This window comes from Saccharicrinis sp. GN24d3, assembly GCF_052400645.1.
In the GTDB taxonomy this organism is placed as follows: Bacteria; Bacteroidota; Bacteroidia; order Bacteroidales; family Marinilabiliaceae; genus Saccharicrinis.
This window is the reverse complement of the sequence record NZ_JBQTGI010000001.1, coordinates 585410-643080: the sequence shown is the minus strand read 5'-3', so window position 1 is coordinate 643080 and position 57671 is coordinate 585410. Positions and strand designations below refer to the sequence as shown.

Here is a 57671-nt window from a genome sequence, read left to right as displayed (position 1 = left end):
ATCGTGTCAATTGGAGGTTCAGATGAATCAGCTCTACTGCCTCAATATTTCGGTCAGCGATTCCGGGATTGGTATTGAACAGGATCAAATTGAAAACATTTTCGATGATTTCAAACAAAGAGAAGATCAGGACAACAGGATGTTTGAAGGTACGGGCCTGGGACTTTCCATCAGCAAAAGACTGGTTAATTTGATGAATGGCAATATCAAGGTAAAAAGCAAGAAAAACCACGGCAGTACCTTTTCCATTGAAATACCCAACCTGGCTGCAGTTAATAACCACACCGGTTTACCGCAATTAAAATTTAATCCTAACCGAATCGAGTTTCTTCCTTCCAAGATTCTCTTAGTAGACGACCGGAAAATAGACAGGGAAGTTATCAAAGGTTTATTAACAAGTTATGAGTTAGAAATATATGAGGCCGAAAATGGTAAGCACGCGATTGAAATGATCCCCGAAATAGTACCCGACCTGGTGCTAATGGATATTCGAATGCCTTTAATGGGTGGTTTTGAGGCGATTAAAATACTCAAGTCTAACCATGGCGTCAAACACATTCCGGTAGTGGCGTTAACTGCCTCTTGCGACACTGACAAACTGATTACGGGCCCAAACAGCTTTAGTTATTATATCCCAAAACCCATACATATCGATGAGCTGATCATTGTATTATCTTGGTACCTTAAACATAACAAAAAGAAAGTAACGAAAGAAATTCAGTCTAACAAATCGTTCCCTTTACCCAAAAAAGAGGATATGGAAACCGTTTACAACAAACTAAATCAATCGATATTGCCGTTAATAAATGAAATTAAAGAATTGCATTCCTCGGCAAAAATAAAACTTCTCATACAGAATTTGGATCTGTTATCTCAACAGGTCAGTTTTGAATACCTTGCCTCCATAGCTAACGAAATATCCCTAAATTCCGCTAATTTTGATTTTGAGGGTATCGACAGAAATATGGAAACGCTAACAGAATATCACAAAATAATAGAGCGCACTTTTTCAGAAACAGGACAGATAATTAGCTAAAAACAGAGAATGTTGCATTAAAACGTTAAAGGGGGTTACACGCGATTCCGCGCAGGCTGAATAGGTCTTTGGTGCATTATTACCCTATTTTATGAAGAATGCAATCCAGGCCTTAAATTTCATCCAGCGCACATGGGATTTGTTTAAACCATTATCACCGCAACTTATCTAAACACATATCTATTTCGTATTTATTAAGCATAAAAAAGGCTTAACACAGTTTTTTTTATACTTTTACGCCACATTTATTTAAGCCATGAGTGAATATTTGATTAAACTGCTAATTCCATTTGCAGGACTGCTATCTTTTTTGTTGGTATTTCTGTCTATTCCAACCATATTGCGCGTAGCTGAATCTAAAAACCTATATGACGAACCCAACAAAAGAACAGTTCATAAAATAAAAATCCCTACCCTGGGTGGTTTAGCCATTTTTTTAAGCTTTTTATTCACGTATTCCCTATTCTCTGATTGGTTCAGTTTCACCCAGATACCTTTTTTGATTCCGGCACTTTTAATCATCTTTTCCATTGGAATTAAAGATGACATCATGATTACCGCACCTATGGTGAAGCTTTTCGGACAAATACTGGCCGCATTTATAATCATAGGCTGGGGTGATCTCAGAATAACTTCTTTTCACGGTTTATTGGGGCTTGAACCAAACTACTTGGCAAGTTTTACCATAACACTTCTTTTATTTGTTTTTATTTTAAACGGCTTTAATCTCATTGATGGCGTAGACGGATTGGCATCTATAACCGGTATAATATCCATGTCTGCTTTCTCAATTTGGTTTTACATTAACGGTAATTATCATATTCCCGTATTCTCTGCGGCCTTGATAGGTGCATTGTTGGCCTTCTCCTACTATAACGTTTTCTCTAAACAACAAAAGATTTTTATGGGCGATACCGGATCGTTGCTGTTAGGCTTCTTGTTGGCGGTGGTGGCTATTAAGTTTGCCGAATTTAATGTTCCATCCAATGCCGGAAACTTAAAATATTCCATGGATTCGGCTCCTGCCGTGGTTTTGGGAATATTGATAGTTCCGGTTATTGATACTTTGCGTGTATTTATTTTTAGAATCTCAAAAGGAAATTCTCCTTTTGCCGCCGATAAAAACCACATCCATCACAGAATGTTGACCCTTGGATTTACGCATTTACAAACCTCATTAATCATTGGTTTGGTAAATATCGGTTTCGTGCTTCTGGCTTTTACCTTGCGTAACTTTGGCACCATTAAACTGAGTATGCTTCTTTTAGCATTGGGTATGACGTGTGCATATCTACCTGCACTTTTCATTCAAAGAAAAAAGAAAAAAATTCTGAAATCAAGGTATAAAAAACCTTTATAGATGGGTAATATACTCGGAGAGCTTGTATCATTAGCGACAGCCATATGCTGGACCATAACCTCGTTGGCGTTTGAATCTGCCGGAAAAAAAGTTGGATCCTTACCGGTCAATCTTATTCGCCTGGTTATTGCCTTTTTTTTAATTGGAATTTTTTCCTTTGTGCGGTCTGGGCTTTTTGTTGCCTCGGATGCCTCGCTTAATGCATGGGGATGGCTTGCAATCAGTGGAATTATAGGTTTCGTCATTGGCGACTTGCTGCTTTTTCAGGCTTTTGTTGTTGTTGGCGCACGGGTTTCCATGCTTATAATGGCGCTTACCCCTCCCATCGCCGCATTTTTCGGCTGGATAATCCTCAATGAGCAGATGTCTGTTTCAGGATTAATTGGGATGACGGTAACCATTATTGGAATTGCCTTGGTTATAATGGCAAAGGAAACAAACTCAAGAGCTGTAAAAATCCGATACCCTGTCAAAGGTATATTACTGGCTTTTGGCGGCGCAGTTGGTCAGGGACTGGGCTTGGTTTTCTCCAAACTGGGCATGAAAGATTATGATCCCTTCCTATCTACCCAAATAAGAATTTTAGCCGGAATTATAGGGTTTGCTATTTTGTTTTTTGCGCTGGGAAAATGGAAAAGCGTATTTTCTGCTGTTACTAACAAAAGAGCCATGGCAAGTATATCAATTGGTGCTGTATTCGGTCCTTTTTTGGGTGTCTCCTTGTCCTTATTGGCCATTCAACACACCACAACAGGCATAGCTTCAACCATTATGGCTATAGTTCCCGTATTAATTATTGCTCCCGCTGTAATTGTATTTAAGGAGAAAATTACACCCAAGGAAATTGCTGGTGCCGTGGTCGCTTTTGCAGGTGTGGTTATGTTTTTTATATTCTAACTACTTAAAAGTATATTTTGCTGTTATTCCAGTCATATAACTTCCAGCAACTGGCGACCAGGAAAAACTACTTTCTTTTTTACGTTTATGAAAATGAGGCACTAAAATACCAACAGCTGCCCCTATTGCAGTACCCACAATAATATCCGTAGGAAAATGTTTCATCGCCTTAATTCTATAATATCCAACCAGTGTGGGAGGTACCATCGCCGCACCGTACAGCCAATATTTCTTGTTACCCAACTCAGGATGGTAATCGCTATACACCTTGGCAGCAAAAAATGCGGATGCTGCTGCGGTGGACGCATGTCCGCTGAAAAAAGAGTTTTCTGTTTCCGGTGCCGTGCGCTCGTCCATGGGCACTAAATCACTATAAATAAAAGGTCTTTTTCTATTAAAAGTGGAAGCCCCGGCCACATAAAATGCGTTATTAACGCCATGCATCTCAGTGTACATGACCAATATATCAAACCAATCCTTTCTGATTTCTTTATCCAGACCTAAAATAATGGGTAAAGCTAAAGAACTGTTTAGGAACACATCTGAAGAATTATGAAAATCGTTACGTTGTGAGGCATCCTGCTCGGCCGCCCACCTATCGAACCTCCAAATATCCTTTGTATCCAATGCTTCTACCTCCGCTTGAGAAAGCCCACCTTTATCAGATAAATGCCTAAACCCAAAATAACTCCCAACAAATAAGCCAACAGTTACCGGTATTTCAATGGTCTTATTTATTTTATATATCGATGTTGAATCTCTTTCTGTTTTTTGAGAATTTATATTTTGGATGAGTACGCAAATCAATACAACTATAATACAACTATTCTTCATCTGTTTAAAATTAGAAAAGAAACGGAGAGAAAATAGATAAGAGACGAATTCCTCCTAGCTTATCTCCATCATTCCCTTGTGTTTTTATTTCCCAACAACCTTGGGTGCTTCTTTTATGTTCAAGTCTGCAAAATTGCTTCTTTTCCATTAATATAACAATAAAGTTTCGACATTTAAGTAAAGGATTACCAATTCGGCGGGTATATTTTTCACCCTTACACTTTACCAATTGAATACATAATCATTTATCCCCCTTTATTCTTCATTTTATTCATCCTATTAAAAAGTATAATTTCCTACTTTGGCCATTCAAAACAAATCAAAATTTAATATCAATGAATATCTCTAAACTCCTGCTATTATTAGCAATAACAACCACATTCATCGCTTGCGAAAAACCAAAGCCCAAGCTTGAACAACCTAACATTGTATGGATCACATCCGAAGATAATTCAAAACACTATATGGATATTTTCGATGAACACGGAGCTCCTACTCCAAACATTGAATCATTGGCTGATAACGGCATTATTTTTACCAACGCGTTTTCTAATGCCGCTGTGTGCAGTGCCGCCCGATCAACGTTAATATCGGGTTGTTACGGACCAAGAATCGCATCGCACTACCACCGCAAAATTGAAATGGTTCCCATGCCGTCAGGTATTGAAATGTACCCGGCCTACCTGAAAGCTGCAGGTTATTATACGGGTAACAATAACAAAGAAGATTACAACATTTTTAAATCGGACACGGTTTGGGATGACTCCAGCAGAAAGGCACACTGGCGCAACAGAAGACCCGGACAACCGTTTTTCTATATCCAGAATATTGTCACCACTCATGAAAGCAGGGTACATTTTTCGGAGGAGGATTTTAATACAAAGTCCACCCTGACCGACCCGGACCAGTGTTTTGTGCAACCCAATCATCCGGACACTAAACTGATGAAATATACCAATGCCTGGTATCGCGATAAAATAATGCAGATGGACAAGGAAGTGGGAGATATACTTGATGAGTTAAAAAAAGATAGTTTGCTGGAAAACACTTTTATATTTTATTATGGCGACCACGGTGGTGTTTTACCGGGTAGCAAGGGTTATATTTTTGAGACGGGACTGCATGTTCCATTAGTTGTTCACATTCCAAAAAAATACGAGCATCTGGTAAACATAAAGCCGGGAACCAAAAACAATGGTTTTGTCAGCTTTATTGATTTTGGAGCTACGATACTTAATTTGGCCGGTATTGAAATACCTAAGGGAATTGATGGCAAACCCTTCCTGGGAAAAAACATTACCGCTGAAGAGGTAAGTCAACGTGACGAGACTTTTAGTTATGCGGATAGATTCGACGAAAAATATGATATGGTGAGGGCCATCAGAAAAGGGAAATATAAATATATCCGTCATTTCCAGCCTTTTAATTTTGATGGTTTGATGAACAACTATCGTTATAAACAATTGGCTTACAAAGAATGGGCGCAGATGCACGAAGACGAAAAACTGAACCAGATACAAGACCAGTTCTTTAACACAAAACAAGCCGAAGCACTATACAACATAGAGGCAGACCCATTTGAGACCGTCAATCTAATAAACGACGAAACGCATAAAAACAAACTTCAGGAAATGCGGGCATTGCTTACAAACAAACTAAAAAGTATGCCCGATCTATCTTTTTATCCTGAATTTTACCTGATTAAAAACGCATTTGAAAACCCGGTTGCTTTTGGTAAAAAGAATAAAGAGCAGATTCAGAAATATATCGATATCGCCAATCTGGAGCTAGTTAGTTTTAATGATGCGAAGGAGAAATTAGCGAAATTGCTAAAATCGGAAGACTGGTTAAGCAGGTATTGGGCATTGATTGTTTCAACAAAGTTTGAAAAAGAAGCGCAGGAGTTTACGAACATCATCCAAAACATAGCACAATACGATGAGCAGTTGATGAACCGGGTGAGGGCTGCCGAATTTATGGGTATGACGGGTTATGGAAATCCGGTTGAGGTAATGACCCATGCACTCTATACTTCGGCTGATCCAAACGAAGCATTGCTCATATTAAACTCCATTGTATTGATGAAAGATTGTGTTCACAAGTATAAATTCAATTTAAGACTAGATAAAATCCCTGTGGCTACGCAGCAAGATAAGCTGGTTCAACAACGTTTAATGTATCTTGAAATACTTTCTTGATCAACAAAAAGCCCGGAGCAATGCTCCGGGCTTTTTGTTGGTAAAGAGATTTTTTTTGTTCTTTAGAACGAATAAGTTAATCCTGCTCCAAATAGTTGTTTAACTTGTATTTTCGGACCTTCACTTTCCCCGTCGTTATTTACATAGCTTACGTCATCGTCGTACAGGATATTGGTTTTAAATACCGCACTCAAATATTTATTTACTTTCATATCTAGACCCAATTCCCAATCCACATCAATATTTTGAGCCCTCTCATAATTTGAAAAAAGGTCTAAACGGGTATATCCGTTCACGTTTTTAATCAGTTCTTTCTTTTGGGCCAACAGTTTGATGGAGGCACCATATTCACTCCTGGTCTTATCTCCTTCTTCTACGCCAAAAGCGCCAATATTCGATAAGGAATCACTTAATACAAAGGTCATCTTTGATGCTATAGGCGAAATAAACAATGAAAAATTATCGGAAGGTTTATAATCCATACCCAGGGAAAACTGCAAATAACCCGGCGCCATAAATTCGGATATTTTAGTTGCCTGAACCAAAGGATCTTTATACCCATCTGCAAACTGAGTTTTAAAATCAGCCATGCCCGAATAAAACCAGTGATTACCGTTTTCATAACCCAGCTTTGTCGTAAACTGAAGCCTATCTTCCGATTTGGCCATTTTATAATCTCCCGTTTTGGTAAGCCCATAACCCACATCCAAGGTATTATCCCAGGCTAACTTACCTTTTTTATGGTTTAAATGTCCTTTAAACAGCAATGTTGCTGCAATGGAGTTGTTTCCACCCCCCGCCCAGTTAGTTAACGAAACCTGCGAAAAATTCAAGGAAGTAGTAGCCCCTGCCTTCCAGTTTTTAACCGAATCGTTCTTCGCTTTCTGAGCCCAGGAAGCCCACGTTAGAAAGCATAAAAATGCTGTTAGTGTATACTTTGTCATTTGATAGTTTAGTTTTAATTTGTAAATGTTTGACTAAAACGCCCAATATCCCGCAATTTGCATTAGAAATCCTAATACGCGATTCAACGACTTCAAAACAAAGCGTTTCACCAACCTGGTTCAACTCACCACATCGGTGCCATTTTTTCAGCAACGCCTTGTTTTACGGTATTTTAAATATGCATTACGTACCTCTATTGCATAATCCGGGTTTATTCATTGCCTCAATACAAAAAAATGAGCTTTAACTACCTAACCTGAACAAGCCAAAAACTTCCTTGGTTTTGGCTGGTCCAGGTTATTCGGCAAAACTTATGAATATTTATTTTGAACTTAATTATCAAGTATTTCACCCTTGATTGTCAAATAACAATGCATTATAAATTTTGCTCACGTACCTAAAGCCTGCAAAACCATAGAATAAAATTTGTTTATTCCTTCAATAAATGCACATCCGTTTGTGGGAAAGGAATGGAAATACCCTGTTTGTCGAATTCCTTTTTAATATTTTCGTTCATATAGAAAAAGAATCCCCAGTAATCAGGCGCATTAACCCAAACCCTAGTGGTAATGTTTACTGAACTATCTGCTAATTCACCAACCGCAATAAATGGTGCAGGATCACTTAGTGCTTTACCACTGGCATCAATTACCGCTGCAATTACTTTTTTGGCTTTGGCGATATCATCCGAATAGCCAATGCCAAATGAAAAATCAACCCTGCGTGTGCTTTCCTGCGAGAAATTAACTAAACTAGCCGTTGAAAGGCCTCCATTGGGAATATAAATGTTTCTGTTGTCCCCAGTCTTAAGTCTCGTAACAAAAATCTGAATCTCGTCCACAACACCGGCATAACCCTGAGCCTCAATAAAATCACCTTTTTTAAAGGGTTTTAAAATTAGTAACATCACCCCTCCTGCAAAATTCTGTAGCGTACCCGACAAAGCCATGCCCACTGCCAGACCTGCGGCACCGAGAACGGCAATAAAGGCGGTCATCTGAATCCCGATCATGGTCATCACACTGATCACCAACATTATTTTTAACAAAGCGTTGAACACCCCTATTAAAAAAGGTTGCAGCGTTTCATCATAACCTCTTTTAGCAAAACCTTTCTTCATGGCCTTGGTAATCTTCCCGATTATCCAAAAACCAATTATCAGCGTTAATATGGCCAGCACCAACTGTCCGGCATAACCAAGAATCACATCTTGTGAATTCCTAAAAAAATCCATAACTTCTTCCATCTTTTAATTTTATTTAGGTTAAACATGAATTGGATTAAAAGTATAACTTATAAACCATACAATAATTTATTTAAATATTCGAATCTTGTAATTCCGTTATTTACAACTCACAAATGCCACATTTGTTTATTACAAAGCCCAATTACAAACAAAAATCTTATAAAGTCAATAGGAATTTTCCTGAAAAGTAGTTCTGCCGTATAATTTACAAAGAATTTCGGATAATCATCTTAGTTGGGATAAATTCTCTGATTTTTTGTCCGCTTAAGATAAAGTCAGCCATTTTAGTCCCGATCTTATCAAAATCGGTAGATATAACCGTAATGCCGTCTTTGATATATTTTTTGGTGGGTGTTTCATTATAGGAAATAATTCCAATATCACTTCCGGTGGAGTAATTCAGTTCGTGCGCAAAATCCAATATTTTTGCCATCACCCTATCGCTCACTGTAAAATACAGTTCGCCTTTTATCACTTCAATATCCTTAACATGATATATTATTTTATAATCGAAACCATGATCCGCACAAAATTTTTCAAAAGCGGTGATGGTTTGGGTTGGATGATTGGTAAACTCCGGATAAATAAAAACCAGCTTCTTATATTTTTTTAGCTTGTCTTTTATTAAAACCAAATTTTCAAATACCGGATCACCAAAATCCTGTCCGAGATAAGAACATTTGTCAGGTACATTGATAATCCAGTCGATACATAACAATTTAGAAGGATCAATTTTTGACACCGTTTCCTTTACTTTCTTATCATCGTAATTCATGATAATGTAATGGCTATACTTACCAATGGCATTTAACACGATATCCTCAAAAACCCTGGTGTTATAGTGGTGAAAATGAACATCCACATTGTAACTGTTTGGTAAGGCACTCCTGAATGCTCCGTACAACACCTCCTTGTAGGCTTTAAAAGTATCCAGAAACAAAAACACGTTTTGCGTGGTACTGGCCACATAATAGCCCTTATTGGGCACCGACTCAATCAATTTACGGTTTTTAAGCTCGGTATAGGCTTTAAATACGGTATCTCTCGACAGGTCGCATTCTTTGCACAGTTCGTTAACGGATGGCAAAAGCTCGCCAACATTCAGCAACTTGCTTTTAACCGCATCCTCAAACGAGCGTACCAATTGCAAAAACTTAGGCACACTTGAATTATTGTCTACTTTAGGAATAAAGTTACTCATGGTCGTTTTATTTATGATGGCCTCACCATCTCACATACAACCGATGCCCCCACATCGGATTAAAGTTGTTTTTTACCCCTTGAGTTATTCCTTTGTTTTTTTACGCGCTTCCGATACCGATATACGTTTACCATCCTCGAAAGCAATAACAAAACAATCTTTAATTTTTTTCTTTACGACAAGATTTTCCTGGCTGATTTCATCAAAACTATTTGATTTTCCGATGGCATACTTATACATATTACCATCCTGATACTCAAATACATCATCGAATTTCCTATAAATGGAACTGCCAGGTTTTATTTTCTTTTTACTGGATGCCACTTGAATCCGGTAAATAATTTCAGGAGTTTCTTCTTTTACCACATTCATTTGGGTTGGAACACCCAGGTTGTTCTTGGCATCAAACTGTTTCTTGTAATCTCTGAACGCTCTAAATATCCCCGATGCCAATAGGGCTTGTCCTTCATTGGACGACAAGTACCTTTCTTCGTTCGAGTTGCTTAAAAAACCTAATTCAACCAGTATTCCAGGCATGGCAATTTCCCTAAGCACCAAAAAACCGGCCTGCTTAACTCCCCGGTTTCTGCGTCCCACTCTTTTACCGAATTGTTCCTGCACCAATCTCGCCATCTCCAAACTCTGGTCGAGATATATGTTCTGGTACAACTCAAATATTATGTAGGACTCCGCCAGATTGGGATCAAAATCTTCATAGGTAATGCTATAATCATCCTCCAGTGTAATTACCGAGTTTTCTTTCTTTGCAACTTCCAGGTTATCATCTGTTCTGTGAAGACCTAGCGCAAAAGTTTCGGTACCAATAATTCTGGGGTTACTGATATAATTGGCATGTATGGAAATAAACAAATTAGCATCCGACTTATTTGCAATGGCAGCCCTTTCGTTCAACGGTATAAACACATCTTTCTTTCGCGTATACACCACTTCAACTTCAGGTAAATATTTCTCAATATAATTACCCAATTTTAGGGCTACAGCCAGTACAACATCTTTTTCCTTTGAAAACTTACCATGTGCGCCAGGATCTTTTCCTCCATGGCCCGCGTCTATTACAACTTTCTTGAGTTTTCCTGTCGATTGCGCCTCAATTCCCATTGCACACAACCAAAATAATATCGTAAATATGCTAATATTTAATAATCTCATTTCAACTCCTAATTTTATGGCCAACGTTGGTTTATCATTTAACCTGGCTCAAAAATAGTTTAATTAATATATTATCCTTTTAGGCTCATCAATAAAATTAGCAATTAGATAAACTAATATTTACCTCTAAACTTAAATATAACCGTAAAAATAGATATTCCTTCCGATATCTACATAATAATTCTTTATGGATCTAGATATGATACGGTTAATACTATTTCTGATTTTATGCCAACAATTGTATTTTCCCTACACTATCCATGGTTTTATGGTATCATTTTTGTTTTCGGTCAAACTGTTTAACGAAAGCCACAGAATACAATGTATGGGTGTCCGGTTTATTTTATTAAATAAACCAATAGTGTCATCAATTTTTATTTATTTTTGTGCCAATTTGAATCACATAATCGCTAATTCATTGATTGTTTCTAAACACAAATTATACCAAGGTTTAAGGCCTTGCCTGCGGACTTTGACTACCCTGGTGGTATTCTGTTCTTTATTTCGATTATCATTTGGCCAAAATATTGGAGAACCTGCACTGGCGGCACGGGACAGCATAAATCCGGCAATAGGCGATCTGCGGCCTATTCTCCGGGCGGATAGTATAGTGGCTCCATCTGACACAACAATGTCCGGTAAGCGTCCTGGAGGACTCGGCATTGATGCAGAAGTTACCTATACCGCTAAAGACTCCATTATATTAACTAACGGAAATATTGAAAAGGGAGAATCGAGAAAGGTTTATTTATATGGTGATGCCGAAGTAAAATACCTGGACATTACCTTAACAGCGGCCTGTATTGAACTCGACCTGGATAGTAGCCTTACCTATGCCTACGGTTTGGAGGACACAACCGGCGTTGTTACCGGTTTGCCTGTTTTTACCGATAAACAGGGTTCGTACGAAATGAAAACCATTAAGTACAACTTTAAGAGCGAGAAAGCCTTGATTGAACATGTAGTTACCGAACAAGGTGAGGGATATGTTGTAAGTAGCCTGGCAAAAAAGTCACCCGATGATTCCTTCTCGATAAAAAACGGTCATTACAGTACTTGTGATAACCATGAGCATCCGCACTTTTATCTTAACATGACCAAGGCAAAAGTAATACCCGGCAAAAAAATCATCACCGGACCCGCATATCTGGTCGTAGAGGATATCCCAATTTATCCCATTGGAATACCCTTTGGTTTTGTCCCGTCTACCTCGAGTTACAGTTCAGGCATTATCATGCCCTCGTACGGAGAGGAAGAAACCCGTGGGATTTTTTTACGGGACGGGGGATATTACTGGGCGGCCAGCGATTATTTTGATTTGGCAGTCACCGGCGATTTATATGCAAACAATTCATGGGGTTCACGACTAGCATCAAAATATAAAAAACGCTATTCTTACAGTGGTAGTATTAACGTAAACTACATTGTTAATATTACAGGCGAAAAGGATTTGCCCGACTATAGTAAATCAAAGGACTTTTCCCTTTCATGGTCGCACCGGCAGGATGCAAAGGCCAATCCGTATCAAACCTTTTCTGCCAGTGTTAACTATTCCAGCAGTTCGTACGACAGAAACAACGTTAGCAGTATCATCAACGCTACCTTGCTGGCAACCAACACAAAACGATCAAGTATTTCTTATAGCAGAAGATTTCCGAAATCTGGCGTTAATTTTTCTGCCAACCTATTGGCCTCACAAAACACAAGGGATACCACGGTTAGTTTTACCACACCCGACTTAACCTTAACCATGAACCGTAAATTTCCTTTTAAAAGGAAAAATAAGGTCGGAAGCGATGAGGCTTGGTACGAAAAGCTGAGTTTATCATATACCGGTAATGTTAAAAACTATATCAGTGCCAAAGAGTATGAACTTGGCGATAAGTCGTTTCCCAGTGAATGGCAGAATGGAATGAAACATAGTGTGCCTGTATCGTTAAATTTAAAGATGCTGAAATATTTCACCTTAACCCCTTCCTTTAATTATACGGAAAGATGGTACACGAAATCCATATCAAAAGAGTGGGACGAGGACTCGGAGAGTATAGTCACTGCGGATACCACCACAGGCTTTAAAAGGGTATATGACTACAGTTATTCGGTGAGTACGTCCACTAAATTCTATTCGTTTTTTACACCATGGAAAAAGTTGTTTGGCGATAAAGTGGATAAAATACGTCATGTAATGACTCCCTCCGCCAGCTTATCGTACCGACCCGATTTCGGGGATGAAAAATATGGCTACTACGATTGGTTCGAGTACTATGATCCCGACCAGGACTCAATCATCAGGCACGATTATTCGCTTTATGATGGTGCCTTGTATGGAACACCGGGTAGAGGGAAATCCGGATCGCTGGGCTTGTCATTGGGCAACACCCTTGAAATGAAGGTTAAAAGCGAACGCGACACCTCCGGTTTTAAGAAAATAAAAATATTGGAGGGACTTAACTTTTCCACCTCGCACAATTTTATGGCCGATTCTTTAAAATGGTCTCGAATCAGCATGAGCGGTCGTACTAAAATTTTGGGAACAAGCATTAACTTCGGAGCTACATTCGATCCGTATGCGCTAGATACAAGCTCAACAGGATCGCCTATACGGATCAACACCTCTCATTTCAAGGCTACGGGTAAACTGATGCGGTTGGAGTCGGCCAATCTTAATTTCGGTATTTCAATTGGCTCCGATAAAATAAAGAAATGGCTCGAAAAACGCAGGGGAGAATCAACTTCCGAAGAAGAGGGGGAAGGGGAGTTTCCGGAGGAAGAGGAATTTGACAACCCGTTAGAGCGAATCGACAGGGTTGAAGATGCTTTTGCAGATACCAGAGGTACAGAAAGAGGTAGCTCCCATATGACAGACGATGGATATACCAAATTTGACTTTCCCTGGAACCTCTCTTTGAACTACAGCTTTAGGATGGTAAACGGGGATTTTAACAAAGAAAAAATGGCGTATAAACGTACCATAACCTCTGACGTAAACCTCAACGGGGATTTTTCGCTAACCCCCAAATGGAAGTTCTCATTTTCATCGGGATACAACTTTGACACCAAAGAAATATCGCATACAAACCTAAGGATTTCAAGGGATCTTCATTGTTGGGGAATGAGCTTTAACCTGGTTCCGGTTGGAACATACAAATCCTATTTTTTCTCCATCAGTGTTAATTCCTCTATACTTCAGGATTTAAAATACGAAAAACGCAGTAGCGCCAGAGACAACTCCAGTTATTTTTGATAGGATATGATTAAAGATAAATCAAAACGTTCTTTTTTTTAGAAGGCTTTTCTGTTTTATTGCCTTCCCGCATCCTTAAATTACCAAATGGGTGCCGTGGGCACGGTTTTCTTTAAAACCTTCCGCAACCCTTCGGATGTATAGAGGTGTGCGGTGGAATAATGTTTAACCCGCAATATGCATTAGAAATTCTATTACACATTGAAATTACTTTAAAACAAGGTATTTCACTAAGTTGCTTCAACTCACCAGAGCAGTGCTCCCGAAAGTAATCGGTAAAAGTTATGCGTTGTTTCTGCAACTCCTTGTTTTATGGTATTTTAAATGGTCATACCCTACCTCTAATACCAAATCCGCGTTTAAAGGCGAATTCCCTGCCCCCTGATATAAACCCGGTATTTATTTATTAAAATCAACTACCTTTGTAAAAAATCAATAATAATGAAGAAAATTGTCAATACTAAAAACGCCCCTGCGGCCATTGGTCCGTATAGCCAAGCCGTTGAAATGAATGGGATGCTGTTTATTTCCGGTCAGGTGCCCATCAACCCCGAATCCGGAAAGGTGGAAGCCGAAAGCATAACAGCCCAAACAGAACAAGTGATGAGAAACATTGAAGCCATCCTAACCCAGGCAGGCTATTCCTTTGCTGATGTGGTAAAATCAACGTGTCTGTTGTCGGACATGGGAGATTTTAAGGCGATGAACGAGGTTTATGGTAGCTACTATAAAGAAAACCCTCCTGCCAGGGCAGCCTTTGCTGTTAAAGAACTTCCGCTTGGTGTAAAAGTGGAGATTGAAACTATTGCGGCGAAGTAATAAAGAATATTGGCTTTTGGGCATTAGCACGAAGCTACTGGCTAATACCTGATAGCCAATCTAAAAATACATAAGGTATAGAATAGTAATAGTAACCACCATATAAATAATGGTCAAGGGCCAACCTACCCTAAAAAAGTCTTTAAAATTATATCCTCCCGGTCCGTAAACCATGATATTGGTTTGATAACCGATAGGTGTTAAGAAATTGGCCGCTGCCGCAAACGAAACTACCAATGCAAAAGGCAATGGGTTTAATCCTAAAGTATGGGCTGCGGTTAATGATATAGGGAATACAATAGCGACTGCAGCCTTGTTTGTGATATAAGCAGCCAACACTGTTGTTATCAAATAAATACCCGTCAATATTGCAATTTTCCCTAAAGGGAAGAATATAGATATCAGAAAATTAGCAATCATATCCGCCACTCCGGTCTTTATCATAGCCGTTCCCAAGGCCAATGATAGTGCAATAATCACTGCAAGGTTATAGTCAATGTTCTTAGGCAGATCCTTGGCGCTGACCACTTTTAATATATTAATAACTACCAATACCACCAGCAATCCCATAAACAATGGGATCAGGTTCAGGGCCGATAAGAAAATGGCCAATAACGTTCCGCCAAACAAAGTCCATATTTTATAACGCTCGGGTTTTCGTACTTCTTTCACCTTCGATATCAGGTAAAAATCTATGTCATCCTGCGAACGCGACATAAAGTCATCACCCGCTAACAGAAGAATAACATCTCCTGCTTTCAGTTTTACCTCTTCCAACTTTCCCATAACGCGCTCCCCGTTCCTATGCATGGCCAAAAGCACCGAATCGTACTTGCCGCGAAAGTTGACCTCCTTCACCTCTTTTGATATGAGTGAGGAGTTATGGGAAATGACGATCTCAACAACATCTGCTCTTTTTAGTTTGCTCATCATTCCTACCGTAGGCAAAGTCAGTCCGCTACCATCCGACAACAGGTTTGCAATATCCTCTGACTCACCCGCAAAACGCAGCAAATCGCCTGCTTCCAGAATAAAATCTTTATCAAATACCTGAAATGTATACTTGCCCCTGACCACCTCGGCCAGAAACAGTCCTTTTTCATTTCCTAATCCAGATTCTTCAATGGTTTTACCAATTAGTTTAGAGGATTTTCGCACAACCGCCTCCACTAAATATTTACGTTCGCTTTCGGTAATTTCTTTGGTCAAGGGAATTCTGTCAGGTAATAATTTGTGGGCGAAAAAGAACAAATACAAAAAACCAATGATCAGCATGGGAAAACCTACCCAAAAGAAATCGAACATGTGCAAAGGTTCCATATCGGGAAATATGGTCTGATCAATTACCATCCCATTGACAATCAGGTTGGTTGAGGTACCTATTAAGGTTACACACCCGCCAAGGATAGCCGCATACGACAATGGTAACAGTAGCTTCGATGGCGAAATGTTATTCCGTTTGCTCCAGTTGTGCACGTAAGGCATCATTACCGCAACCAATGGCGTATTATTCAGGAAAGCTGAAAAACCTCCAATCCAAAACATAATTCGGGAAAGAAACCCCTTATACCCGCTGGTTCTCGGAAATATTCTACTGAAGAATATCTCTATGACCGAAATTTGTCGAATGGCATCACCCAACAATAACAACATCATAATAACCGCAATTTGTTCGTTTGCAAACCCGGCCAATATCTCACTTGGTGTTAATACACCAAAAAAACCCAGGACCATTACCGCCACAAAAAAAGTAAAGGCTGCTCCCAAAAGCTCTCTATATAAAGATATTAAAATAAATGCCAGAACGACAAATACAATGATTACATCAAAATGCTGCATAAGGTCTTTAAAAGTTTCTCCAATAACCCACAAAAATAGAAAAATACTTATAAATGTAGGTCTTGCATATCGCTAATTTACGAACAAGTTATGCATATCGCTCAAAACAAATTTTCATGTTTAAATTTATTTTTATTTGTCAGATGGAACTCCCAAATAATTTTGATCATCCGCTGTGCGTAAATATGGATAATCAAATTTGCATGGTCGTTTCATAAGTTAGTTCATAGGAGAAAAGTATTAGGTTGCAGAACAAAACTGCTTGTTGAGAGTAAATAATTAGCCAATACCTAAAAAAAAGAATATTTTTATCGCGGATAAAAATATTTAAAATAAAACCTTGGTGCGCAAAAAGATAAATATATACATCGTGTTAATCCACGCCCTGTTTTGGCTGTTGCTATTTTCGAGCCCTTTATTGTTCTTTTTCAACTTTGATTTGGCAATGGTTCCAATGAAGCAGTTTGCCACGATGAATGCGACAATAATTAGTATTTTTTATATTAATTATTCAGGACTGGTACCTTTGTTTCTGTTTAAGAAGAAATTTTTTCTGTACTTCGCCTCACTCATAGTATTATTGGTTTCTGTGTTATTGGTAATCCGTTACCTTGAATCGAATCACCCTTTTGCGGAGCACCAGCGTTTTTTTGACCCATTAAATAATATAGTACCGGAAGATGAATTGCGCAGACACTTTATACGTCGTGATAAAGGAAATATTTTTTTAGTGGTAACCCTGGCATTAATTGGCATAGGTACGAGTATACGTGTAACAGGCAGTTGGTTGCTCAATGAAAAAGAGAAAAATGAGATAAAAAAAGAAAAGTTGAATGCAGAACTGTCCTATCTTAAATCACAAATTGACCCTCATTTTTTCTTTAATACCTTAAACAATATATATTCATTGGCACAGCTTAAGTCCGATAAAGCTCCGCAAACGATATTAAAATTATCGGAATTAATGCGCTATAATATTTATGAAGCGGATAAGGAGCTGGTGTTTTTAAAGGATGAAGTAAACTACGTTCAGAATTTTATTGATTTGCAACGTATCCGTTTAGCAAAAAGCGTTGATATAGATTATTATGTGAGAGGAAAAATAGGAAACAAAAAAATAGAGCCGCTTATCTTTTTGCCCTTTATAGAAAATGCATTTAAACATGGTATAGATTATGCGAACCATTGCTCTATTGATATTGAAATATCGATAGAAGACACCGAAATAACTCTATTGGTAATTAATAGTACATCCAGCCGTAAAGAAAAAATATCTAAACAGTCGGGTGTTGGTTTGAGCAATATTAAAAAAAGATTGGAACTTTTATATAAACATCGCTATACCTTAAACATCAGTGAAAACGAGAAAAAGTTCATGGTAAAACTAACATTGTATTTAAATGACCATTAATTGTATTATTGTTGACGATGAGCCTTTAGCCCAGGATTTAATTGAGGATTACGTTTTAAAAATCCCTTTCTTAAACCTGAAAGCCAAATGCAGTTCGGCGTTTGAAGCCTTTGACTGCCTCCGCAAATACGAGATTGACCTTGTGTTTTTGGATATTCACATGCCCAATGTTACCGGTCTTGATTTTATCAATAGCATCGAGACGAAACCTATGTTTATCTTTACAACTGCCTACTCCGAGTATGCCATTGAGGCATTTGACCTGAATGCCGTGGATTATTTGGTTAAGCCCATTCCATTCGAACGTTTTTTAAAAGCGGCCAACAAAGCCATTAACTACTTTGCATTAAAAAACAAGAATACAGCCGCAGATTCACCGGTAAAAACTGAGGTGCAAAAGCAGGACTATTTTTTTATTAAGGTTGATTACAAAGATCGTAAAGTTAATTTTGGAGACATATTATACATTGAGGGACTTAAAGATTACATTAAAATTCACTTAGTTAATTCAAAAAAACCGATTATCACGCACAACACACTTAAAAACATAATGCTCACAATCCAAGAACATGGTTTTGCACGAGTTCACAAATCTTTTATTGTTTCTATTCATCACATAAAATCCATTACCAAAAACCGTATTGTGATTAACGACCAGTGGATTCCGATTGGAGATATCTATAAAGAAGATTTTTTAAAAATGATTAAGTAAAACATTAACTGATCAAAAAAAATTACACCTACTTATTCCTAAATACTGAACACCCAAGTGTTTTTATAAACTGCTGGCACATGGGTTAAAAATAACCATAAGTCTACGTTCTTTTACTTTATATCTTTAACAATTAATTTATCTAATTCCTTTATTATTTTAGTTGAAGGCTATTAGTTTCTACCCTAAAATCAACAAAAAAAAAGACGGATAGGTTAGTTATTAAGTCTCCTTGCGCTGCTACACTTTATCTGCTTTAGCTGCAACAATTTGGAAGAAAATGGCTCTTCCCGGGAAACCACAGGACTAGCAGAGCAGGGTATTGTTGACACCTCCAACGAACTCTCCTCCAGCATTGACAAAACTACGAACTAGACTGGCTACGACCTTTTGACCATGAGCGAGAGCTCCACTAAATCGGCGGTTGATGGATATGATGAAGAAGTTACTTATTATATTTCATTATCCGATTTAAGCGGTATTTACTATTGAATGTCTCAGGCCATTCTTACCGTAAAGGGACTCAACGCCAGCAAGGTCATATACGGTTTTTTCTCGAACACCGACGATTCGGAGGAGTTTATTATCCGATTACCCGAAGAAAAGACGACCAGCACTGTGTATCTTATTTTAGGCAATAGAAGAAACGGATTCTACACTTACCAATATTTTTTTACAATCACTACAAAAGAATCTGAATACGAAGACCTCGAAGGCTTTTTTGCTTACAACTTTTTACTTAACAGCTCTATAAAAATAGATGAAGAGGATGCAGGAAGCGTATACATTAATGAGCATTACGGAAGTTTTTCAGATATCAGTTACCAGTCCAAATAGGCGTTTAACAAGGACTATACATAAGCTAAGCTAAAACTGATACCATTACCTATTTATATAAATTACTATCATCGAGTGATATAATTTATGACGAAACTGTCTCTATTATTAAAAATCCAGAGAAGCGACATCCCTACACGCCCATTGACTATAATTTGACCAATGTTAATATTACTTTAAACAGGACTAACGACCAAAAAACAGATTCTACCATTCACAAAATATATGTTGGAGTAGTGTTACAAAAATCTGCTGCAGTAACAGAGATTATTGATGATTCGGGCGAAGGTTCAAGTTTCTGTAAAAAGGAAAAAGACCTGGAGATTACGCTAAATGACGATACCGTTATTAAATTATCGGAACTTATTGGAGATGCCAGGGAAACCATGCGCGAATTATATGACACACTACTAGATGTTTATTTTGCCAAACATGTTGTCAACAGGTTAGCCTGACAAGTTTATTCGGAACAAACGGATACAAAAGACGATTAGAGATGCAAGCTAGTTTGGTTTCAATGACTAAAAACTAAAAAGAGATTGTTGGTACCGGCAATCTCTTTTTATGTATCCTTTCAAACTCCAAATTATACTGTTTCACTAACAAGGATAACTAATTTTACAATATTGTGCCAGGTCAAACATGGATGACTATGGCTAAATTAATACCTTTGTAAAAAAGAACCACAATGAAAATTAGATTCTCTGTTATCTTACTACTCTTAACCACCTCTTCATTATATTTAAATGCTCAACAAGGTGATATTTTAAAAAGTGAAGCAATTATGTACGAAGGGCAAGGAAATTACCCCAAGGCGGCTATTACCTACGAAAAAGCAACTATAGCTTACGAAAATGAAAACTTAACAGACACCCTATCTATTTACAAAGCTGGACAAAGCTATTCCAGGTGTAAACACTACGATAAAGCTTTACCTTTTTTAATTAAATGTGATGATTTAAATTATCAAGAACCCAATTTATATATCACTCTATCGCAAGCCTATACAGGTAATAAAGATCTGAAAAAAGCAGAGGAAGCTTTATTAAAGGGACAAGAGATGTACCCTAACCACAAAAAAAATTACATTAAACAAATTAGTTATTTTTATTATAACTCTCGTCAGTTTGATAAAGCATGCGCAGCGTTAAGCACTGCTCTTGAGAATAATCCTAACGATTTAAACAGTTTATATTTATATGGTTCATCATTGGAAAGACTTAAAAAGTATGACGAAGCTTCTGATGCGTTGCTACAAATAATGAAACTGGACGAGTCCAACACCAAAGCTGTTAAAAAATTGGGAATTGTATATTTCAAAAAAACCGATAACCTCTTACAGAAAGAAACCAAAAGGTACGAGGCAATTGCTAAACCAAGCAGAGTAGACTACAGTAATACTGTAAAAAAGCTAGATCAAATTAAAGAGGGGTACAAAAAAGCGCTGCCTTACCTGGAGAAAGCATACGAAACATCACCCAATGATAAAACAATTGCAAGTTGTTTAAAGGTTGTTTATAAAAGGTTAAAAATGGACGATAAGGCAGTCCAGTTATAAATTGTTATTATGATTGAGTTGCTAACTAAACGTTAAATAGCATCAATATTTGTCAAATTAATCATTTAAGTAACAAATTACACATTCCAAGTTTGTATCATCAGTCTTTTTTAAGGAACGTAAGCTAAAAAACAGGATAAAAGTCAGTTTTTGGGATTCTTTAGCGCGAATACCTATAAAGGCAGTGTAATATTAAAGAAAAATTTCTTTATTACAAAAAGGCATGTTATAAAATAGGTATATTACCTAACTAATAAAGGTTGCATACAAGCGGTATTATATTATTTTTGTGCCAAAGATAATTCAGTAATAACCGTAGCAAACCAAAAACATGTCAAAGAAATTATTGATTCGAGACCTAACGCTCAGAGACGGTCAGCAGTCGTTATTCGCAACCAGAATGCGACAGGAGCAAATTGATCGTGTGTTACCTTTTTACAAGGACGCGAACTTTTATGCAATGGAAGTTTGGGGTGGAGCCGTACCAGACTCGGTAATGCGTTATTTAAACGAAAATCCTTGGACACGTCTTCAAACCATTAAAAAGGCAGTGGGTGATGTAAGTAAGCTTACTGCACTTTCTCGGGGAAGAAACTTATTCGGATACACACCTTACACCAATGAGATTATTGATGGTTTCTGTAAAAACGCCATCAGCTCAGGTTTAGGTATCATGCGTATATTTGATGCCCTTAACGACATCAACAACGTTAAATCTACGATCAAGTATGTAAAAGAGCATGGTGGCATTGCAGACTGTGCTGTTTGTTACACCATTGACCCTGAGTACAGAAGAGCAGCACGCTATAAAGCTTTACTAAAAGGAAAGCCACTTCCAAAGCCTGTATTTACAGATGACTACTTCGTGAACAAGGCAAAGGAACTTGAGAAGTTAGGAGCTGATATGATCACGATCAAAGATATGAGTGGTCTTATTCCTCCGGTGCGCGTTGCCAAACTGGTTAGCGCATTCAAAAAAGCGGTTAAGGTACCCGTTGACTTTCACACGCACTGTACTCCCGGTTACGGATTAGCTGCTGTATTGTCCGCTATAGTAGCCGGTGTGGATGTGGTTGACACCAATATCTGGAACTTTGCAGGCGGTCCTGCTGCTCCTGCCATAGAGTTGATTTACCTGTTTACCCAAAAGTTAGGTGTCGAGATGGATGTCAACATGGAAGCTGTTGCCAAAATCAACAAAGAGTTATATACTATACGCCAGGAATTAGCTGATGTGGATGCCGGTAAACACTACCCAAATCCATTTAATCCGCTTACCGATAAGCTTCCTGCCGAAATTGAAGCTGAGTTTGACAAAGCTATCAAAGATGCCAAAGAAGGTAACGAGCAAGATTTGGTGCGCTCTTGCCATGCCATTGAAGCTTATTTTAATTTTCCGAAACCAAACGAGTTGGTTAAGAACGCCCAGATACCTGGCGGAATGTACACCAACATGGTGGCTCAGCTTAAAGCCCTTAAATCGGAAGATATCCTGGAGGATGCCATGAAATTAATTCCTCAGGTTCGTTTAGATGCAGGTCTGCCTCCATTGGTAACGCCAACGAGCCAGATTGTAGGTGCTCAAGCGGTGAACTGTGCGATGGACATCAAAAAAGGAAGCGAAATGTACACCAACGTATCTAACCAGTTTATTAGCTTGGTTAAAGGTGAATACGGCGATACTCCAATTCCCATCAAACCGGAGTTCCGCGAAAAAATTTGTGGACATAAAGATGAGCGCCCATTTGATACATCCAAATATAAAATGCAACCGAATCCTGTGCTAGAGGATTGTGGAGGTGTTAAACTTGCGGAAAACGAAGAGGAGGTATTGCTTCTTGAGTTATTCCCAATGGTTGCGAAAAACTTTTTAAAAGGAGTTAAGAAAGCAGCCTGGGAAGCTAAAAAAGCCAGCGAACCTAAAGCAGAAGCTACAACCACCAAAACTGAAGCTCCCCAAGCAGCTAAAAAAGTAAGTGGTAAAAAAATCACGGTTCCAATGCCGGGCAGAATAATTCAGTACCTTGTGCAGCCGGGTGATAAAGTAGAAAAAGATCAGCCTGTGGCCGTATTGGAAGCCATGAAAATGGAAAACAGTATTACATCGAACTATGCAGGGTATGTAAACACCCTGATTGCCGAAGAAGGCGAAACTGTTGCTGCCGATGCTGCTATTATGGATATTGTTGACGAGGCCGTGGCTCCCGCTGCTGCTACTCCGACTAAGGAGGCTAAAAAAGCTGCTCCAAAAGCAACCGGTCCAACAAAAGCTGTAACTGTACCTATGCCGGGTAAAATTCTTGATATCCAGGTAACCCCGGGTGATGTTGTAACCAAAGGACAGGTTGTGATAATTCTTGAGGCCATGAAAATGGAAAACAGCATTACGACCGACTTTGCCGGTACCGTTAACGAGATTTTTGTTGAAGTAGGTGATACCGTTGCTGCCGATGCAAAAGTACTAGACTTAGTTCAGGGATAAGATCCTGACCATTATAATATAAAAATCCCCTGCTCATGATATAAGTAGGGGATTTTTTTGTAAATGATGTTTCTTCACTTGTATATTCTAAAATTTGATCAAAAACGAAGTTAGTTCGTTCAGGTATATTCGTGATTTACGCTTGGCGGTGAGGGGGCAATCAAGGAAATAGGGGACTCAATATAAGCTTGAAGAAGGATCCAGAGAGGTTTGTACTTAATCGGAGATGTTCATGAGTCAGAAAATGATATCTCCATGTTGAGAATTGAGGTTCCAAGTTTGGAATCACTAGAGTCCGACAAAAACACGCTCCTAAAAACCAAAAGCTCTTTTGTCTCAAGCAAACGGCCTTTTCATTTTTACCTCCAACCGTAAAAACGGAACAAAAAAAGCCGCCAAACAAAAAAAATCACCGCCCCTGGTAGAACGGTGATTTAAATCTATATCCTGGTATTAACTAATTATCGCTCAGATAGGTGATTTCAATATCAAATATAGAGGTTACATAAGTACCATCACCAACGGTTGAGGGTACAATAACCTTGCTCTTCCCCCCTTTTCTCATATTCAGTATGGCCTGCTCTACTCCGCTGTACACGCCTGAGCCACTTCCAGCCACAAAAACATCAGGATCTACATAACCGTAATTTGAAGGGTCGGATGAATGCCAGAATAACCCGGGCTGATCCAGTGAATCCCTGGCTATAACATACCTGTTATACCTGTAGCCCACCTGATTACCAACAGAAACAGCCTTTCCTGTGCCGGTTTCCAGCTCAAAATATATCAAGCCTGTCTCTAACGATTTGTCAATGGTGTCCACCGCCTCCAACGTCCAAAAGTCTTTGTAGTTCAATCCTGCTGGATTATTAGAATCGGGCACACTCTCTAAAAACTCCTGCAAAAGCTCTTGCTCAATAGCCAACCTTTGCCTCGAACTTAAAACAGTATCTGTTTCGCAACTAATAGCCAGTACCAACACCAACAGGCCAACTAACTTTGTAAGTATTTTAATCATTTAATATGTTCTCCTTTTTATTGAACCACAAAGTAAATGTTTTATTGTAATCCTACAAAATACGATGCTTATTTATTCCTTATTAAACCCACCAACTCTACTTTGTACAGAAGGGTAGATCTTCCCGGCACTCTGTCGTCATCGCCTACCAAACCATGCGCCCTGTGCGGCGGCATAATAAAAGTTGCTTTGGATCCTTTGCGCAACAGTAAAATCCCTTCTTCGAGTCCCGACTCTACGCCCCCTTGTCCTACCTTAAAGGATTTGTAACCCAGGGAATCAGACGAATAACAATGCGTTCCATCCAGTAAGGAAACATCATAGGCGATTTTTACCACATCCCCTTTCTGCACCAATTCCCCTTCACCTATTTCTTCAATCTGATACCATAGTCCGGTTTGTGTTTCCAACATCTGATATTCGTTCCTCTCCACATAGGCTTTAATGGCAGAAGCATCCTGTTCCACCATGTACCTGTTAACAGAAATAAGTTCCTCCGCGGTAACTTTCCGCTTCTGAGGTTTTTCATTATTTTGCAGTTTGCATCCTACCATTATTATTAACGATAGGGCACTAACGACGATATATTTACAACGCATTGTTTTTAAATTTTTCATAGAATCGAGGCAGTTCCGTTTTAAATTTTTCTAAAGTTAATTCCAAAGATACTAAAGATTCTCCTCCCGCTGCGTTGCGATGTCCGCCACCGGAAAAATTAAGTTCGGAAAACAAGTTCACCGGGAATTCTCCCCTGGAACGGAATGAACATTTTACCTTATCGTCTTTCTCCATAAAAAAGGCCGAAACATTGATTCCTTCAATACCCAACGGATAGTTCACAAAACCTTCCGTATCCCCAGGCTGAAAATGATGTGCCTCCAATTCCTTTTTATCCAACCACATAAAGGCAGCTTTTTGTTCAGGCATTAAAGACATCTTGTTTCCTAAAACATGTCCCAATAATTTCATCCTATAAAACGAGTTACTATGGAACACCAACTGGTGAATTTTGTCCTTGTTAATATTTTTTTCCAATAATCCGGCAACCATCCTATAGGTCTCAGGGTTGGAGGAATTATAGCTGAGCGAACCCGTATCTGTCATGATACCGGTGTAGAAACATTCTGCAGTATCGGTGTCCACATAATCGTTCCACCCCAATTTGTTTATTACATTATAGGCCAATTCACAAGTTGAAGATGAAGAAGGAACAGAAATCATTATATCCGCTATTTCCTCGGGATATGGATGGTGGTCTATCATTATTTTTTTGGCATTTAGTTTCCCTATCTCTTTCTCTAAATCGCCAGCACGTTTCAAACTGTTGAAATCTACAAATATCAGCAAGTCGGCATTGCTTAAACTTTTTATCGCTTCTTTCTTGTTTACCTCAAAATTAACGGCATCTTCCGCTCCTTTCATCCAAGACAAAAATTTGGGGTAGGCGGATGGTGAAACAACCTGAACCTTTTTTCCAATATTTCGCAAAACATGGTAAATTCCCAAAGAAGACCCCATGGCATCTCCATCCGGATTCAGGTGCGGGATAATGACAATGTGCTCAGCTCCATGTAATGTCGCCTTTAACGAAGGCGTATCTAACTTATCTATCATATCAACATTTTGAAAGATCAAAGATAAATAAATATCAATAACAGGATTTTGACATGCTACAAATTATTACTATCATTAGAGAAGAAGAAAAATTTTAAACAACCTTTCGGTTGGGATGTTAATATCAAAGCTATTACATAAAACAAATAAACTATGGCAGGGAACAAAACACTAACGATAATCAAACCTTTTGCGGTAAAAAATGGAAAACTGGGCGCCATCCTACATAAAATTGAAGAATCCGGTTACCGATTTGCTGCTATTAAAACTTTAAAACTTGACAAGCACGATGCGGAAACATTTTACGAAGAGCATAAAGGAAAACCATTTTTTGATGATTTAACTGATTTTATGTCTTCAGGCCCCATTACTGCCGCTATTTTGGAAAAAGAAAATGCGGTTGCCGACTTTCGTTTTTTGATTGGCGCTACTGATCCTAATGAAGCAAAGGAAGGAACAATCAGGAAAATGTTTGCCACAGACAAAACCCATAACGCCATTCACGGTTCGGATAGCGATGAAAGCGCAGATAAGGAATGTAACTTTTTCTTTAGTAAACGAGAAAGGCTCTGATTCTGTTGGCAGTCAACAGTCAGCAGTTCGCATTTATCAGTTGCCCAAAGACAAAGGGAATGGAGCTAAGAGATTAGAGAGGTGACTACTGTGCATTATGTTAGAAACATCACTATTTTAAAGTCGAGATTCATAGAACTATCTTCTGTAACGCCCATTAATTGGGCGTTCAATTTTCATTTTTAAATCAGACCCATACCAATTTAACTATATTGGCCGTGGAGAACCTCCAACTTGCTTTTTAAAACATCTGCTGGTATTACCTAAAGGCTCTGTTCATTCAAGCATGCCTACCTGGTATATTCTCACAAGTGATGCGACCACAGAAAAAGCTTTATTGGTTTGTGCCTCTTTTTTTCAACAGTCATCAAAAGCTGCCCTATTAGGGTACACCATACTTGTGTACGTATAGCATTCTCATTTTCGCCATAGAAGTAGTGGAGCAGAAAGTTTTGCTTCATCTTTTTATAATGCTGATGCAAAAAGCTGCTTAATTTTTTCAAGATATGGAAGTCGCACGCTCACACTTACACCCGAGTATTTCAAGCTACTAATTGATTTGGTTTTGGATACTTTTCAGAAAAAGCATCTTATAAATAAGTTACCAAAAGCCTTTCAGTTGTATGGGTATGGTTCATTTGACGAAAGTAAACCCAGTTTGAAAACTGACTTTGAAGAAATAGGTTCGGAGGTTATTAACGGCAAATATATGTACGACAAATACAGGGAGTTTGAAAAGGGAAGAACCGCCATCAAACTATACGACTACTACAAATCCATCATTCTGCTATATATTGGTTTTGAAGATTTTCAAAAATTTCTGGACAAATACAAACTAACGGATGAAGAAAACAAGAAGCAGCTTTCGCTAATTAGCGGTGATAAAGCCAACCTCACCTATTACTACATCATCTATTATTTTGGTGAAGATGAGAGAATAATCAAAGGAAAAACCATTATCTCGAACAACTGGAAATACAACTTATTTTTATGTATCCTCTGCCCGATGGTACCATAAGAGAACATTACAGCAACGGATCTGTGATACGGCAAGGCGATACCATTTCCATAAAAACCAAAACCCTTTCGGGTGGCAGATATATTGAAGGAGCCAGTGAGATTTATTATATCGGGCACAAATCTCCTGCCAGTCTTAATTATTTGGTAGGGACCTATTGCACATTCGACATTTACACCAATACGGTAGCCGGAAGAGCCATATTGGAGCGATGCGACACCAAGGAAAAAATGGATAAAATGGCCAGCACACCGGAAATCCCACCATATATTGCTATGGAGATCAGAGACAAGCGCATGGTAAACGACAGTAAGTTAGCGGCCAGGCACTTTCTGGAGCTGTCCACTAACAGCCCATATGCATCCATTTTTGGCAAGGTACCCGGATATTACAAGATCAAGTTTGATGTTGAAGAGAGCTTTAACCCGCAAAAAACGTCCGTATTGAAAAAGACAGAATAGAACTGATCAACAAAGGATCCATCCTGAATTTCAGGTTTAATTTTTCGGGTATTATCGTAATGGAGCGTGTTAACATCAGTGGGGTTGACAATGAGAACAGGTTGGTAAATGGAACCCTTACTTTGGCGTTCAGCCCGTTATAAAAAAGGTATTTCAAGTTATATTATTTCGTATTCTAAGTACTGCTTTTGAAAGCAAACGATTATTCGATTTTTATTGTTTACTGCTTTACAGTATTCGATTTACTTGTACGATGGTGTAACAGATTAGCACAGTTTGTCGTTTTTTTACCGATATGCTATTGATATGAGCGTTATATTTACTTCGTATTTAACGCTATCATTAATTCCCGAAACATATTCGGGACAGGTTATCGGCATAATACCAAGTGCTGATTACTTAGTCAAAATGACATTCGTAGAAAATCTAAGTATTAATTTCTTTCGTCCGAATAATATGATGGTCTGTACTCTGTTCATTCCAATTTCCTCAGTCTTTTTAGAATGATTTTCTGGACCATGTATATGCCTGAGATTATTATCGCAAAATTTACTGTAAAAACTTCATCATGGGTACCACTTTATCAAATACCCTGATTTCGATGTTACGATAAAAAATTTCTGCTGTTTCGGATTGGAACCCTATTTTACCTTCCTTAAGCTGAAGGTTTGTGGCCATATTAACAATTTCGCCATTGAGTTTGTGAATCGCGTATCTGTCTTCCATCACGATAACCTCACACTTATTCCATCGATTGTTTAACGCATTGTATTGTTTGGGTTTAGAGGCCAACACCTCATTTATCTTTGGGATGCTAATCCCGCCATCTTTGGGATTCAAAAACCGTGAGCTATCCTTTGCCCCAAACCACATCAATGGCTGTGTAGCCCAGAAATCACCTGTATGGTTCATGTGTTTAATATGGTTGTAACGAATCTGGTATTCAATACCCACAGGCCATATTTTGTCATCCACTACATGATAATAACATCCGGCATCGTATTGGTACTGATCAAAGTTATTGGCGATCTTACTTCCCCACTTGTATTCGAATTTCAATATAAACTTGCTGTATGTTTGATCGGTATAGAATAATCCATGTGTCGCATTTGTTCCCGCAGCCAAATCAATGCTATCGGGAAAATGATCGTTAAAAACATGAATCATACTGTCCTCTACAACAAATACTTTGCTAGCCAGTTCTGCATCATCTTTGCGAAGTTTAAGATAAAAACCATCCAAGTTTACCCTGTTGAATAGTTTTACAAAGTTGGTCTCATGGTCAGGCGCACAGGAATTCAACAGGATAAGGGTTACAAGTGCTAGCAAATTGAAGTTTTGTTTTTTCATTTTGAAGATTGGATTTTGCTAATACAATTTTTGTATAGGATTAGTCGTGGTACCGGTAGTTATATGTTCGTCCTTCAATTTATCGTAAACATCAAGAATAAAGAAGCTTTAGATATCCACTTTTAGTGTTTCCGACACAAAGTTTATTTGTATTTCTAAATTTGTGTGAATGCTTTGGTGTATTTCGTTAGTATGGGGGTGCCCAATAATGTTTTTAATTAACCCTGGCACTAACAGATTAAAAGCAGAGAGACTCTGTAACCCCCATCCCCACATCTTTGATACGGTACTTCCCCCAGCTTCGGAGCTAAGGGGAAGAGCCATTCGTTCTGTAATTATAATTCGTAAGTTTACAATTTTCACAAACTTAAATTCGGACACCTCTTTTCATATTTAAGCACTTCGTGGTTATTTATCATTCCATACAAAATAGAAACAAGTTGTGTCCGCATAGTTAACTACCAACCAGCAGCTTTCAAAACCTTTTTGGGGAATTTATTTATAGGACGAATACAGATATCCTTGGCATAGCATTCGGCACCTTCCGATTGAATCTGAATTTGACCTTTTGTTAAAGGATTCCCGTTTTTACTTTTGGCATCGGTTAAAGCCAGCACAACCACACCATTGGTTACATGTACGGCCTTGTCCCCTATCACATAAAGATCAACCCTTGTCCATTCACCATGCGGGCTTTCCGCATCAAAAGATCTTTTTGCACTTTTTACAAAATTATCAGAAGTGGGATCCCAGCGTTTTTCATCATTCGCCCTGACTTTGGCACTGGTGCCGGCCAAAGTAAACAAATCACCAAAGTCACGCTCCTGAATTTGAGATTCCAGACAGGATTTCCACACATCCCAAAATGCACCATGTTCTCCATGGCAATGGTACAACAATCCGCAATCCCTTGGTTTATCCAAACGTGGTTCATATTTCTTTTCTCCCCACTTAAAAAGCAAAGTGAGGTGATAGTTAGAGTAGGATTCTATTGAAGTAAGCCCCCCATAAGCCAGCCCCGATATATTTAACACCGGTTCTCCATCCTCATCGGTACTGACCGTAAACAAGTCAAACGGATCACCTAATCCAACCGGTTTCTTGTTTTCCCCATTGGCTTCTTTTTGATATCCTTCGGGCAGGTTTTTTATCGATTTGTGAGGAACGCCGGTCCATACTTCCCAAGCCGTGAGATCGTTGTCCAAAAGAACTTTCCAGTCTTTGGACTTCACTTTTTTAGCAGGGTATTTTACTTTGACTGTTTTCTGAGCAACCAAATTGCCCGACATAAGTACGGTTAAAGCCAGAAGCAAGATTTTTGTTTTCATGTATATCAGTTTTAATTAACGTCGATTAATTATAATTATTCAATAATATTTGTAGCTCTGTAAGGTCGGTGTTCAAAATCTCAAAAGCAAATTATTTAGTTTAATTAGCAAAAGTAGCGCACAAAAAAAAATAGAATTACGCAGTTATTTCGATTTGTTTAATAATCAGTTTTCCAACGGAGAAGTCTTGTCGAGCATGCTTTCGCAAATGGCATTGTTTCTATAGTTTGTGTTTATTTATGGAAACTTTCAATTTGTAAGTAGCGCTCCTTTAGGCATGCGCCTACCTCCTTTTAAGGGAACTTTAGCCTTCCGGCAGGTGCCGGAGAGATTTGCCGTCTGTCAGTTGCACTGGGAGCGGTAAAAAAACGAATAGCATTCAATGCGCAATAAGACAGTTCAACAAAATACTCTCGAGACAGCTACTTACTGTTTAAAACGAATTTTCTGCTGGTACTGTTCTCTTTTGTCGGAAAATCTTCCGGAATGGCTTGCGTTACTTTTCCTGTAGCAGCCCATTCCACTCCACGGGTTAAGGAAACAATAAACCCAACCCCTTCGCACGAATAATCATCATGCCCCAAGGTGGTATGGAAAATTCGTCCTTTGCCATAATCCACCACCATAAGAATAGGTTCATGCCTATCCGTTGGAGCCTTACCCGAAGCATCTTTACCAGTAGCCAAAACAGTCATATTTACGGCAGGTCCCCTTAGCTTGGCATAACACTCATCTTTAGCCGTTAACCAAACATTCGGCATTCCTTGGGTAATAGGATGATCCGCTACCCGAACCGTGATTGGCACAAGGTGTTGCGGTCCATGCGCACCGCATTTGCCCTCGGAATGATCCCTCTTTAACTCGCCCTCATTGGTATAGTACACGTAGGGGCCGTCTTTTGCGCTTCTGTTGCCCCAGCCTCCAAGGCCAATCATTTGATTAAACGCTTTCCAATCGGGCCACGCATTATCAGCCGCATGAACCGAAACAAATCCGCCTCCATTTTCCATATAGTCTTCCAACGCTTTTTGGGTACTTTCCGACCAATTCGCTGCTTTCCATCCGAAATTAGAAACTACCACATCGTACTTCTTAAACTTGGGAGCAAACTCAGGATCGTGTTTGGGTTCTTTTAAATCCTTCGTTTCACCAACTTTGGCCAAGGGCAAGAATTCTTTTTCCCTTTGCCCTTTCCAGGTATATTGAGTTCGGTAAACATCAACTTTAAACAATCCTGTTTCTTCCAGGTATTGCTTCATCATAATGGTTGACTTGGGCCATACCGCATGGTTATTTTGTCCATCAACAATAAGGACCTTTATCTTTGCATGAACAGATGCAATAACCATCATCAAACAGATAATAAATGTCAGTTTTTTTTTCCTCATAAATTCTAGTTTTCCTATGTTTAAAAATAGTAATACCGATATGTTAATGATATTAGCGTTAAATTTACTTCGTATTAAACGCTATCATTAATCATCTGCACAATACCAAGTGATCATTCCATAGTCAAAATGGTATAAGCTACAGATCACCAGCGCATATTGAAATTTCTAATCCTGTTATAAACCAGTCTACCGAAACTAGTTCGGGACATTTGATCCTTATTTTTGGCCTAATTATTGGCTTCCTGTCTGCAGCTGTCTGGAGGCCATGCCGGTTTACATTGCTTAAAGGTGGTAAGAATATTAATAAGATTTATATATATATTGCATATAATACAGGGGAGAAAATAGTATTTCAGCCCGAGATTCGAAAACGGTTGGTTTTTCTCCAATAGATAATGGGTAGATCCTGGAGGCTCAATCAATGTTGCTAATTATAATTGTAACAATTCTAATTATTTTCTTTCATAGCAAATGATGTTGATTCTTCTGTTAACTCGTATGTACTTTGTAGGGTTGGTAGTTGAGAATGATTTGTCAAATAAATCGAATTCACGACCATCGATTATTATTTTAGCGGTCACCTATATACTGTTGAACTAAGCTTTTTGTATCTAAAAACCTAACACAAACAATATTAAAACAAGTCAAACAACATGCTATATATCTGCACGTTACAGAACCAAAAAATTTCAAGTGACCTATTGGTTACAATGCCCTCCTATGGATACTTTTTATGGATTTTGCAGAAAATAAAAAAGCACCTAAAATCAAAATTTTAAGTGCTTTCAACTTCATTTGTCATGTAGTGGTGTGCCCAGAACAAGACTCGAACTTGCACGGAATTGCTTCCACAGGCCCCTCAAACTAGTGGGATACAAATATTATTGTAATCAAATTTACAATGAGTTTTAGAAATACCTGTATTTACTAGCTTTTTATCGCATTTACTCCGATTTAGTGCGATTTATTCGAACCCATATTTACAACAAATACAATATTTGTTTCCGAATTGTTTCCGAATAAATATTGGTCGTTATGAATTGTTTCCGAATAGCTCTAAAGACTGCCATAGCACAAATTTATTAAATTATGGCAAATGCTACAGTAAGTATTTTTTTAGACAGCTCGTACACAAAAAAAGATGGTACGTCTCGTTTTTACATTAGGGTAACTCTAAACCGAAAAACTAAAAAGATTCCTTTAAATCTTTTTCTTAAACCGGAGTACTACAATCCCAAAACAAAAAAGATTAAAGAAATCAGGGAAGTTCCTGATGCGAAAAAAAACAACCTCTATTTAAAAGATAAGGAAAGTGAGGTTGAACAAATCATCATCGAATTAGAGCGAAGAAAACAATCAGTAACTTTTGAGAATATTTTAAGCCTCTACTCCAATAGTGAGGTTAATGGAAGCTTTATTGAATTTGCTAAAACCAGATTAAAGGAAGAACGCAACCGAATTAAGCAATCTACCTATGAAGGTCTAGCATTAGATATTGTAAAGCTTGAAAGATACCAAGCCAACGTTACGATTTATGAAATTGATGAAAATTGGCTTGAAAAATACAGAAACTACCTTATCGAATCATTAGATAACAAAGCCAATACTATTTATGGCAATATATCCATGATAAGGAAGTACATAACCTACGCTTACAAGAAAAAAATAATCGACCGGAATCCATTTCACAATTTTTCTTTCTTAAAAGAAGATGGCAAAAAGGAACATCTTACCCTTAAAGAATTGGACATGCTTCACGACTACTATAATAAAGAAGAGTTCCTAAAAATTTACAAGAAGGATAAGCGAGGTAAAACTTACCTAACTGGTATGAAGTACCAGGAAACCCTCCAACACATTTTAATTAGTTGTTATTGTGGATTAAGGCTATCTGACCTAAGAAAATTACGATACAAACATATTGAGAACAACATGATAATAATGGAGATGGATAAGAGCCGAAGGGATAAAGAAAAGATGCTTAGGATTCCAATTACCGAAAGACTAAAATCGGTTCTTGATTTAGATGGTGATAAAAAGCCAAACGATAAAATTTATAAAGGCTTCGTGCGAAGCAGTTCCGATATAAATCCCATGTTACGCTTTATAATGAATGAGGTTGGCATAAAAAAACGTCTCTCTTTTCATTGCACTAGACATACATTTGCTGTAAGTGCATTGACATTAGGTATGTCACTTGAGACTGTATCAGATATTATGGGGCATAATGATTTAAGAACCACTCAGATTTACGCTAAAATCATTGATGACAAGCGAAAGGAAGAAATGTCGAAATGGAATAGGTTAAATAACCTCAATAATGAAAATTTAACCTATGCTCTAGCCATTTGTCCGAACTGCGACAATGAAGTATTAAGATTTGAAAAGGGAGTGATAAGGATTAAAAAACTCACTCTTCATTGTCAATCTTGCTCCACAAAATTCTCTTATGTAGTTGAATAACTAAAAAGACAAGAAATGAAATCATATACGAACACAATAATAAATCGAAAGGGAACTTACTCAGTTCTTTTGCACGTTGATAATTATTTTTTATTAACATTTTCAAATTAACACATAATGTTCGTATATGATTTTATAGAGAAGATTGGAAAGATTGAGGTGAAATACTCAAGGAAGTTTAGAAAGCGGTATTTAACATTTACCGAGGAGTTTTCTTCTGAACAGGAATACAATCAGCAGTTGGATGAGTATCTAATTGAGTTTAGAAAAGAAATTCAAAGCTTACCTTTTAGTTTGAATTCAAAACAGTCAAGAAAAACATTTTTGCACAATATATACGATGAGTTTCTTTATACCAGGGAACGCCTTAACGAACAATTTATTCAATTAATATCCCAAAGTCACGATTGTATCACCTTGCAAAAAGTGAGGTTTAAATGTTGCTTTCCTAAATACTTTCAAAAGAAGTATTTGAAAACAGCTAGAACTGCATATCGGAAACTTCATGTTGTATTCACTTTACGTATTGATAAAATTGAAACTGCGGTTGATATTTTAAAGCTGACAGCATTAAATGATGGGTTTGAAATGGATATTTCGGATAAGCAAAACCCTGTAAGATTTAAAACCAATCTTTCAAGTCCGGAACTTGCCTATCTATCATTTAGGATAATGAATAAAGTGTCAATAGACCCAAATTTCAATCGCACTCATTTATCCAGGATATTAGCAGATAATTTCTCTACTAAAAGAGCTGAGTTTCCGAAAGCAGAACAAATTAGAAAACAGTTTACTGATGTTAATGACAACGTAAAAAATAAAGTCGAATCACTACTTGATGAATTGGCAAATGCCAATACCGTATAGCATTTGTAATTTTTTTTCAAAAAAATCAATTTTATTACATCTTGATTTAATGATAGTTACCAAAAGGGGACAAAGGGGGACATCCCCCACTGTCCCTTTTTTCGTGTTTGCAGCAAATGTATGTTCGCTTACAAATTGATGTAGAAATAAAAACATACGATTATGCAGAAAGAAGATTTAAATAATTTAGTTACCGTAGCTGACTTAAACAGTTTTTCTGAGAAAATTATAAGCGAGATTCACAGGCTATCGGAAAAAGACAAACCAGAATTTTACACACCCAATCAATTCAGCAAACTGACAGGTATGCCCTACACCACTGTTATTCATTATTGTAAGAAAAACATGTTAAAAGCAAGACAGGAATTTAAAGGAGGTTCCTGGCAGATTTATGCGAGCGAGATAAACAGGCTTAAAGAGGAGGCGAATACAAACCATTTAACATTCAGATAATGGAAACCAATGAAAAACCAGTCGCTCAAAGCAAGCATCAATTAACGGAGGCATACAATATAAGCTATTTAACCCTTCAACGTTGGCTTGAACCAATTAAAGATGAACTTGGTGAATATAGAGGAAGAGCATACACCCCAAAACAAGTTCAGATGATTTATGATTTATTAGGTCGTCCATAATTTCAATATCGTAAGCAATGACAATATATCTCTCCGGAATTCACTACGAAACCGATGCAAATTTCATTCAAAGCTTAAAAAGGCAATTATTGAATCTAGGATGTACCATAGTTAATCCCGATGAAAAGTTACATGATAGGCTTGGTTGGTCTAAAAGCCTTACTCACCGCCTGAGTTTAATTCTTGAAAGCGACACCATTTACATGTTACCTAAATGGAAAGATAGTACTACTGCAAGAATTGAACTTACAGCAGCAATGAAAGAGAAAAAAAACCTCTGCTTTTCAATTGATGATATAAAAAATTTAATAACCACCCTTGACGGCTAATAATGGTTTAGGCAGGATTGAACAAGGGCAATCCTGCCATTTACACAAAAACTTCATTTTCAAAACAAATTATTATGACAGCATTAGCACCCAATACGGTATCGAAGTTATACTATTTCGATAACCGCATAAAGAGTTTTTATGAGAAAAACGGCTATAACAGCATCCCGTTTGATGGCACAAAAGTTCAGAAAATGATTGAGGATTCTCAGCTTGAGTTGAATGCTCTCTTTTACAAGATTTGGGGTTCAGACATGGGCTACCACTTACTAGATAAGTTTTACGATTTCAGGGGTAACGTTCACGAGTTCTTTATGAGCCTCGATAGCAACAACCGTGAATTATTGACAGGTAAAGATTGGTAGCCGATGGATGCAAAAAGGGTTATAGAGCAAATCAATGATGAAGTTTATGAGGTTGTCTCCAACTTTGTCACACTAAAGAAATCAGGGAGCAATTACAAAGCGTGTTGTCCATTCCACAATGAAAAAACGGCTTCGTTCAGCGTTAATCCGGCAAAGGGTATTTTCAAATGCTTCGGTTGCGATAAAGGTGGTAATGCCATTGAGTTTATTAAAGAGCATGAAAATGTTGAGTTTAAAGAAGCCGTTGAGATTGGCGCAAAACTTTTAAACCTCAATTTTGAATGGAAGAAAAGCACCAATTGGGATGAAGCCAAATTCAAACATGAAGAAAGCCTGAAAATTGCTTGTAATATCATTGAAAGATTCTTCTTAGAACAGGTCAATCATAAGAATGTACAGGATTACATAAAGCAGCGAAACATTGTTATTCCTGAAAACAACAACTTTAATGTTGGCTATGCTCCAAGTGGAAATGCTCTGCTTGCCCATGCCAGAGAGAAAGGTGTAAAAACGGAAATACTTGAAGAAATTGGCGTGCTGAAAAGCAACGACAAAGGCATTTATGACTTTTTCTACAACCGATTGATATTTCCTGTTTGCAATTCCAAAGGGCAAACCATTGCTTTCGCAGGACGTGATTTAAATGAAAACCCAAAGATTAAGTATCTGAATACACACGAGAGCTGCATCTATACTAAAGGCAATGAATTGTATGCTTTGAATATTGCAAGGTTCGCCATTAAAAACGAAGACCGGGCATATATAGTTGAAGGTTATACCGATGTGCTTCGGATGCATTCCATTGAAGTAATAAATTCAGTTGCAACAGGCGGAACGGCATTAACCAGCGCACAGGCAAAGCTCCTGAAAAAATACACCAATAAGGCTACACTTATCTACGATGGAGATAGTGCAGGACGAAATGCCATGTGCCGAAATGCAGAAATCCTAATTAAAAATCAATTCCATGTTTCGGTAGTTGTACTACCCGAAAAACAAGACCCTGATTCACTTTTTACCGATAGCGAGACGTTTCTTCAGTACGATGAAAAACAGGAAGATTACATCATATACAAAACCTCTGAATACGCTGAACGATTTGCCAGTGACCCGGTTAAGAAATCGGAAGTAATTAAGCGGATGGCTGCCCTGATTAGTTGCTATGATAAAACTAACCAGGAGGTTTATCTTGACTTTGTTTCTGAGCAGATTAAACCGAAAAAAGCTTGGCAGGATGCTCTAAAGGAAAACAGCCAGCCAATAGAGAAAAAAGTCAAGAAGAAGGAGAACATTAACGACATTATAAAACTGAAAAAAGAGCAACAGGAAAACCTCTTGGAAAATCAGTTTTATGAAGAAAAAGGGGCATACTGGACTGTGGAAGGTAAGAATCCGAAACAAATATCAAACTTTACTTTTGAAGCTTTGTTCTGTGTTTTCCATAGGGATGCACAAGGGCGAACCGACCTGAAATACATTCTTAACCTGATGAGTCAATACGGACGGAAACGACTTGCCACCATATCATCGGATGACTTTTGTACCCCTGCATCCTTTAAAAAGCAAGTTCACCGTAGGCATGGTTTCTTTTGGTATGGGAACGACACACAACTCGATAGCATTAAAAACGTGAAGCTTTTGGGAATACCTGAAGCAAAGGAACTTGAAAGAGTTGGTTACAATGAAAAGAATCGATTTTGGGTATTTGCCAATGGTTTGTATTACGATAAAACATTCCATGAGATTGATGAGTATGGAGTTACCACCCATGCAAAACGAATAAGCAGCATGGATGAGTTTAAAGAAATTCCACCCGAAAGTCAGATTCGCATATGCGACACCTTTCATGTACTGAATACCACCGCAGAGTTTATAGGTAAATATGGTTCAGATAATTTGAAAGATAAAATTAAACAGGGCCAAGTACATCTTTTACATTTCTTCTTTCTGCCCTATGGTAAGTTATTGAGAATTGGTACCAGCGATAGCGGAAACCCATTTAAGGAAAACTCAAAGTATATTCAACCGCCAAAGAACAGCAGTTGGGATTTTGGCAAATGGGCATCATCAATGAACAAGGTTTATCCGGGTAATGCAGAACTATTAATTGCCTACTACATAGCCACCGTTTTCAGCGATGTAATTTATAAAGCTAATTTCGGGTACTTCCCTTTGTTGTTCCTGTTTGGGAAACGCCAATCAGGTAAAAGTACCGCAGCTCGAAGTATCATGTATATGTTTGGCAAGCCACCAATGGAAGACGGTATTAACCTTGCTTCCGGTAGTACAAGTACAGGTATGCAGCGAAGTATGGATTCTACAACCAACCATCCGTTTTGGGGCAATGAGTATAAGAACAGCATCCATAAAAATACCATTGAAGCATTAAAAGGTATTGCCGACCGAAACGGAAAACTTACAGGTGTAAAGTCTGGCGGTAACGAAACTCGTATTGCAAAGCCCAGGGGTTCGGGTATTATTAGCGGTCAGGATTTACCAACACAAGACCCGGCTCTCTCAAGTCGTAGTTTATTAGGCGAATTTGATGATACCAATCGGGGAAACTATGAAGACCTAAAAGAGTTCAAAGCAGCCGAAGAAAGTTTGCAGTTTACCAATATCACCTGTTCAGTATTCGACAATCGACATTTAATTGAGGAGAACTATGCTAAAGAAGAACCTAGTATTAGTTCGGAGGTTATGGATGAGCTGATAAGCGAATTTGGTAACGTTGACCGCAGAACTGTTTTGAATATTTCATCGGTACTTACACCTATGAAAATTCTAATGGAACAATCCGATTTGAAATTCCCTTTTGATTATCACACAGCAAAAACAGCCTTAATACGTTCAGCAAGACTTACCATTTCAGTACAAAACCAAAGCGATGAAGTAGAACAGTATTTTCACGTATTACAGTCCCTGCTTAATCTTTATAAAATATCGGATAATACACATTACAAAATCGTAGTTGCTGAAAATAGCGTAAAACATCTTTATCTAAGAGTTGGAGCAATACATGGTTTATACAGGGAACAAGCTCGCAAAGAAGGTATAACCGTGTTAGACCAGGCGGTGATTGGTGAATACCTAAAGAAACATCGTTCATTTATTGACTATCGCCGAAAGAACGTACAATTCGGAAGCAATAGAACAAGTGCTTACATACTGAACTATGATACCCTAAAAGAACAAGGTATTGAGATTGAACGCTTCATCTAAATATATATCAAAACACATTATTAAGGCTAATTAATAGTAGTAATGCAAAAACCGTCCTCATTTCCTCACTTATTAAGTATAGAGTATAATAATATACTGATATATAATACTATATACTTTTCTATTCTAATAATAAGTGAGGACGGCTGAGGGAAACATGAGGGATTATTGAGGGACAAAAGAGGAAATAACATACCCTTTCCCTCACTCCTCCTCAAAGCCCTCATTTTATTTAATTGAATACTAATGTATTAACGCAAATATGAGGAATGAGGACAGTTTTTGAAAAATACCATAGGCTCTGAAAAGAAGTTTTTGCTAAAAAAGCTATCTTTACATTCATAGCCGTCAAGGGTATAATTATATAGATTATGCCCAAAATTCTTAATTACATTCTAAATGCAAGTCTCAATTCGAGGCTTTTGTTGGTTACAAAGCGACCGTTTTTTCATTTAATAGCTGAAAGTCCCCTGCAAAAAATACAATATTCAAAAAAGCACTTTAAATATTGTCTTAAAGTACTCAAAAGCAGTCTGCCTAAGGTAAATAGTACTCAAAAGCCTTCCAAAGCGGTTGAAATATACTCTACAATACTGCTTTTCCTCATATTTCAGTTGCATTATCGCTCATTTTTCAACCCAAATCCTAAACTATGATTGTACGCAGAACCATATTAAAGCAGGATTTGGTAAAGAAACTTTACCCCGATAGTATTTCAATGAAGTCGGCAATGCAGCAGCTCCGAAACGAAATTGATATTTGCCCAGTACTCAAAAAACGGATTGAACAGGCTGGAAATACGAAACGCCATTACTACAACAAACAACAACTCCTATTAATCCTGGAACATTTTTGTATAACACTTGAAGAATTTGAACAACTATGAAGTATTTTTTAGGTATTACTGATATTGAACAAGCCAAATTACGCTATCGAAAATTAGCAAAGCAACTACACCCCGATGGCGGAGGAACTGCCATTGACTTTCAGAAGATGCAAACTGAATACAAAGAATTTCTTTTAAGCTTGCAAAAAAAATGCAATACAATTAGTAATGTGCATCAAACATCTCCTGAAAATGAATTATTAAGTGAATTAGGGAAACTTGCGAAAGTGCTGATAAAAAAGGAAGTGCCACAAGATTATTTGCTTAAGAAAATAGAGGAGACAGAATCATCTTTAATGAAAAACTTATATGGAGATGTGGTGAATTTGTTGAATAACTTCAAGTAAGTATGTTTAAAAAATAAACTTCTGAAATAATAAAAATGAATAAGGAAAATTTTATATTTTAGTCAAAATTTGTCAAGTCACCATTAAAATAGACCAAAAATGATTGGTAATAAAATCCGAGAATTAAGAGAAGATAATAACATTCTACTACGCCAACTTGCAGCACAACTAGATATGGATACTGCCATGTTGAGTAAAATGGAACGTGGCGAACGTTTCTTTAAAAAGGAGGATATTGTTTCACTGGCTAAAATTTTTAAACAAGACAGCAAAAACCTACTCACATTATGGCTTGCTGATAAAATTGTTAAAACTATAAAGGAAGATGAGTACCAAGAAGAAGCTTTGGCTCTTGCTTTAAAATTATTGAAATAACGCATGAGTAAACATTCTATAAGATACACTAATGAGCAGCAGAAAGCTATAAGTACAATAGATAAGAATCTGCAAGTAATAGCTTGTGCTGGTTCCGGCAAAACACAAGTTTTATCTCAAAGGATAGTTACAATACTAAGTGAAAAGAAAGAGGTTGAACCTAAAAACATTATAGCCTTTACATACACTGAAAAAGCTGCTGCCGAGCTTAAAACCCGTGTTCTACGAATGGTCAAAGAACAAATAGGTAATGTTCAAGGGCTGTCTGAAATGTATGTTGGAACAATTCACTCATGGTGCTTACAAGCATTACAGGACAATGTATATGAATTTCAGAAGTATAGCATTCTTGACGCAATTAAGCAAAAGCTCTTTGTAGATAAGTATTATAATGAAATCGGCATGGTAAATGTCGGAATGAGTAGATATAAAGAAACAGACCGCTTTCTTACAGCTATTTCCGTTTTGAGGGAAGCAGATGTAAGTGATAGTCTACCAGAAGAATGGAAAGAAGCTCTGGAATTATATTCTGCCAAATTAAATAGTCATTCATATTTTGATTTTACTTCAATTATGACAGAGACTATAAATCAACTAAAAAACAATCCTGATTTTAGTGCAGCAATATTATCAAACCTTAAATATTTAATCGTTGATGAATATCAAGATGTAAATCCTATTCAAGAACAGCTAATAGTAGAATTATCAAAAACTGGCTCTAATGTTTGTGTGGTTGGTGACGATGACCAAACAATTTATCAATGGCGAGGTGGTGATGTACAGTACATTCAAAAGTTTAAAGATAGATATCCTAATGTTGAGTATATCAAGCTTGAGGATAACTTTCGCAGTTCAGAGGGTGTTATTGATACTGCCTATAAGTCTATAAGCAATAATACCTTTCGTTTACCAAAGGTAATGAATGCAACTGGGCATCAACAATTCGAATTTGGTAATATTATCTACAATCAATATGACGATGAAGAAGATGAAATAGAATTTGTAATTGATACGATAAAGAAACTCCGTGGTAAATCGTTTTTTGATGCGAAAGGAAAAGAGCCTCGTGGACTTGATTATTCAGATTTCTCTATTCTGTTACGAAAATGGAAAAAGGCTGAAAATTTCATGCATGCTTTAACAGATGAAGGTATTCCATTCATTGTAGGTGGTGTAAATGAATTATTTGAGAGGCCTGAAATAAAAGCTGCTAGAGCAATCTATCAATATCTGACAAATGAAATAGAAGACGATTCTCTAAAATTATATTGGGAATCAGCATCTGAAAACTTAAAAGATGAAGACCTAGATTTTGCAATTGCTCATTTAGATAAGCAGAAACCAAAACCAAAAGGCTATTTCTCATCTTTCAATCTGCAACAAATATTTTGGGACTTCATTCAGAATGCAAAATTACATGAAGAAGCTTTTAATGATGAAGAACATCCGGGCTTGGTAGGAAACGAGATAAATGAAGTTGTTTTTTATAACCTTGGCATGTTTTCACAGATTATCAATGACTATGAAAGCATCCATTATAAAGATAAACCTATTTATAAACTAAATGGTTTTCTAAGGTTTCTTCAGTATTCTGCCGATGGGTATTATCCTGAAGGTTGGCTGAACGCTTCATATCAAACACCAAATGCAGTACAAATTATGACAATATTCCAATCGAAAGGATTGGAGTATCCAGTGGTCTTTATTCCTGGGCTTAATAAAAACTATCTGCCCTCAATGAAACCAACGGGTAACCGTGCTGTTACTGCAAAGCTTATTCAGTCATTACCTGTAAAAAATGTTGAACGTTTCCTTTCAGCAGAAGAAGATGAACGTAGATTAATGTATGTAGCACTTACACGTTCACAAAAATACTTATACTTAACACGAGCAAAGGAATCCAAGCTGTATCAAAAGGAATCAATTTTTGCTAAAGAAGTTAGTAATTCTGATTATGTAATTTCAGACCCTAATCCTGATTACAGCAATATTGAAAATCTTCCTCCAAAAGCTAAAATTGAAAAGCCTGCAATGGCATTAAATTTTTCAGTGTTAAAAGAGTTTTTCGATTGCCCATACAGATTTAAACTAATTAGCATGTATGGCTTTGTGCAGCCAATTAGCGAAACAGTTGGTTATGGTAATTCTGTTCACAATGTATTAATGGAGTTGCATCGCAAGCACCTTAGTGGCACAGATGTCTCGAAGGAAAATATTGTTGATATTGTAGATACTCACACTCATATGCCACATGCTTCTGATAGCGTTTTTGAAAGAACAAAGGAACGTGTTCATACCGTTACTTCTGAATATTTAAAAGAAAATATTAAAGACTTTGACAATATTGAGTATGCAGAAAAGGAAATTCAAATCGACTTAGGTGAAGGGATACTTATTAATGGCCGGATGGACTTGATTAAGAAGAAGGAACTAGGTGGAAAAGAAATAACTACAATAGTTGATTTTAAATCTCAAAAGGAGGCTCAACGACAAGACGTGACCATGGATCAACTTGCATTATATGCGCTTGGGTACAGAGAAATTTCTGGCAAACAGGCTGATATATTGCAGATTTTTAACCTTGATGAAGATGGTCACTCCAAGCAGCAACAACGTTTAGATAACACTAAACTTGATGATATAAAAACAAAAATACTGCATTCAGCAGACGAAATACGAAATAACAACCTTAGTAAATCATGTGATGCATCTGCTTGTAGTAAGTGTTACTATAAAGCTTTATGTTCGGGTAATAAAAAATAAATAACTATTAAGATGGCAAAAAAATATACAGGTTCACTAACCCTAGAGTGGTATAACAAACAAAAATCCATTATAAACCTTGATGAAAATTCAATTAAATCATCTGATGATGTCCCAGCTCCGGCAATTAATTGGATAAACAAAGATGATGCACTATTTTATGAGCTTTCGGAAGAGGATGGTAAAGGAAAAAAACCATACTGGGTAGATAGAAATGATATAAGAGTAAAAGAAGCACGTCCATTAATATTTCAAAAAGCTTATCGGGCAGTTGCTAAAGATAAAGTAGGAACAATTCCAGGAACAGATACAGAATTTGAGATAAAAGAAATTTCCAAAGAGGGTGAAACAAAAGATATTAATAACCTGCTGATAAAAGGAGATAATCTATTAGCATTAAACTCTCTAAAGAAACATTTTGATAAGTTACCTGATAATGAAAAAGTAAAATGCATATATATAGACCCTCCATATAACACAGGCTCAGCATTCGAATTCTATGAAGATAACCTGGAACATTCGGAATGGTTAACCCTTATGCGAGATAGATTAGTAATACTAAAAGAATGCTTGGCTTCAGATGGGTTTATATTTGTTCAAATGGACAACAGAGAGGTTTTTAGACTAAAATTATTATTAGATGAAGTGTTTGGGGCTGAAAACTTTATTAATGATATAGTTTGGAAAAGACGAGGCGGAAGTGCAAACCCTTCTAACAGATTAAATAATGTTATTGATTATATTTTGTGGTATAGAAATTCAGAGGCATCTACATTTAATCAAATATTTTCCTTGGAGGATGAGCATACTCAAAAATATATTAAGGAAAGATTTAATAATATTGATGAAAATGGAAGGAGATATATGAAATCTCCTATACAGAGTCCCAATAGACGTGAAAATTTAATTTATGATTATAAAGGCTATAAAACTCCAACTAAAGGTTACTCTGTGTCCAGAGAAGTTTTAGAACAATGGGATAAAGAAGGTAAGCTTGCCTTTCCTGATGATAAGTCCAAAAACATCAATAGAAAAATATACTTGGATGAATATAAGGGGCAACCTATATCTAATCTATGGTCGGATATATATGTAATTAATCCAATGTCCAAGGAAAGAACAGAGTTCGATGGAGGCCAAAAACCAGAAGCGTTGATAAAACGAGTTTTTGAATTTGCTACGATGGAAGGCGATTTAATTCTAGATATTTTTGGGGGAAGCGGAACCACATTTACTACAGCTCATAAAATGAAAAGGAAATGGATCGGCGTTGAATTAGGAAATCATGCAGAGTCATTGATTATCCCTAGACTTAAAAAGGTATTGAATGGTAAAGATGAAGGCGGTATCACGGAATCGGTTAACTGGCAAGGAGGTGGTTCTTTTAAATTTTATCACCTAGGGGAATCAATCATTAATGTAGATGAAGAGACTGGGAAAGGTGAATTTAATTGGAAACTTGGCAAAAAGTTTATTCAAGATTCACTTTTACAGTCTTATGACTATATTCCGCATGATGAGATAAATATATTTCCAGCTCAAATATTTAAGGACGAAGAAAATAGCCCTTCTGTTGGTAAAATATCTAATGGGACTAAAGCTACTTATGGAGTAGTTATTTTGGCATCTCCTGAAGATAAAGGAGTAACAATATCAAATGAAGATGTCAAAACGATACTTCACACCTTGCGAAAACAACAGGACTTTAAGTCATTAACCATCTATACTAATAAAGGGATAGATATGGCTACAGAAGCTATACCCGAAGATTTAGGTATAATTAAAGTTCCTCATGCAATTTTTTCAGAATTAGAAAGATAATACCAATGACTAAGAAAGTTATAAAACCATACTATCAGGAATACAAAAAACTTTTAGAAAAAAAACTAAACCATGTTAAGCTAAAGGTTGAATCAGGATTTACAAATTCATCATCTGAAGATTTATTTGGTGCTTCACCCGAAACTGTTTTCCTAAGAGAACTGGCAGAAGAAGCAACTAAACACCCTATGCGTTATTATCAGCGAGAAGCCATGTATACCTTACATAGTGTATATGAAGATGCTGTAAGTATTTCAAAAGCTGATGATAAGATACAGAAGAATATGTTGCGCCAAAACGAGTATAAGCATATTAGTCCTCTTTTAGAAAAGGTTGATTCAGTGACTGGTCGTAAAGCTCCATTCATTGGTTTTGAAATGGCTACTGGTTCAGGGAAAACAATGTTAATGGGTGCTGCGGTATATTACCTAAATAAAATGCAAGGAGTAAAGAATTTCTTAATTATTACTCCCTCTTCAACTGAGATTTACAAAAAGACAATAAGAAACTTTAATAAAGGAACCAAAGAAACTGTCTGGCATGAAGAAGTGCCGTTTAAGTTTAACATTTTCACAGGCGATAACTTTAAAAATGCAAAGGAAGGGCTTTATGATGCAGAAAATGAAGCAAATATTTTCATCTTCAACATTGATAAGTTTGGTGCAAATGCCACTCAAACTAAGCTAGGCCATGAGGGTGCTTCTTTATGGAAGGATGCTAAAGGGAATACTATCAGCTTATTAGAGTACTTATCTCAAAATGACTTGGTAATTATAACTGACGAAGCTCATCATGCACAGAATACAAAGACAAAAAATATAATTAGCTCTTTTAAACCTTTGGCAGTTATAGAATATACTGCAACTGCGGTTGAAACAGAAAAAAATGAGGGTAAGAAAAATCAAACAATTGTTTATAAATACGATATAAGGAGATTCCTTGAAGACCAACATGGCAAAAAAGTGAGAATACTTGCCTTGCCCGGTGATGGAAGAACAAAAGGAAAGAAAAGGGAAATATCGGAAACTGAACGATACAAACTCCAGACATTTTTCCTTGTTCATCTTTTAAAGAAAAAAGCCGTATTAAGCGATGTAGCATCAAGAGACCTGAAACCAATAGGCTTTGTTAAGGTTAAAAATGAAATAGTATATGCTGAGAAAGTTGAACGATATATTAAAGAGGAGTTATCAACAGATACAGATTCCTTAGAGATATTGTTAGAAAAAGCTGAAAAGGAAGATACTGAAACTACCAACTTAATATTAGAGATGTTTAAGGAAGACTATGATTCCGACATAACTCTTTTACAGCAAGCTATTAATAATATAGCCCAGACTTCAATATTACTCCATTCTAAATCAGATAAACTAGTAAAAAAACAGTTTGATGATATTCAGCGAAATAAAGTTGAGATTGTAATCTTCATTGATATGCTTAATGAAGGTATTGATATGCCTAACATATTTTCTATGGTAATTATCAACGATACACCTTCAGAATTCAAAACATCTGTTAAGCAAATCGTTGGTCGTGGTGTTCGAATAAATAGAGAAAAGCGTTTGTACGATGAAGTTTATGATAATGACCTTATTACCCATACAGAAAAATTACATATAGTTGCAGACCAAGGCGCATCGTTCGAAGATGTTGTAAAAGAAATTCAATCAGAATTTGGTCTTACCGATAAAAACTTCTCTATTGAGCATAGCGAAGAGAAAACAATTGAAAACAAGGTAAATACTTCTAAATTAAAAGGCATTCAGATTCCAAAAATTAGAATTGATTTCAAACGAAAAGAAGGTGTTTCGATTAAGGATGTTATTGAGAACTATGATAAAATTATTGGAGATTTTCTTGATGTAAACTCATTTAATAGAGACATTGAAGATGTTCAGACCCACTTCATAAAATATGCTCCAAATAATTTCTTTACAGAAGTTGATTTATTTGCAGATGAAGAAGTATTCCATAAACTTGGTGAAGACCAAAACTGGAACTATGACCAATTGGAAATATCTAAAAAGGATATTAAAGAAATTTACGGACGTGTTATTGCAAAGTTAAATCCGATCCCCGATGTTCCTAAGACATTTAAGATATTCAAAGAATACGCCAACCGATTAAATGAAATAGGTATTCAGTTTTATAATTTGGATGACACAGATGTAAAGCTTGCAAAGAATCGTTTTAAGGACAGTTTTGTATATTTCTACATTAACTACGTTGAAAACAATTATTTCGATTTAGACCTAGATACACTTGATACTGAATCAGATACATGGTTGCTGCAAAACGAATTTAAAGACGAAAAAATTAAGGTTCGTTCAAAAGATATCAAAAATGAAATTCGCCTTTCGGACAATCGGGATGAACTAACTAAACTCATAAAAGATGGCTTTTACTTCTATGGTTATAACCATTCAGCATATCAGTATGATAAATTTGATTCCTATCCGGAAAAAATACTTGCAGATTACGTAAATCAACTTATTGAAATAAATCCGGATAAAGAAAAACCATTCTGGATTCGGAACGAACGAAATATATTCTTCGAGTATGGTACTCACAAGTACTATCCGGATTTCATTTTCTTCTACAACCAAATTATTTATGTACTTGAAGTCAAAGGTGAAAAATTCTCCAACGTAAAGAAAAATAAGCTGTTGGTTGAGCTTAATAAAGTGGAAGGAATTGGAGATGTAGAAGGCTATAAAGGACTTGTAGTATTTGAAGTGCAGTTAAATAAAATGACCGACTTCGAAAAGTCATTTAATAACTTTATCACAGAAGCCGAAGAATATTTTGAACAGATTCAGAATAAATCTGAATTAATTTCTGATTCCGATGTTCCTGAAGGAATGAAATATGTAGAATATGTCCCAGCCTTTGAGGCAAAACAAGCCTACAATAAGTATATCAACCATAAAGAACCCAAAAGCTTAAAGTGGTTAAAAGTTAAGTCAGGTGAATACTCGAAAGAAATATTTGCTACGATGGTTAAAGATGATGCATTAGGTGCTGAGTTGAAAAACACTTGGGTTTTAATGAATTCTGAAATTCCAGCCGTTGATAAGCTTGAAAACAGGATTATAATTGCTCATCACCCAACAATAGGAAAGAATTCGTATAAAGGCAATTTATCTATTTCGAAATTCAATTTTAGAAAGGAAACTATTCAGCAAGGTTTATTTAGCGAAGAATCAATTATCATTGAATTATCTAGTAATGATTCAATACTTCATTCCATTTCTAAAAACCATGAAGAATTCAAGGTGGTAGGAGTACTAATTTAATGTCATTATTAAACAAACATCAAATGCAGAGATATGCTGTAAGTAAATTTAATAGGTTGTTTTTGGTTATTGGATTTATGCTTTCTAGCTTAATCCTATATTCTCAAGACTTTAATTATCTGCCAGCAATCAATCAGGATACAATTATTAGGCATATGTACTATACTTTATCCTATTCAGAACAACATGAGCAACCCAAATGGGTTGCCTATGAATTGAAGCCAGAAATGCTTTATAAGGTTGTAGAGCGTAAAAACAACTTTCGAGAAGACCCATTTGTTTTGACTGCTTCCGCTACTTATGATGATTATTCATCCGACCCAAACTACGATGCAGGTCACATGCTTTGCTCAAGAAACATGCAGTTTAGTTGCGAAGCAATGGATGAAACTTTCTTCATGTCCAATATGTCACCCCAACATAAAGACCTTAACAGAATTAGATGGGCACACCTTGAATCATTAGAAAGAAGCATGGTTGAACGTAATGGGTCTCTTTATGTTGTTTGTGGACCAGTATTAAAAAATATCACTAAAACAATCGGTATAACAAATCAGATAAGTGTTCCGAATTATTATTTCAAGGTTATACTTGAGTATGATTCTTTATCTACAAAGGGTATTGGCTTTTTAATGCCAAATGAAAAATGTTCGTTACCGTTGGAATCTTATGTAGTTTCTGTGGATAGCATTGAAAGTTTTACAAACATTGATTTTTTTCCAAGTTTACCTGATGAAATTGAAAAACAAATTGAAGCTAATGTTGATACGATTAATTGGAGTTTTAAAAAACCACGAAGCAATTATGGATATGAAAAAGAAGCTGTAAAATGTACTTTTTAGAAAACTAGTATGACATTTAAGTTTACATTATTCAAGTTTAGAACATTTTATCATCGAGTGAAGAAATAAAACCGAACAGATAATTAAAAATATTGCAAAAGAACAGATGCAAATACAAGATATTTGGAAGATACATACAGATGTTCAAGAACGGATGCTTCAATTACGGTCTGCCCCTGTTCTGGTTATTCCTGAATCTGCAAAAGTTGTTGGTGAGAAGCTTTATCTGAAAGCAAATGAAAATGATGATACTGATAGAATCATAGAATCTATTATGAGTCTGTTTGAGATTGATTCAAACAGCATTGATATAAAAAAAGGGTATTTCTATATTGATATAAGTCAAAACGCAAATGTAAATTCTAACCAAAAAAATGCACTAGCAGAGAAAGCAGCTGCCAATTTTGTTGAGTTTATTCCAAATCCAATTATTGACGGATATATTAGAAAGTTTGAAACTCCTATTTCTATTTTGCAGGATTTGATGACTAGGGCAAATCTTGATTATGACTTTGACCGAAGAGGAAGATTACAAATTTCAATTAACGATTTAAAAGTTCTAAACAAGTTAAGCCAAGAAGGTACGATTGACATTCAAATTCCTGAAAAAGCTAGTGCAATAATACCTGTTTTCCCCAATCCTTTTTACTTTATAAAAAAGGAGTTTCCGTTTATAAATGGAACACATAAAACAGAAACATACACACGAGATGAGAATGAGGAGGATATTTTTTGGAATAGGAAAATAGAAATATCAGGAGGATATTTAAAGCAACATGTTTTACAAAGGTTTTATGATGATTTTGGCTTGTTCCTTTTAGGTTATGATTATAAATTTCACATCAATCCCAATGTAGTCGATAGATACAACCCTAACGATTCACCATATTATTTGCCAAATTTCAACAAAGATGATAGCTCATTTTTGTTTCATACAAATCTTAATATCTCCTCTGAATCTGATGACTTGCATTCAGAACTTAATGAAAGATGGGATTTTGATTTGAAGTATACCAGGTTAAGTAAGTTTCTAAAATCCTTCTTTGGTGCTGAAAATGTTAGATTCGAATCAAGGTTTATTTATGGTTATGATTTTTATAAATATACAACCGAGTTTCTTCCTAGTGCTGAATATTCAAGTGATGAGTTTTGGCAAGATATTTATAATTCATCAATAAAAGATAATGCTTCTATAAGTGAAAATACTGAAAGCATTGGAATAGACTTTGAATGGAGAAGTGAAACAGTAGAAGATAAGATATTGAGTTTTGTCAATAAAAGCCCGGTTTTTGGTTTTCGTTTATTTGGTAATCACAGAAGTAATATTGATTTTCAAATTCAGGATGTATCACTAGATTCTTCAGAAGACCTGTTGAGAGAGAAATTTCCTTCAATAAAAACAAAGAGGGATAACAGAAATGGGAGCTTATATTTTTATCAAGAGTATCAATCTCCAGAGCAAAGAATTATGCTCAATGCTATGCTAACATCCGAGCTTGAAACTTTAGATGCAAATATTTTAAATGCAAAATTGTGTGATATTCCGGAAGGTAAAGAAAAATATATCTTATCTGTTGACAGTATTGCAAAAAAAGAAGCACAAATAACAGCCATTAAAGAAATCAGAGGAGCTGATTTTTGCATTAATGGAAATTATTTTGGAAAACTGTTTCGTGTAAACTATCCTGATATGGTATTTGATATTTCAGGGGACACTTATGAGCAAAACAAGCATTTGTTTGAGGTAAAAATTATAGATAAAATTGAGCCTAATCTTACCGGAGATATTGAGAAAATAAATCGTTTAAAAACCTCACTCGAAAAAATTATAACTAATGATAGCACTTTAAAGAATCCAAGATTAACCGATTTTATTTTTGATGCATCGAAAGCTACGAAAACACATGATATTAATACCCATATCAATAGTTCGAGTCAGTTATTTCAGGATTTAGATTCTCATCTATTAAATAAAAGGATAAATGAGCCACAAAAACAAGCAATATTAAAAACTTTATTAGCTGAAGACATAGCCCTAATACAAGGGCCTCCGGGAACAGGCAAATCAACTGCAATTGCAGAAATAATATGGCAGCACATTAGAAATAATCCGGAAGAAAGGATTCTACTAACTTCAGAGACAAATTTAGCAGTTGACAATGCAATAGACCGCATTGTAAATGATAGTCATAATTTAGTGAAACCTATTCGTTTTGGAGGAGAGGAAAAATTAGAAAATGAGGGTCGTCAATTCTCATTAGAGACAATGAAAAGATGGGTTGAAAATGGAGTTCTTGATATTGATGAAGATGTTATAGCAGAAGAAAATGAAGACCTACCACAAAAATTAATATTGCATAATTGGATAAAAAATATCAAAAATAGAATAGACCAAACTGAATTAGATAGCACATTAAGAGAGTTGTGGGAAAAAACTTTATTAGCACCATCAAAAAGCATTCGAGAAGCATTTTATAACAGTTATGTAAAAAATTGCAATGTTATTGGGGCAACCTGTAGCTCGATTGGAGAAAATAGTACCCAAGGAAAGGCAACAAGCTTCTTCAAAAATTATTGTGAGATATTTGGCAGTGTCAACACCAGAGTAAACAAAGATGGTAAAGAGTACTCAACATACAGAGGTGATTTAGAGTTTACAACAGTAATTCAAGATGAATCAAGTAAAGCAACTCCTGCTGAATTATCCTTACCCCTTATTTATGGCAAGAAAAATATTATAATTGGTGACCACCGTCAATTGCCCCCACTTCTCGATAAAGAATCATTTATGATGTCGTTTGATTTTTTATTGGACAGAACTGAAAGTGAGGAAGAAAGCAAAAAGATTAAGAGGTTAAAAAAACAAGTTAACAAACATTTTAAGGAATTAGAGATTTCTCATTTTGAACGTTTATTTGATGGTATTGATACAAGCTTAAAAGGAATCTTCAATTTACAGTACCGTATGCACCCTGATATAAACGATGTAATTAAACAATTTTATATTGGAGATGGCGGTTTAGAATGTGGGCTTATTACCCCAAATGATATGGGAGTAAATGATCCCAACATGAACAACCCTGCCTCACGTTTTCACGGAATTGAAATAGAAGACTGGCTATCATTTAATAATCATGTAATTTGGGTAGATACAAATTCTCCCGAAATGATTGATGGAACGTCAAGAGTTAATCATGGAGAAGTAGATGCAATACATGAAATTTTAACAAAGTTTAGAAATTCAGATAGCTTTAGTCGATATCAAAACTTTTGGGAAAATCCTGAAGACCAACAGATAGGATTAATTAGTTTTTACGGTAAACAAATAAGGTTATTACAAGATTTAAGAAACAAGTTCAGAGATATACCGATTCGAGTTAGTACCGTTGACCGATTTCAAGGGATGGAACGTAACATCGTCATAGTATCAATGGTAAGGAGTAATAGAATAGCTACAGATAAAAACCAAAAGCCTGACTATACACTTTATGGCGATTTAGGATTTCAAGAGCAAACAGACTTGGGTTTTGCTCAATCTCCCAACAGACTAAATGTTGCTCTATCCCGTGCAAAACGGTTGTTAATTATAGTTGGAAATAGTGAACTATTTAGTCAAAAGGAAATATACCAAAATGTATATCAAACAATTGCAAATAATCCCAATGGCAGAATTATAAAATACGAGACTAAATGAATTGGCAAGATATTATAAATAAGGCAGAACTCGTATATGCCTCTGTTAATGGAGACAAAGGCTTTCGAACTTGGAGTTTGAAAAAAACTAAGTGTAAGGTTTCATTTTATAAAGAATATGCAATTGAAGATATTGATAAATTAGTTTGTTCAATTCTACAATCAAATGATAATAAAATAGATGAAGAAAAGTTTGCAACATTATTGGGCTTTAATGTTATTGATAATTTTGAAGTCTCACCCAAACGATATGCAGACAAAGCTGAGTTAGATGTTTTTAACACTATAATAAAAGCTGTTATTGATTGGGGGCTTGCTAAAAAGGTAGATAAATCTTACTACCTAACAGAACTAGGTCAAAGAGCGTTAATCGAAGAAAAGAAATACAAATTTTTCTCTGGCACAAAAGAGTTGTTTGAGAATCCAAACCTTTACCCACATGATGAAGATGATAACCTTTTCTTTCCATTCTATTCTGCTTTAGGAATATCTTCAGAAATTGAAGCAGTAAAAGAAATTGATTACAGCAAAATTAAAGTTGAAGAAGTTTTTAATACCGATGAAACTGATTTAACTATACGGATTAAGCTACAGTCAAGTAAGGAACTGTGTGTGTTTTTCTCTGAACTAACCCCAATATTTTCATTTGGCAGCTCTCAGGTTGATATTAAGTTGTTTCAAAAAGGCGGAGAATACTATCCAATTATTTTTCACAAAGATAAAGTAAGTGTTCAAGCAACAGAACTCTTACATAAACCTGATAACTTAACTCAAAAAGAGAAAAAGGTTGAATGGGGTTTGTATTTAAAACTTATGAAGGATAAGGATGCTCGGTTAGACTACGAAACTATAATACCATTTGCAGACTTATTGGAGTTAAGTAACTTAATAATAGATAGCCGATTAATCTGGAGTGACAATTCTTTGTTTGATTTTATAGCAGATAATGCTGATGCTGACCAGTGGTATTCAATCTCAAATAATTGCCCAATTGAGGTTTTAAAGAAACATATCAATAAGTACAAAGATAACCTAGATTGGACATCTTTATCATTACGTATTGATGATGCTTTCTTAATTGAAAACGCAGTACGTTACCCTTGGAATTATGAAGCAATATCCTCCAAAGATGAAATTAGTATTGAAGTATTAAAAACATTATTACTTATTCCTGATTTGAAAGAACAGGATTGGGATTGGGATGTAATAATGCCTCAATTAGATTTTGACTTTATCAAAGCTAATATAGATAAGATTGATTTTGAGTTATCAGAATTGACAAAAAATAAAATAGATGAAGTACAACCTTTAATATGTCAATACCCAATGAAAAATTGGGATTGGTCATATATTTCAAAAGAATATGATTTATCGTATATACTTGAGAATATTAATACATTTAGCTCATACATTAACCTAGAAGTTTCAATTAATAGAGCATTTTCATCCCGAGAAAATGTATTAGATTTTTGCAAATCGACAAAATTTCAGGAAGCACTTTTCAATGCTAAAGATGCTACTCTAGCTCACTATTCAGCTAATTCTTCTAACTACATTTGGTCTGAAGCTCTTATTGATTTACTTGAGAACACTGGCTATATAACATGGGAAAGTAGTAAATATGTTGCAGGATTTGAATGCAACCCTTTTATTGATTGGTCTTATAACTTATTTAATAAATATCAATCGAAGTTTGTCACTCAGAAGGGTATTGACTTTATATCATCACAAATAACAAGCACTAAAATTGTTTCTGACTTTGTAGATTTTAACTGGAATTGGGAACTCATTTCAAAAAATCCAAACCTTGTAAATAGTTCTGATTTCATAATTGAGCTAAAAGACAAGATTAGTATTGAGTGCTTGCTTTCTTCAATAAATGGAGAAACTTTCGAAAAGATATTTAGCGAACTAAATATTCTAGGCTTTCTTGAAGATAATCCTAATAAATGGTCAGATGTAACAGAGAAGCCATCTCGGGAGTTCATTCTTCAGCACATAAATTGGAAATGGGATTGGAATGTTTTAACAAAACGATTTTGTGCTAATATAAAGATAGAGGCTCTAGGCAATGAAAAATGGGTGGATAAGTGGGATTGGCACTATCTAACTCAGAACTTAGATTTTAATATAGTAACAGAGAACCTTGACTTATATGTTGATAGGTGGGATTGGCATTATTTAACCAAAAATATAAGCAAAGAGTTTTTATTAAATAATTTACCAGAGTATAACAACTATTGGAAATGGGAATTATTATTAACTGAGCGTATTGAAAAAGAAGATTTAGAGCTTCAAAGGTTGATTGAAGTTGCAACTTGCATTTCAGACTTTAATGATGAGCTTAACACAAAATTATGGGAAATAATTACAAGAAAATTTAATTTCTCAGAATTAGACAAGCTCATTACAAATAATATAGAGTTATTTAATTGGGACTATAGCTATTTTTACGATTTACCTGAATTTAACCCTCTTAATTACCTTAATGAAAGAGTTGATTTTATTGATTGGACTGCCTTTTCTGGTTCAAAATCTTTAAATAAAACTTTAAAACGTGACGAATCTCTTTTTAGTTATGGAGCTTGGATAAAATGGGTTATAGACTTGATTAATTCTCATGTAAATAGTTGGGATTTTAAATCTTTATCAAAACTAGATAACATCAATTGGAATTCATCTATCCTGAAAATTAGAACAAGTAAATGGGATTGGGAATATTTATCCGAACATAGTAGGTGTTTTAAAAAAGAAAAGGATTTCAAAATTTTCAAAGAGCGTTTTGATGCTTTTATTAGGTATATTGATTTTCAAGTTTTCTCACAAAGAACTGACTCGGGTATTACTGAGGAATTAATCAACGAAACAATAGACCGAAATTGGGATTGGCAAGCCATATCCGTCAATCAATCAATAAAACTTTCAATTGAATTTGTAAAAGAACATAGTCAAAAAGAGTGGAATTGGCACTATTTATCTTCAAGGAAAGACATCAAGATAAATGACGATATTCTTATACAACTTTCCGGAAAGGATTGGGATTGGGCTGAAATTTCCACAAGAACTGATATAGGATTTTCAGAAGAAGTTATTATAAAAATATATGACAAACCACTTGATTGGTTTTTAGTTTCCCAAAACGAAACATTTACTCCAAGTGCTACAGTTTTATCTTTACTTAGTAGCAAAGAGTTAGATTGGATTTCAATTTCAAAAAATCCAAAA

Annotated in this window: 43 protein-coding genes (2 of these 43 running past the window's edge); 31 read left to right on the top strand and 12 right to left on the bottom strand. The window is 36.3% G+C overall.

The genetic code is table 11. The features are described 5' to 3' along the window. The 3 genes from ACT29I_RS02165 to ACT29I_RS02155 form a co-directional block, all read left to right on the top strand. Window positions 1-1036, top strand: partial view of an ATP-binding protein gene (locus ACT29I_RS02165; RefSeq protein ID WP_430935017.1) — the 3' end only. 1649 nt of this gene lie to the left of the window's left edge; 1036 of the gene's 2685 nt are visible here — the last part of the coding sequence; its start codon lies beyond the left edge, outside the window; the stop codon is at window positions 1034-1036. Between the two features lie 256 nt (window positions 1037-1292). Continuing rightward, complete coding sequence (locus tag ACT29I_RS02160) at window positions 1293-2396, top strand: glycosyltransferase family 4 protein (RefSeq protein WP_430935018.1); 1104 nt, start codon at window positions 1293-1295, stop codon at window positions 2394-2396. Then, window positions 2397-3293 (top strand): DMT family transporter, encoded by an 897-nt coding sequence (locus ACT29I_RS02155; RefSeq protein ID WP_430935019.1) that lies wholly within the window; start codon window positions 2397-2399, stop codon window positions 3291-3293. Here ACT29I_RS02155 and ACT29I_RS02150 read toward each other — a convergent pair whose 3' ends face one another. Continuing rightward, window positions 3294-4127: a phosphatase PAP2 family protein gene (locus ACT29I_RS02150; protein WP_430935020.1), complete on the bottom strand. Its 834-nt coding sequence runs from the start codon at window positions 4125-4127 to the stop codon at window positions 3294-3296. A gap of 335 nt (window positions 4128-4462) precedes the next feature. Here ACT29I_RS02150 and ACT29I_RS02145 point away from each other — a divergent pair, with 335 nt between their 5' ends. Continuing rightward, the gene (locus ACT29I_RS02145) at window positions 4463-6325 is read left to right on the top strand and encodes a sulfatase family protein (RefSeq protein ID WP_430935021.1); all 1863 of its coding nucleotides are present in this window, start codon (window positions 4463-4465) and stop codon (window positions 6323-6325) included. A gap of 62 nt (window positions 6326-6387) precedes the next feature. On the opposite strand, the gene ACT29I_RS02140 is transcribed toward ACT29I_RS02145, so the two are convergent. The 4 genes from ACT29I_RS02140 to ACT29I_RS02125 all read right to left on the bottom strand — a co-directional run bounded on the left by ACT29I_RS02140 (window position 6388) and on the right by ACT29I_RS02125 (window position 10887). Next, window positions 6388-7269: a DUF3078 domain-containing protein gene (locus tag ACT29I_RS02140; protein ID WP_430935022.1), complete on the bottom strand. Its 882-nt coding sequence runs from the start codon at window positions 7267-7269 to the stop codon at window positions 6388-6390. Between the two features lie 431 nt (window positions 7270-7700). After that, window positions 7701-8516, bottom strand: a complete 816-nt coding sequence (locus ACT29I_RS02135; RefSeq protein ID WP_430935023.1) for a mechanosensitive ion channel family protein — start codon at window positions 8514-8516, stop codon at window positions 7701-7703. 205 nt (window positions 8517-8721) lie between these two features. Beyond that, the gene (locus tag ACT29I_RS02130; protein ID WP_444792605.1) at window positions 8722-9717 is read right to left on the bottom strand and encodes a GntR family transcriptional regulator; all 996 of its coding nucleotides are present in this window, start codon (window positions 9715-9717) and stop codon (window positions 8722-8724) included. Window positions 9718-9801: 84 nt separating this feature from the next. Next, a complete protein-coding gene (locus tag ACT29I_RS02125; RefSeq protein ID WP_430935025.1) occupies window positions 9802-10887 on the bottom strand; it encodes an N-acetylmuramoyl-L-alanine amidase family protein in 1086 nt (361 codons plus the stop codon). 418 nt (window positions 10888-11305) lie between these two features. Between ACT29I_RS02125 and ACT29I_RS02120 the strand changes: the two genes are divergently transcribed. Continuing rightward, window positions 11306-14131 (top strand): putative LPS assembly protein LptD, encoded by a 2826-nt coding sequence (locus tag ACT29I_RS02120; RefSeq protein ID WP_430935026.1) that lies wholly within the window; start codon window positions 11306-11308, stop codon window positions 14129-14131. A gap of 441 nt (window positions 14132-14572) precedes the next feature. After that, the gene (locus tag ACT29I_RS02115; RefSeq protein ID WP_430935027.1) at window positions 14573-14950 is read left to right on the top strand and encodes a RidA family protein; all 378 of its coding nucleotides are present in this window, start codon (window positions 14573-14575) and stop codon (window positions 14948-14950) included. A gap of 60 nt (window positions 14951-15010) precedes the next feature. On the opposite strand, the gene ACT29I_RS02110 is transcribed toward ACT29I_RS02115, so the two are convergent. Next, window positions 15011-16789, bottom strand: a complete 1779-nt coding sequence (locus ACT29I_RS02110) for an SLC13 family permease (RefSeq protein WP_430935028.1) — start codon at window positions 16787-16789, stop codon at window positions 15011-15013. Between the two features lie 343 nt (window positions 16790-17132). Here ACT29I_RS02110 and ACT29I_RS02105 point away from each other — a divergent pair, with 343 nt between their 5' ends. The 6 genes from ACT29I_RS02105 (at window position 17133) to ACT29I_RS02080 (ending at window position 23789) form a co-directional block, all read left to right on the top strand. Beyond that, window positions 17133-18200: a sensor histidine kinase gene (locus ACT29I_RS02105; protein WP_444792604.1), complete on the top strand. Its 1068-nt coding sequence runs from the start codon at window positions 17133-17135 to the stop codon at window positions 18198-18200. Beyond that, window positions 18190-18912: a LytR/AlgR family response regulator transcription factor gene (locus tag ACT29I_RS02100; RefSeq protein ID WP_430935030.1), complete on the top strand. Its 723-nt coding sequence runs from the start codon at window positions 18190-18192 to the stop codon at window positions 18910-18912. Before ACT29I_RS02105 ends, ACT29I_RS02100 begins: the two co-directional genes overlap by 11 nt. A gap of 492 nt (window positions 18913-19404) precedes the next feature. Beyond that, window positions 19405-19749: a hypothetical protein gene (locus tag ACT29I_RS02095; protein WP_444792603.1), complete on the top strand. Its 345-nt coding sequence runs from the start codon at window positions 19405-19407 to the stop codon at window positions 19747-19749. Between the two features lie 155 nt (window positions 19750-19904). Beyond that, the gene (locus tag ACT29I_RS02090) at window positions 19905-20204 is read left to right on the top strand and encodes a hypothetical protein (RefSeq protein WP_444792602.1); all 300 of its coding nucleotides are present in this window, start codon (window positions 19905-19907) and stop codon (window positions 20202-20204) included. Window positions 20205-20437: 233 nt separating this feature from the next. Next, window positions 20438-21307 (top strand): tetratricopeptide repeat protein, encoded by an 870-nt coding sequence (locus ACT29I_RS02085; protein WP_444792601.1) that lies wholly within the window; start codon window positions 20438-20440, stop codon window positions 21305-21307. A 331-nt stretch (window positions 21308-21638) separates the two neighbouring features. Next, entirely contained in the window at window positions 21639-23789 is a 2151-nt protein-coding gene (locus ACT29I_RS02080; protein ID WP_444792600.1) for a biotin/lipoyl-containing protein, read from the top strand. A gap of 457 nt (window positions 23790-24246) precedes the next feature. Here the strand turns inward: ACT29I_RS02080 and ACT29I_RS02075 are convergent, their stop codons facing one another. From ACT29I_RS02075 to ACT29I_RS02065, 3 genes are all read right to left on the bottom strand, one after another. Beyond that, window positions 24247-24807, bottom strand: a complete 561-nt coding sequence (locus ACT29I_RS02075) for an FKBP-type peptidyl-prolyl cis-trans isomerase (protein WP_444792599.1) — start codon at window positions 24805-24807, stop codon at window positions 24247-24249. A gap of 68 nt (window positions 24808-24875) precedes the next feature. Beyond that, window positions 24876-25406: an FKBP-type peptidyl-prolyl cis-trans isomerase gene (locus ACT29I_RS02070; RefSeq protein ID WP_430936204.1), complete on the bottom strand. Its 531-nt coding sequence runs from the start codon at window positions 25404-25406 to the stop codon at window positions 24876-24878. Further along, window positions 25396-26421 (bottom strand): DHH family phosphoesterase, encoded by a 1026-nt coding sequence (locus ACT29I_RS02065; protein ID WP_430936202.1) that lies wholly within the window; start codon window positions 26419-26421, stop codon window positions 25396-25398. Before ACT29I_RS02065 ends, ACT29I_RS02070 begins: the two co-directional genes overlap by 11 nt. 153 nt (window positions 26422-26574) lie before the next feature. Here ACT29I_RS02065 and ndk point away from each other — a divergent pair, with 153 nt between their 5' ends. The 3 genes from ndk (at window position 26575) to ACT29I_RS02050 (ending at window position 28473) form a co-directional block, all read left to right on the top strand. After that, complete coding sequence (ndk, locus tag ACT29I_RS02060; protein WP_430936200.1) at window positions 26575-26994, top strand: nucleoside-diphosphate kinase; 420 nt, start codon at window positions 26575-26577, stop codon at window positions 26992-26994. Between the two features lie 565 nt (window positions 26995-27559). Further along, complete coding sequence (locus ACT29I_RS02055) at window positions 27560-28012, top strand: hypothetical protein (protein ID WP_444792598.1); 453 nt, start codon at window positions 27560-27562, stop codon at window positions 28010-28012. After that, a complete protein-coding gene (locus ACT29I_RS02050; RefSeq protein ID WP_444792597.1) occupies window positions 27985-28473 on the top strand; it encodes a hypothetical protein in 489 nt (162 codons plus the stop codon). Before ACT29I_RS02055 ends, ACT29I_RS02050 begins: the two co-directional genes overlap by 28 nt. Window positions 28474-29022: 549 nt before the next feature. Here ACT29I_RS02050 and ACT29I_RS02045 read toward each other — a convergent pair. The 3 genes from ACT29I_RS02045 to ACT29I_RS02035 form a co-directional block, all read right to left on the bottom strand. Further along, entirely contained in the window at window positions 29023-29823 is an 801-nt protein-coding gene (locus ACT29I_RS02045) for a 3-keto-disaccharide hydrolase (protein WP_444792596.1), read from the bottom strand. Window positions 29824-30281: 458 nt separating this feature from the next. Beyond that, a complete protein-coding gene (locus tag ACT29I_RS02040; RefSeq protein WP_444792595.1) occupies window positions 30282-31151 on the bottom strand; it encodes a 3-keto-disaccharide hydrolase in 870 nt (289 codons plus the stop codon). A gap of 422 nt (window positions 31152-31573) precedes the next feature. Beyond that, a complete protein-coding gene (locus ACT29I_RS02035; RefSeq protein ID WP_444792594.1) occupies window positions 31574-32539 on the bottom strand; it encodes a ThuA domain-containing protein in 966 nt (321 codons plus the stop codon). Between the two features lie 1092 nt (window positions 32540-33631). Here ACT29I_RS02035 and ACT29I_RS02030 point away from each other — a divergent pair. The 16 genes from ACT29I_RS02030 to ACT29I_RS01955 all read left to right on the top strand — a co-directional run. Beyond that, window positions 33632-35005 (top strand): tyrosine-type recombinase/integrase, encoded by a 1374-nt coding sequence (locus ACT29I_RS02030; RefSeq protein ID WP_444792593.1) that lies wholly within the window; start codon window positions 33632-33634, stop codon window positions 35003-35005. A gap of 117 nt (window positions 35006-35122) precedes the next feature. Continuing rightward, window positions 35123-35872 (top strand): hypothetical protein, encoded by a 750-nt coding sequence (locus ACT29I_RS02025; RefSeq protein ID WP_212191675.1) that lies wholly within the window; start codon window positions 35123-35125, stop codon window positions 35870-35872. A 162-nt stretch (window positions 35873-36034) separates the two neighbouring features. Next, window positions 36035-36325: a hypothetical protein gene (locus ACT29I_RS02020; protein WP_120271268.1), complete on the top strand. Its 291-nt coding sequence runs from the start codon at window positions 36035-36037 to the stop codon at window positions 36323-36325. Then, on the top strand, window positions 36325-36507 hold the full coding sequence (locus ACT29I_RS02015; RefSeq protein WP_212191673.1) for a hypothetical protein: 183 nt from the start codon (window positions 36325-36327) through the stop codon (window positions 36505-36507). The genes ACT29I_RS02020 and ACT29I_RS02015 overlap by 1 nt, the downstream gene beginning before the upstream one ends. A 17-nt stretch (window positions 36508-36524) precedes the next feature. After that, complete coding sequence (locus tag ACT29I_RS02010; protein WP_444792592.1) at window positions 36525-36836, top strand: DUF4406 domain-containing protein; 312 nt, start codon at window positions 36525-36527, stop codon at window positions 36834-36836. A 74-nt stretch (window positions 36837-36910) separates the two neighbouring features. After that, on the top strand, window positions 36911-37201 hold the full coding sequence (locus ACT29I_RS02005) for a hypothetical protein (RefSeq protein ID WP_120271265.1): 291 nt from the start codon (window positions 36911-36913) through the stop codon (window positions 37199-37201). Window positions 37202-37204: 3 nt separating this feature from the next. After that, window positions 37205-40423 carry a DNA primase gene (dnaG, locus tag ACT29I_RS02000; RefSeq protein WP_444792591.1) on the top strand — a complete coding sequence of 1073 codons (3219 nt, stop codon included), beginning with the start codon at window positions 37205-37207 and terminating at the stop codon, window positions 40421-40423. 652 nt (window positions 40424-41075) lie between these two features. Beyond that, the gene (locus ACT29I_RS01995; RefSeq protein ID WP_444792590.1) at window positions 41076-41309 is read left to right on the top strand and encodes a DUF4248 domain-containing protein; all 234 of its coding nucleotides are present in this window, start codon (window positions 41076-41078) and stop codon (window positions 41307-41309) included. Then, window positions 41306-41656, top strand: coding sequence for a hypothetical protein (locus ACT29I_RS01990; RefSeq protein WP_444792589.1), 351 nt, complete (start codon window positions 41306-41308; stop codon window positions 41654-41656). The genes ACT29I_RS01995 and ACT29I_RS01990 overlap by 4 nt, the downstream gene beginning before the upstream one ends. 99 nt (window positions 41657-41755) lie before the next feature. After that, a complete protein-coding gene (locus ACT29I_RS01985) occupies window positions 41756-42031 on the top strand; it encodes a helix-turn-helix domain-containing protein (RefSeq protein ID WP_444792588.1) in 276 nt (91 codons plus the stop codon). 3 nt (window positions 42032-42034) lie between these two features. After that, entirely contained in the window at window positions 42035-44794 is a 2760-nt protein-coding gene (locus ACT29I_RS01980) for an ATP-dependent helicase (protein WP_444792587.1), read from the top strand. 12 nt (window positions 44795-44806) lie between these two features. Beyond that, window positions 44807-46615, top strand: a complete 1809-nt coding sequence (locus ACT29I_RS01975) for a site-specific DNA-methyltransferase (protein WP_444792586.1) — start codon at window positions 44807-44809, stop codon at window positions 46613-46615. Between the two features lie 5 nt (window positions 46616-46620). Further along, the gene (locus tag ACT29I_RS01970; RefSeq protein ID WP_444792585.1) at window positions 46621-49911 is read left to right on the top strand and encodes a DEAD/DEAH box helicase; all 3291 of its coding nucleotides are present in this window, start codon (window positions 46621-46623) and stop codon (window positions 49909-49911) included. Window positions 49912-49934: 23 nt separating this feature from the next. Next, the gene (locus ACT29I_RS01965; RefSeq protein WP_444792584.1) at window positions 49935-50753 is read left to right on the top strand and encodes a DNA/RNA non-specific endonuclease; all 819 of its coding nucleotides are present in this window, start codon (window positions 49935-49937) and stop codon (window positions 50751-50753) included. A 106-nt stretch (window positions 50754-50859) separates the two neighbouring features. After that, a complete protein-coding gene (locus ACT29I_RS01960; RefSeq protein WP_444792583.1) occupies window positions 50860-54447 on the top strand; it encodes a DEAD/DEAH box helicase in 3588 nt (1195 codons plus the stop codon). Next, on the top strand, window positions 54444-57671 hold the 5' portion of the coding sequence (locus ACT29I_RS01955) for a DarT ssDNA thymidine ADP-ribosyltransferase family protein (RefSeq protein WP_444792582.1). It continues 1332 nt past the right edge of the window; the window shows 3228 of its 4560 coding nt (coding positions 1-3228); it begins with the start codon at window positions 54444-54446; its stop codon lies beyond the right edge, outside the window. The genes ACT29I_RS01960 and ACT29I_RS01955 overlap by 4 nt, the downstream gene beginning before the upstream one ends.

Coding starts and splice junctions, on each gene's coding strand:
- ACT29I_RS02160 (WP_430935018.1), top strand. CDS start 1,293: ATGAGTGAATATTTGATTAAACTGCTAATTCCATTTGCAGGACTGCTA.
- ACT29I_RS02155 (WP_430935019.1), top strand. CDS start 2,397: ATGGGTAATATACTCGGAGAGCTTGTATCATTAGCGACAGCCATATGC.
- ACT29I_RS02150 (WP_430935020.1), bottom strand. CDS start 4,127: ATGAAGAATAGTTGTATTATAGTTGTATTGATTTGCGTACTCATCCAA.
- ACT29I_RS02145 (WP_430935021.1), top strand. CDS start 4,463: ATGAATATCTCTAAACTCCTGCTATTATTAGCAATAACAACCACATTC.
- ACT29I_RS02140 (WP_430935022.1), bottom strand. CDS start 7,269: ATGACAAAGTATACACTAACAGCATTTTTATGCTTTCTAACGTGGGCT.
- ACT29I_RS02135 (WP_430935023.1), bottom strand. CDS start 8,516: ATGGAAGAAGTTATGGATTTTTTTAGGAATTCACAAGATGTGATTCTT.
- ACT29I_RS02130 (WP_444792605.1), bottom strand. CDS start 9,717: ATGAGTAACTTTATTCCTAAAGTAGACAATAATTCAAGTGTGCCTAAG.
- ACT29I_RS02125 (WP_430935025.1), bottom strand. CDS start 10,887: ATGAGATTATTAAATATTAGCATATTTACGATATTATTTTGGTTGTGT.
- ACT29I_RS02115 (WP_430935027.1), top strand. CDS start 14,573: ATGAAGAAAATTGTCAATACTAAAAACGCCCCTGCGGCCATTGGTCCG.
- ACT29I_RS02110 (WP_430935028.1), bottom strand. CDS start 16,789: ATGCAGCATTTTGATGTAATCATTGTATTTGTCGTTCTGGCATTTATT.
- ACT29I_RS02100 (WP_430935030.1), top strand. CDS start 18,190: ATGACCATTAATTGTATTATTGTTGACGATGAGCCTTTAGCCCAGGAT.
- ACT29I_RS02095 (WP_444792603.1), top strand. CDS start 19,405: ATGTCTCAGGCCATTCTTACCGTAAAGGGACTCAACGCCAGCAAGGTC.
- ACT29I_RS02085 (WP_444792601.1), top strand. CDS start 20,438: ATGAAAATTAGATTCTCTGTTATCTTACTACTCTTAACCACCTCTTCA.
- ACT29I_RS02080 (WP_444792600.1), top strand. CDS start 21,639: ATGTCAAAGAAATTATTGATTCGAGACCTAACGCTCAGAGACGGTCAG.
- ACT29I_RS02075 (WP_444792599.1), bottom strand. CDS start 24,807: ATGATTAAAATACTTACAAAGTTAGTTGGCCTGTTGGTGTTGGTACTG.
- ACT29I_RS02070 (WP_430936204.1), bottom strand. CDS start 25,406: ATGCGTTGTAAATATATCGTCGTTAGTGCCCTATCGTTAATAATAATG.
- ACT29I_RS02065 (WP_430936202.1), bottom strand. CDS start 26,421: ATGATAGATAAGTTAGATACGCCTTCGTTAAAGGCGACATTACATGGA.
- ndk (WP_430936200.1), top strand. CDS start 26,575: ATGGCAGGGAACAAAACACTAACGATAATCAAACCTTTTGCGGTAAAA.
- ACT29I_RS02050 (WP_444792597.1), top strand. CDS start 27,985: ATGTATCCTCTGCCCGATGGTACCATAAGAGAACATTACAGCAACGGA.
- ACT29I_RS02045 (WP_444792596.1), bottom strand. CDS start 29,823: ATGAAAAAACAAAACTTCAATTTGCTAGCACTTGTAACCCTTATCCTG.
- ACT29I_RS02040 (WP_444792595.1), bottom strand. CDS start 31,151: ATGAAAACAAAAATCTTGCTTCTGGCTTTAACCGTACTTATGTCGGGC.
- ACT29I_RS02035 (WP_444792594.1), bottom strand. CDS start 32,539: ATGAGGAAAAAAAAACTGACATTTATTATCTGTTTGATGATGGTTATT.
- ACT29I_RS02030 (WP_444792593.1), top strand. CDS start 33,632: ATGGCAAATGCTACAGTAAGTATTTTTTTAGACAGCTCGTACACAAAA.
- ACT29I_RS02025 (WP_212191675.1), top strand. CDS start 35,123: ATGTTCGTATATGATTTTATAGAGAAGATTGGAAAGATTGAGGTGAAA.
- ACT29I_RS02020 (WP_120271268.1), top strand. CDS start 36,035: ATGCAGAAAGAAGATTTAAATAATTTAGTTACCGTAGCTGACTTAAAC.
- ACT29I_RS02015 (WP_212191673.1), top strand. CDS start 36,325: ATGGAAACCAATGAAAAACCAGTCGCTCAAAGCAAGCATCAATTAACG.
- ACT29I_RS02010 (WP_444792592.1), top strand. CDS start 36,525: ATGACAATATATCTCTCCGGAATTCACTACGAAACCGATGCAAATTTC.
- ACT29I_RS02005 (WP_120271265.1), top strand. CDS start 36,911: ATGACAGCATTAGCACCCAATACGGTATCGAAGTTATACTATTTCGAT.
- dnaG (WP_444792591.1), top strand. CDS start 37,205: ATGGATGCAAAAAGGGTTATAGAGCAAATCAATGATGAAGTTTATGAG.
- ACT29I_RS01995 (WP_444792590.1), top strand. CDS start 41,076: ATGATTGTACGCAGAACCATATTAAAGCAGGATTTGGTAAAGAAACTT.
- ACT29I_RS01990 (WP_444792589.1), top strand. CDS start 41,306: ATGAAGTATTTTTTAGGTATTACTGATATTGAACAAGCCAAATTACGC.
- ACT29I_RS01985 (WP_444792588.1), top strand. CDS start 41,756: ATGATTGGTAATAAAATCCGAGAATTAAGAGAAGATAATAACATTCTA.
- ACT29I_RS01980 (WP_444792587.1), top strand. CDS start 42,035: ATGAGTAAACATTCTATAAGATACACTAATGAGCAGCAGAAAGCTATA.
- ACT29I_RS01975 (WP_444792586.1), top strand. CDS start 44,807: ATGGCAAAAAAATATACAGGTTCACTAACCCTAGAGTGGTATAACAAA.
- ACT29I_RS01970 (WP_444792585.1), top strand. CDS start 46,621: ATGACTAAGAAAGTTATAAAACCATACTATCAGGAATACAAAAAACTT.
- ACT29I_RS01965 (WP_444792584.1), top strand. CDS start 49,935: ATGCAGAGATATGCTGTAAGTAAATTTAATAGGTTGTTTTTGGTTATT.
- ACT29I_RS01960 (WP_444792583.1), top strand. CDS start 50,860: ATGCAAATACAAGATATTTGGAAGATACATACAGATGTTCAAGAACGG.